Source organism: Roseimaritima multifibrata (assembly GCF_007741495.1).
In the GTDB taxonomy this organism is placed as follows: Bacteria; Planctomycetota; Planctomycetia; order Pirellulales; family Pirellulaceae; genus Roseimaritima; species Roseimaritima multifibrata.
Window position 1 is genome coordinate 3,114,257 of sequence record NZ_CP036262.1, and the last position, 57,671, is coordinate 3,171,927.

Annotated in this window: 43 protein-coding genes (1 of these 43 cut by a window edge); 21 read left to right on the plus strand and 22 right to left on the minus strand. The window is 54.1% G+C overall.

Annotation, left to right across the window (positions count from 1 at the left end; translation table 11 throughout):
• Positions 1 to 116: 116 nt before the first annotated feature.
• Entirely contained in the window at positions 117 to 1,058 is a 942-nt protein-coding gene (locus FF011L_RS11385) for a lysylphosphatidylglycerol synthase domain-containing protein (protein WP_218933146.1), read from the minus strand.
• A 177-nt stretch (positions 1,059 to 1,235) separates the two neighbouring features.
• On the opposite strand from FF011L_RS11385, the gene FF011L_RS11390 reads away from it, so the two are divergent.
• Both FF011L_RS11390 and msrA read left to right on the plus strand, forming a co-directional pair.
• Positions 1,236 to 2,957 carry an AI-2E family transporter gene (locus FF011L_RS11390; protein WP_218933147.1) on the plus strand — a complete coding sequence of 574 codons (1,722 nt, stop codon included), beginning with the start codon at positions 1,236 to 1,238 and terminating at the stop codon, positions 2,955 to 2,957.
• 193 nt (positions 2,958 to 3,150) lie between these two features.
• Positions 3,151 to 3,813 (plus strand): peptide-methionine (S)-S-oxide reductase MsrA, encoded by a 663-nt coding sequence (msrA, locus tag FF011L_RS11395; protein WP_246109872.1) that lies wholly within the window; start codon positions 3,151 to 3,153, stop codon positions 3,811 to 3,813.
• A gap of 197 nt (positions 3,814 to 4,010) precedes the next feature.
• Here msrA and FF011L_RS11400 read toward each other — a convergent pair whose 3' ends face one another.
• The 3 genes from FF011L_RS11400 to ribH all read right to left on the minus strand — a co-directional run bounded on the left by FF011L_RS11400 (position 4,011) and on the right by ribH (position 6,200).
• Entirely contained in the window at positions 4,011 to 4,970 is a 960-nt protein-coding gene (locus FF011L_RS11400; protein WP_145351789.1) for an HTTM domain-containing protein, read from the minus strand.
• The gene (locus FF011L_RS11405; RefSeq protein ID WP_145351790.1) at positions 4,963 to 5,550 is read right to left on the minus strand and encodes a hypothetical protein; all 588 of its coding nucleotides are present in this window, start codon (positions 5,548 to 5,550) and stop codon (positions 4,963 to 4,965) included. The genes FF011L_RS11400 and FF011L_RS11405 overlap by 8 nt, the downstream gene beginning before the upstream one ends.
• Before the next feature lie 176 nt (positions 5,551 to 5,726).
• On the minus strand, positions 5,727 to 6,200 hold the full coding sequence (gene ribH, locus FF011L_RS11410; RefSeq protein WP_145351791.1) for a 6,7-dimethyl-8-ribityllumazine synthase: 474 nt from the start codon (positions 6,198 to 6,200) through the stop codon (positions 5,727 to 5,729).
• 526 nt (positions 6,201 to 6,726) lie between these two features.
• On the opposite strand from ribH, the gene FF011L_RS11415 reads away from it, so the two are divergent.
• From FF011L_RS11415 to FF011L_RS11430, 4 genes are all read left to right on the plus strand, one after another.
• Complete coding sequence (locus FF011L_RS11415; RefSeq protein WP_145351792.1) at positions 6,727 to 7,383, plus strand: helix-turn-helix transcriptional regulator; 657 nt, start codon at positions 6,727 to 6,729, stop codon at positions 7,381 to 7,383.
• Between the two features lie 138 nt (positions 7,384 to 7,521).
• The gene (locus FF011L_RS11420; protein ID WP_145351793.1) at positions 7,522 to 8,937 is read left to right on the plus strand and encodes a class I SAM-dependent methyltransferase; all 1,416 of its coding nucleotides are present in this window, start codon (positions 7,522 to 7,524) and stop codon (positions 8,935 to 8,937) included.
• Complete coding sequence (locus FF011L_RS11425; RefSeq protein ID WP_145351794.1) at positions 8,937 to 11,609, plus strand: ATP-binding protein; 2,673 nt, start codon at positions 8,937 to 8,939, stop codon at positions 11,607 to 11,609. The genes FF011L_RS11420 and FF011L_RS11425 overlap by 1 nt, the downstream gene beginning before the upstream one ends.
• 7 nt (positions 11,610 to 11,616) lie before the next feature.
• Positions 11,617 to 12,849, plus strand: coding sequence for a response regulator (locus tag FF011L_RS11430; protein WP_145351795.1), 1,233 nt, complete (start codon positions 11,617 to 11,619; stop codon positions 12,847 to 12,849).
• Positions 12,850 to 12,866: 17 nt separating this feature from the next.
• Here FF011L_RS11430 and FF011L_RS11435 read toward each other — a convergent pair whose 3' ends face one another.
• Together FF011L_RS11435 and FF011L_RS11440 are read right to left on the minus strand one after the other, a co-directional pair.
• Positions 12,867 to 13,202, minus strand: a complete 336-nt coding sequence (locus tag FF011L_RS11435; RefSeq protein ID WP_145351796.1) for a hypothetical protein — start codon at positions 13,200 to 13,202, stop codon at positions 12,867 to 12,869.
• A complete protein-coding gene (locus FF011L_RS11440; protein ID WP_145351797.1) occupies positions 13,195 to 14,721 on the minus strand; it encodes a sulfatase family protein in 1,527 nt (508 codons plus the stop codon). Before FF011L_RS11440 ends, FF011L_RS11435 begins: the two co-directional genes overlap by 8 nt.
• Before the next feature lie 196 nt (positions 14,722 to 14,917).
• Here FF011L_RS11440 and FF011L_RS11445 point away from each other — a divergent pair, with 196 nt between their 5' ends.
• Positions 14,918 to 18,064, plus strand: a complete 3,147-nt coding sequence (locus FF011L_RS11445) for an error-prone DNA polymerase (RefSeq protein ID WP_145351798.1) — start codon at positions 14,918 to 14,920, stop codon at positions 18,062 to 18,064.
• A 20-nt stretch (positions 18,065 to 18,084) separates the two neighbouring features.
• On the opposite strand, the gene FF011L_RS11450 is transcribed toward FF011L_RS11445, so the two are convergent.
• From FF011L_RS11450 to FF011L_RS11475, 6 genes are all read right to left on the minus strand, one after another.
• Complete coding sequence (locus FF011L_RS11450) at positions 18,085 to 19,089, minus strand: DUF1559 domain-containing protein (protein WP_218933148.1); 1,005 nt, start codon at positions 19,087 to 19,089, stop codon at positions 18,085 to 18,087.
• Positions 19,090 to 19,286: 197 nt separating this feature from the next.
• The gene (locus FF011L_RS11455) at positions 19,287 to 20,438 is read right to left on the minus strand and encodes a hypothetical protein (protein WP_145351800.1); all 1,152 of its coding nucleotides are present in this window, start codon (positions 20,436 to 20,438) and stop codon (positions 19,287 to 19,289) included.
• 145 nt (positions 20,439 to 20,583) lie between these two features.
• Positions 20,584 to 20,976: an ATP-binding protein gene (locus FF011L_RS11460; RefSeq protein ID WP_218933149.1), complete on the minus strand. Its 393-nt coding sequence runs from the start codon at positions 20,974 to 20,976 to the stop codon at positions 20,584 to 20,586.
• 116 nt (positions 20,977 to 21,092) lie between these two features.
• On the minus strand, positions 21,093 to 22,859 hold the full coding sequence (locus FF011L_RS11465) for an ATP-binding protein (RefSeq protein WP_145351802.1): 1,767 nt from the start codon (positions 22,857 to 22,859) through the stop codon (positions 21,093 to 21,095).
• Positions 22,859 to 23,419 (minus strand): YfiR family protein, encoded by a 561-nt coding sequence (locus FF011L_RS11470; protein WP_218933150.1) that lies wholly within the window; start codon positions 23,417 to 23,419, stop codon positions 22,859 to 22,861. Before FF011L_RS11470 ends, FF011L_RS11465 begins: the two co-directional genes overlap by 1 nt.
• Before the next feature lie 124 nt (positions 23,420 to 23,543).
• On the minus strand, positions 23,544 to 25,598 hold the full coding sequence (locus tag FF011L_RS11475; protein WP_145351804.1) for a TonB-dependent receptor plug domain-containing protein: 2,055 nt from the start codon (positions 25,596 to 25,598) through the stop codon (positions 23,544 to 23,546).
• Between the two features lie 573 nt (positions 25,599 to 26,171).
• On the opposite strand from FF011L_RS11475, the gene FF011L_RS11480 reads away from it, so the two are divergent.
• A complete protein-coding gene (locus FF011L_RS11480; protein ID WP_145351805.1) occupies positions 26,172 to 26,552 on the plus strand; it encodes a response regulator in 381 nt (126 codons plus the stop codon).
• Positions 26,553 to 26,569: 17 nt separating this feature from the next.
• Here FF011L_RS11480 and FF011L_RS11485 read toward each other — a convergent pair whose 3' ends face one another.
• Together FF011L_RS11485 and guaB are read right to left on the minus strand one after the other, a co-directional pair.
• Positions 26,570 to 28,096 (minus strand): hypothetical protein, encoded by a 1,527-nt coding sequence (locus tag FF011L_RS11485; protein WP_145351806.1) that lies wholly within the window; start codon positions 28,094 to 28,096, stop codon positions 26,570 to 26,572.
• Positions 28,097 to 28,103: 7 nt separating this feature from the next.
• Positions 28,104 to 29,594 (minus strand): IMP dehydrogenase, encoded by a 1,491-nt coding sequence (gene guaB / locus FF011L_RS11490; RefSeq protein ID WP_145351807.1) that lies wholly within the window; start codon positions 29,592 to 29,594, stop codon positions 28,104 to 28,106.
• A gap of 316 nt (positions 29,595 to 29,910) precedes the next feature.
• Between guaB and FF011L_RS11495 the strand changes: the two genes are divergently transcribed.
• A complete protein-coding gene (locus FF011L_RS11495; protein WP_145351808.1) occupies positions 29,911 to 30,741 on the plus strand; it encodes a sugar phosphate isomerase/epimerase family protein in 831 nt (276 codons plus the stop codon).
• 1,461 nt (positions 30,742 to 32,202) lie between these two features.
• Here the strand turns inward: FF011L_RS11495 and thiC are convergent.
• Positions 32,203 to 33,537, minus strand: a complete 1,335-nt coding sequence (thiC, locus tag FF011L_RS11500; protein ID WP_145351809.1) for a phosphomethylpyrimidine synthase ThiC — start codon at positions 33,535 to 33,537, stop codon at positions 32,203 to 32,205.
• Positions 33,538 to 33,720: 183 nt separating this feature from the next.
• Positions 33,721 to 35,601 carry an SLC13 family permease gene (locus tag FF011L_RS11505; RefSeq protein WP_145351810.1) on the minus strand — a complete coding sequence of 627 codons (1,881 nt, stop codon included), beginning with the start codon at positions 35,599 to 35,601 and terminating at the stop codon, positions 33,721 to 33,723.
• Positions 35,602 to 35,756: 155 nt separating this feature from the next.
• Between FF011L_RS11505 and FF011L_RS11510 the strand changes: the two genes are divergently transcribed.
• The 7 genes from FF011L_RS11510 (at position 35,757) to FF011L_RS11540 (ending at position 45,595) form a co-directional block, all read left to right on the plus strand.
• A complete protein-coding gene (locus FF011L_RS11510) occupies positions 35,757 to 36,020 on the plus strand; it encodes a DUF3311 domain-containing protein (protein ID WP_145351811.1) in 264 nt (87 codons plus the stop codon).
• Entirely contained in the window at positions 36,013 to 37,620 is a 1,608-nt protein-coding gene (locus tag FF011L_RS11515) for a sodium:solute symporter family protein (RefSeq protein ID WP_145351812.1), read from the plus strand. The genes FF011L_RS11510 and FF011L_RS11515 overlap by 8 nt, the downstream gene beginning before the upstream one ends.
• Positions 37,613 to 38,527: an EamA family transporter gene (locus tag FF011L_RS11520; protein WP_246109873.1), complete on the plus strand. Its 915-nt coding sequence runs from the start codon at positions 37,613 to 37,615 to the stop codon at positions 38,525 to 38,527. The genes FF011L_RS11515 and FF011L_RS11520 overlap by 8 nt, the downstream gene beginning before the upstream one ends.
• A gap of 550 nt (positions 38,528 to 39,077) precedes the next feature.
• Positions 39,078 to 40,550, plus strand: coding sequence for a pectate lyase (locus FF011L_RS11525; RefSeq protein ID WP_218933151.1), 1,473 nt, complete (start codon positions 39,078 to 39,080; stop codon positions 40,548 to 40,550).
• 93 nt (positions 40,551 to 40,643) lie between these two features.
• Positions 40,644 to 43,661: a DUF1553 domain-containing protein gene (locus tag FF011L_RS11530; protein WP_218933152.1), complete on the plus strand. Its 3,018-nt coding sequence runs from the start codon at positions 40,644 to 40,646 to the stop codon at positions 43,659 to 43,661.
• The gene (locus FF011L_RS11535; RefSeq protein ID WP_145351815.1) at positions 43,639 to 45,081 is read left to right on the plus strand and encodes a DUF1501 domain-containing protein; all 1,443 of its coding nucleotides are present in this window, start codon (positions 43,639 to 43,641) and stop codon (positions 45,079 to 45,081) included. The genes FF011L_RS11530 and FF011L_RS11535 overlap by 23 nt, the downstream gene beginning before the upstream one ends.
• Before the next feature lie 271 nt (positions 45,082 to 45,352).
• The gene (locus tag FF011L_RS11540) at positions 45,353 to 45,595 is read left to right on the plus strand and encodes a hypothetical protein (protein WP_145351816.1); all 243 of its coding nucleotides are present in this window, start codon (positions 45,353 to 45,355) and stop codon (positions 45,593 to 45,595) included.
• Here FF011L_RS11540 and FF011L_RS11545 read toward each other — a convergent pair.
• Both FF011L_RS11545 and FF011L_RS11550 read right to left on the minus strand, forming a co-directional pair.
• Positions 45,592 to 46,452 carry an IS3 family transposase gene (locus FF011L_RS11545; RefSeq protein WP_246109911.1) on the minus strand — a complete coding sequence of 287 codons (861 nt, stop codon included), beginning with the start codon at positions 46,450 to 46,452 and terminating at the stop codon, positions 45,592 to 45,594. The two genes, FF011L_RS11540 and FF011L_RS11545, sit on opposite strands and share 4 nt — an antisense overlap.
• A gap of 29 nt (positions 46,453 to 46,481) precedes the next feature.
• Positions 46,482 to 46,763: a transposase gene (locus FF011L_RS11550; RefSeq protein WP_391560930.1), complete on the minus strand. Its 282-nt coding sequence runs from the start codon at positions 46,761 to 46,763 to the stop codon at positions 46,482 to 46,484.
• A 439-nt stretch (positions 46,764 to 47,202) separates the two neighbouring features.
• Here FF011L_RS11550 and FF011L_RS11555 point away from each other — a divergent pair, with 439 nt between their 5' ends.
• Positions 47,203 to 48,138, plus strand: coding sequence for a DUF1559 domain-containing protein (locus tag FF011L_RS11555; RefSeq protein ID WP_145355245.1), 936 nt, complete (start codon positions 47,203 to 47,205; stop codon positions 48,136 to 48,138).
• Between the two features lie 28 nt (positions 48,139 to 48,166).
• Entirely contained in the window at positions 48,167 to 48,442 is a 276-nt protein-coding gene (locus tag FF011L_RS11560; RefSeq protein ID WP_145351817.1) for a hypothetical protein, read from the plus strand.
• Between the two features lie 829 nt (positions 48,443 to 49,271).
• On the opposite strand, the gene FF011L_RS27020 is transcribed toward FF011L_RS11560, so the two are convergent.
• Positions 49,272 to 49,559, minus strand: a complete 288-nt coding sequence (locus FF011L_RS27020) for a transposase (RefSeq protein ID WP_261342563.1) — start codon at positions 49,557 to 49,559, stop codon at positions 49,272 to 49,274.
• Here FF011L_RS27020 and FF011L_RS11575 point away from each other — a divergent pair.
• Positions 49,558 to 50,256 carry a hypothetical protein gene (locus tag FF011L_RS11575; RefSeq protein ID WP_145351819.1) on the plus strand — a complete coding sequence of 233 codons (699 nt, stop codon included), beginning with the start codon at positions 49,558 to 49,560 and terminating at the stop codon, positions 50,254 to 50,256. The genes FF011L_RS27020 and FF011L_RS11575 overlap by 2 nt on opposite strands.
• Positions 50,257 to 50,708: 452 nt before the next feature.
• On the opposite strand, the gene FF011L_RS11580 is transcribed toward FF011L_RS11575, so the two are convergent.
• The 3 genes from FF011L_RS11580 to FF011L_RS11590 all read right to left on the minus strand — a co-directional run bounded on the left by FF011L_RS11580 (position 50,709) and on the right by FF011L_RS11590 (position 55,844).
• Positions 50,709 to 52,265, minus strand: a complete 1,557-nt coding sequence (locus tag FF011L_RS11580; protein ID WP_145351820.1) for a sulfatase family protein — start codon at positions 52,263 to 52,265, stop codon at positions 50,709 to 50,711.
• Positions 52,266 to 53,417: an alpha/beta hydrolase family protein gene (locus FF011L_RS11585; protein WP_145351821.1), complete on the minus strand. Its 1,152-nt coding sequence runs from the start codon at positions 53,415 to 53,417 to the stop codon at positions 52,266 to 52,268.
• A gap of 1,377 nt (positions 53,418 to 54,794) precedes the next feature.
• Entirely contained in the window at positions 54,795 to 55,844 is a 1,050-nt protein-coding gene (locus tag FF011L_RS11590; protein WP_145351822.1) for a DUF481 domain-containing protein, read from the minus strand.
• A gap of 168 nt (positions 55,845 to 56,012) precedes the next feature.
• Between FF011L_RS11590 and FF011L_RS11595 the strand changes: the two genes are divergently transcribed.
• Both FF011L_RS11595 and FF011L_RS11600 read left to right on the plus strand, forming a co-directional pair.
• Positions 56,013 to 56,984 (plus strand): AAA family ATPase, encoded by a 972-nt coding sequence (locus FF011L_RS11595; RefSeq protein ID WP_145351823.1) that lies wholly within the window; start codon positions 56,013 to 56,015, stop codon positions 56,982 to 56,984.
• Positions 56,985 to 57,671, plus strand: partial view of a DUF58 domain-containing protein gene (locus FF011L_RS11600; protein WP_246109875.1) — the start only. Its footprint extends 765 nt past the window's final position; 687 of the gene's 1,452 nt are visible here — the first part of the coding sequence; it begins with the start codon at positions 56,985 to 56,987; its stop codon lies off the right edge, out of view.

Sequence of the window (57,671 nt, forward strand, 5' to 3'; positions counted from 1 at the left end):
CCTATAAATTTGACGTCCCCGCGAAAGAACGTCCTCGTAAAGCTACTTTCACGAAGCGAAAGGCAACAAACTTTCTTCGCGTTCGATTGAAAGTTCAGTCTTCTATACCATTGGCTTTACTCTTCGGCCGGTTGGACCCCATCGGTCGACCTGCGTAGGGCTGCGGTGCAAACGCCGGCGGCAACGACTTCGACTGCGAGAAAAATCACGCGAGCCAAGAGGGCTGCCGTCAACGCTTCGGCCGTGCCGATACGCGGTGCGAGAATCGCTGTCAGGATCAGTTCGCGGACTCCAGCGCCTCCCGGAAGTAGAGAAACAAAACCAGCCACCACGGCCAACCCCATGGCGGCCGCTGCGACCAGCAGATCGGCTTCGCTGGCGAGGGGAACGATTGCATGGACGGTCGCAGCAAACGAGGCTCCAATCGCGATCCAGGTGAGGCTCATCCAGCCCCATCCCAGGAAGAACGTCGACCAATCGTATGCCCGTAAGGAAACGGCCGCAGTCCTGTTTTTTTGTAAGCGGCCAAGCACCAAGCGAAACAGAGATGGGATGGTTGGCAGCGAAGCGGCAAGCACCAATCCGATCGCAAGCCACGTCACCCAGCGAGGGGCTCCTGTGTTGGCGACGACGATCCCCGCAATCGTTCCTCCGGTCGCCATCATCGTCAGTGTTTCAATAAAGACCGCCAGCGTTGCGGTCATGGGCGCCACCCCAGGTCCGGCAATCGCTCCGACTCGAAGGACGACGACCATCGCTTTGCCGGGAACGTATTTTCCCAGATGCCCTTGAATGTGAGCCGCGATGGCGCGTCCGGCACTAACGGGAACGTCAAATCGACGCAGGATTCGGTACCAGTAGTAGGCGGCAGGGAAGAGGCCTAAGGCGTAACAGAACGCGGCGAATCCAACCCATCGCCACTGCAAACGACCTAGCAATTCCTGTTTGCCAGCGTCCGTATGGATCTGTCGATAGGCATCCGAGACGGTAAACCACAATCCGATCAGGACCACTAGGATCACAACGCAGCGGAGTCCCGTTTTCAGTTTGTTCGACAAGCCAAATCCTTTTGCGGATAGATCGTTTTTAGGCAGAGGGTAGAGCAGCGAGACGTTTGAGTGAAATCGACCGCTGGGCCGTTCCCCCTGCGGTAAGTTATAAACTCTACTTGCGAAGCCGTCTGTGTTAGAGGACGGCTGAATCTGCCGAACCTCGCCTGCTTGGACATGCTCCCGATGAGCAACCGAAAACGAAAACCGAATGCCTCGTCTTCGGGTGAAAAGAAATCAGTGTCCGATCCAGCATCACCATCCAACGTTTCGGCCGATTCAACCGAGTCGGCTGCCTCAAGCGATCCGGCTTCATTGCTGGGGACGCCCATCGCACGATTGCTCTCGGTGACCGTCTTGATTGTGGTGATCGTGGCGATTGGCATCTTGTTCTATCGAGTGATGGTGGGATTTTTTGTGCCGCTATTCCTGGCCGCTTTGTTGGTCGTTATTTTTCGGCCGCTGCACGGTTGGTTTATGGATCGGTTGGGGCATCGGAGACGGTTGGCCGCCTTTCTGACCACCTCGGTGATCATGTTAATCGTGTTGCTCCCATCGGTCTTGATTCTTTCGGTCGGGGCCGCTCAAGGGACAAGGCTGCTCAGTGGCGTGAATTCTCAAAGCCTCACGCTGGCTCTCGGGCGTGCCCGCGACACCTTTGGCGTGTCGATGCAGGATCCGGAACTATATCGCGATCTAAATGCGACCATCGATGAACTGACCGATCCCAGTAACCTGGCGGCGACCAACAGCCGGATCGAAAAGGTCAATGCACTCAGCACTCGATTATGGGCGTTGCACGGCGAAAGTTCCGAGTGGGATGCTGGCCTTTATGAAGAACTGCAAACGAGTATCGCGGATTTGCAAGAGCAAGCGAGTTCGCTCGAAAAAGTTTTTCGAGATCCGAGTGAATCCGCACAACCCGATTTGATCGACTCGGCGGCGCCATCCTCCCCCCTGCCATCGGCGGAAGCGGAAGCTGTGGAGGGTGCAGCGGATCGGAATGGAACCAATCAGGAATCTACGGACCAGGAATCTACGGATCAGGAACCGGGTGAACCCGTGTTAGCCATCCAAGCGGCGCATCCGGTGACCAGTGAATGGGAGAAGTGGCAGGCGTACCAGCAAACGCTTGTTCAAGTAAGCGACGCCAGCAATCGTCTGCAGCAGCATGTTCTGGGAGGTCCGGTTTGGGCGGAACTGAAGCGGATGGCCAACCCTTCCGACGACGACATTCATGCCGGGTTGTCGCGAACGCGAGCCTACCTGCAAAGCCAATTGCCAAACCTGGCCTCGGCGACCACTGAATTCGTGTTTCACATCGCGTTCGGACTTGTTGTGCTGGTCATTTCGATATTCTTTTTCATGTTGGACGGTCCGACGATGACGCGGACCATGATGCGTTTAAGTCCGCTGGATGATAAATACGAGGAGCAGTTGCTGATCGAATTTGATCGGACCAGTCGAGCCGTCGTGCTGGCGACGATCCTGAGTGCGCTGACGCAGGGCGTTCTGGCGGCGCTCGGTTACTATGTTGCCGGGATGGATTCGGTCGTTTTGTTGTTTCTGATCACCACGTTCATGGCTCTCATTCCGTTTCTGGGTGCAACTTCTGTGTGGTTGCCGTGTGTGTTGTGGATCGGGTTTGTCGATCAGAACTGGTCGATCGCGATCGCCCTGGGATTGTGGGGAGCGTTGGTCGTTTCCACAATCGATAATGTGATCAAGGTCTTTATTCTGCACGGGCGAAGCCAATTGCATCCGCTGTTGGCGCTGTTAAGCGTTCTGGGGGGGATCCAGGTTTTTGGACCGATCGGCTTGCTTGTTGGCCCCATGATTGTGGTTTTTCTTCAGACGTTGCTGGAAATGCTGCATCATGAATTGATGAAAGATGTGGATCCCGTCTAAAAATGGACTCTCGTTTTGTTCTTTAGATTTGCAGGCAGTCCCGCTATAAAACGGAGCTGAAAACGAGCCGCCGAGGATGAAATCTTAGCGGGGTACCACGGTTTCTAGAGTGTTTAGGGTAAAATAGGATTTGCCCATGCGTCCGGTTCTCGGATGTGCTTTGCATTACCAATATTCTTGTTGAGGGATAACGATGAGTGTCAAATACGTTTCCGCGGTCGCTCTCGCAGTTCTTGGAGGGGGAATCGTTCTAGCTATCGGAAATGGTGACCCTCCTGCCAAGCCTGCGAATCGCGAAACCAAGACAGCCGTCGTTGCGGAAACCACTGAAAAGGGAGAGAAGCCGATGAACGAGCGAGCCGTATTAGCGGGTGGTTGTTTCTGGGGAATGCAGGATTTGATTCGCAAACTGCCGGGTGTCGTTTCCACGCGAGTCGGTTACACCGGTGGGGATGTGCCCAACGCGACCTATCGCAATCACGGGAACCATGCAGAAGCGATCGAGGTGGTCTTCGACCCCGCCAAAACCAATTATCGAAAATTGCTGGAATTCTTCTTCCAGGTCCATGATCCAACGACCGTTAATCGTCAGGGCAACGACCGTGGGGCTTCCTATCGGTCCGCGATCTACTACACAACGGATGAACAAAAAGCGATCGCCCTCGATACGATCAAAGACGTGGACGCCTCCGGTTTGTGGCCAGGAAAGGTCGTGACGGAAGTGGAAGCTGCCAGCGATTTTTGGGAAGCCGAACCGGAGCATCAGGATTACCTGCAGCGAATCCCCAACGGATACACCTGCCATTTCGTCCGCCCAAATTGGGTTTTGCCCAAGCGAACGCAAACCGAAGACTAAACGACTTTGTTCAGTGTTCAGGTTGCCAAGGGCCTGTGTTTGTCGCCTTTCGCGTGGAACGGGAAATTTGTAAGGGACGGTTTCCGAGTGGGACCCACCGTCTGGCGACGATAGCTAACGCTCGCGCATAGCGTGGGCAGACCGGCAATACGTCAAAAACAACTTTGGCGGAGCGGACGGCTACATTCTTTTTCGTTTCAGCTGGTTGCTGCGGCTTTGATTGGCTTCTCAACGGTCGGCGCTTTGACCGGTAGAAAAGAGAGCAACCCAAGGATCATGATCCACTGAAACAGGAACAGGTGCATGGAGTATTCCATGCTCAGGTGCAGCGTGATTCCCAGGAGTACCGCAATTTTTCGCGTCGGCCTGAACCAGAGTGCAAACGGTAATCCTGCTTCGCCGATTAACACCGCCCAGGTCATCAGTTGAATCAAAAGAGGCGACTCGGTGACGAACGAAGGGATGGGGCCGCGTCCAAAAAGGTCTTCCATCTGGTAGACGTAAAACAATGCGGATCCGTCTCGCCATGCGCTCCCCAGCAATTTACACCAGACCGCGGAGAGATAGATAAGCGTCATCTGGCACTGAAACAGTCTTAATCCCCAGGCCGCTTGCTGCCCCGTCTGGAATCGTTCGGCGTCACTGATAACGCTGTCCGTTACGGGCTTTCTTCGGAACCAACGGGTGACGGGATACCGTTTTCCCAGCGACCACGCGTAATCGAGTGGTAAGAAAATCAGGAAAAACGCAAACAGCCGGAACAGCGTATCCTCGCCATCGTTCAGCATTGGATTTCGGACCTGAAACGAAACGATCCAAAAGAAGATGGCGATCGCTTGCCACCGCGAGTAGAACCCGACAAGCAGGGCTACGCTATGGATCAACAAGGCAATCAGCCCGAACCGAACCATGAACGGGCTGTCGGGACCCCAGTGAAAAAAGGACCAGACCGGGAAGGCGTTCAGTTTTTCTGCGGTCGCTGCGGTAAGAACTCCTTCTCCACTGAACCACATCACGCCGTCGCGCAGCAAGACCGTGGTGTAAATCATCAGTAGCAGGGCAAAACCGATCCGGATCAGAACACAGGTTCGCGGATCACAGGAGTGAAACAAAAAGCGGTCAAGCGCTGCGGTCCCACGCCGCATCAGATTATTCACGGGAAGGCGTCCTTGCGATGGTTTCGGAATACAACATCCAGGTCACTTCATCCGGATCGGGAATCCCCCCTTCGATTGGAATGATCAACCGAACGCCACTTGAGATCAATTCCGCTTCGCTATCGCTGCCGGAAGATGGATTTTCGTTCCTGGCAAGATAATTGGCAAAATCTTCCGCACCCGGGCGGTTCTGTAGGTTTCGTAGCCGGCTATAAAAGTTCAGTTCGCGAAAGCGGTAGAATTTTTCCCAGCGGCCTACGTGTCGCCATTCCGGCGATGTCCAGTGGTTTACCTGCCCATCTGGAGCGGTGATGGTGGCGTCCAGCCAAGCGTTGTCGACTTTGGGGTTGGGGGCGAACATCGACCACGAACCTTGGCTGACACCGACCGCAGCAAGGGCGGCGTGCAGTCGAGGCTTCAGATCGTTTTCGGGCAGGGCTTGATGCGGGACAACCGCCGCGATCATGCAAACGAGGATGCCGCAGAAAAAGATTCGCACCGCCATGCGTCGGGTTCGATCAAAACCACGTGCCGGTACCGCTTCGACGCTCTGCTCCTTAACTGTTTGCTTGTGCGGCATTCCATCGATTCCATTCGAGGCCGGGGGCAACTTAACGCCAATTGCTTCATTGCATGGAGGCAGAGTCTATGGAGATCCCCCGGTGGGGTCAATTGAATCCGCCAGCCTGCCAGCCATGTAGGAGGACCGGCATTAAGGTTTGGACTTCGGTCCCCGTGGTCCCCGCCGGTTCGCGCTTAAGCAGGCAACTTCGGCTGCAAGCGGAGCACTTCCAGAATGGCGTCTGCTGATTCGACGCCTTTGTTTCCCACATTTCCGCCACTACGGTGAATCGCTTGTTCAACGGTGTTACACGTCAGCAGCCCGAAAGCGACTGGTTTACCTGTTTCCAGACCCAAGTTCATCAGTGCAAGCGAGACCGCTCGGTTGATGTGTTCGTCATGCGTGGTTTCGCCTCGGATAACCGCTCCCAAGGCAATCACGGCTCCAAATTTTGGCTGACGCAGAAAATGGGCCGTAATCAACGGCAATTCCCAGGCTCCAGGAACATGGGCCACGGTGATGGATTCCGGCGTAAACCCTGCATCTAATAACGTCTGTTCCGCAGCGACGCTCAATTTACCTGTAATCGATTCGTTGTAACGCGATACGACAATTGCAATTTGAGTTTCCGGGAGTTCCCCATTCTGGCCGCAAATCGAAAGAGACATGGTCTATCTGAATCCAATACAGGAGCAAAAAGGACGAGTATTTCGTCCCCGGAAAATATCGGGCACGACGGAACTCAGCGGCTTAATCGCAAGTGGTTTGCTGAAAAATCAAAGCGGCTGAGGCTAACTCTGGAGGAAGCACTATAGCTATTTCAACGCTCGACTTGGAACGCACGCTGAGGAAGCTTTATAAGGCGAAGGGCATCCTACTGGGAAACGACTTCTCGCGGCAGGCCCGAATAGTGCTCCGGAAAATAAAAAAAAGGAACATTTTTTTTAAAAAAGGGGGTGGGGGTGACATCAGCTGTCACACCGATTGACGATCCTGAGTATTGGTGTTTCGCTGGGCAACAAATGCAAATCGTAGTCGAACGTTTTGCTGATGCGTCCGCAGCCAATCGACCGCGGTGAGCAGCGCAGGGGCAGGCGCTGCCTCATCGCGGTTTTTTTGGGGTAAAGTAGGCGGCGACTGCCCACTATCCCTTTCTTTTTTTAGAACCCTCCCACCCTTTCGGGTTCCCATACGATGCCGAGTCGACTGGAACGAATCCTTCGCATTTTGCTGATGTTGCAGACGCGAGTTCCTTACGACACCATCCAGTTGTCTCAAGAAATGAAGGTGCATCGGCGGACGATCTTCCGCGATATCGCCGCGCTTCGCGATTTAGGCGTCCAAATCGACTTTGACATCGAAACGGCCTGTTACACGTTGTCTCGCGAAAGCGAGTTCAATCTGAATAGCATCGGCCCGCAGGAACTGACCGAACTGCTGTACGCAGCCTGTCAGGGGATTCCCAAAGACGGATCGACAGGAGAAGCGATCAAACGTGCGGTCTTAAAGTTGGCGGCTCGCTTGCCGGAACCGGTCCGGAATCACATTAGTTCGCTGACGATCGCTGAAAAAACGGAAAGAGTTCAGGATGTCGGTACCTTTCGTGGCTTGGTTCCGCTGACTGCGGCGATCCGCAGTAAGCGAGAAATTTTGATTGGCGAAGTGGGGACGGCGGGCGAGTGTGTCAGCCGCGAACTGGTTCCTGAATCATTGACTTTTGGCGATGAGGGCTGGATTCTAAAGGGGCACGACTTGGAAGGGACGCCGGTTTCCTACTTCGTGGATCGTTATCCACTTGCCGTAGCGACCAAGCCAATGTCACCGGCGCCCCCTCTGCCGGATGGTGTTTGATCCACTTAGAGTGGTCTCTCTATTCTTTCGGCGGCGTTGGATTGGAGTACGATGATCTCGATCGGATGACACTGACGGTCGCTTTCTGGTACTTAACATTCGGACGCAAACACATTGGCCAAGAATACTTCTCTTACGATGACTTCTCATGTCAGTTTCCGAAACTCGCAGGGAATCGAGTCCCGGGGTAGCTTGGTTAGGCTGAACCGGCAGCAGGTCGTTTTCGAGGTCTACAATCCCTACTCGATTGTGCAGCTGTCCGAAGTCCTGCAGCAACTGAGCATCCATCAAGGGCGACGGGAAACCTACAGCGGCCGAGCCGTGGTAACGGGGCTGCTGAACACGGGGTTGATGTTGATCGTTTCGGCGTCGCTGGTCGACCCTTGGTCTGACCTGAAAGGGTTGCAACCAGGGGACGTGCTGCGGTCGATCGTTCAAGATTTTGTCAGCGACTGGGAGGCAGCGACGCAGCGGCTTGAAAAACCGTTCCAGGTCAGCGTGGGGAACCTTCGCAACTACCTGCAGGAACTTAGCCGCTGGTTGGAGCACTGGGAAACGGATGCTGGCGTTCATGATCCGGCTTCGAATTCGGATCGGATGCTGGAGTTCGTTACCGATGTCGACAAAGAGGTATCGCCGCGACTGATGCAGTTGTATGCGGATTTTGAAGGCGCTTCCGGATCGCTCCCCTCGAAACATCTATCCTATCACCGTGCCTTCGCGCAGCGCGAACTTCATCCACTGATGATGAGCTCGCCCTTTATGAATCGCGCCTACAACAAACCGTTAGGGTATGCCGGCGATTTTGAAATGGTGCGGATGATGCTGAACGAGCCTTGGGAAGGCCCTAACACGTTCGCGAAAGTGCTGAATGCGTCGGCCCTCCGCCATGATGCACCGGCGGCACATCGAAACCGCATCGAAATGTTGCAGGCAGCGCTGCTTCGCGAAGTCGAAGGCGGACTACGTGGGGATGGACCTGTGATCGACAACGGGCGTGTTCGAATTATGAATCTGGGGTGTGGTCCTGCGGTAGAGATCGCCCGCTTGGCACAAGCGGAGGAAATCGCCAATCAAATGGACGTTGAATTGGTCGACTTCAATACCGAAACGTTATCCCATGTTCGTGAAAACCTGATTCCGACGGCGATGGCAATCCGCCCTCAGATGCAGATTGATTTGAAGCAGCGGTCGGTTCATGAACTGATTCAAACTTCGGTCGAAGGACAGTCGGATGCGCTTTCCCCGCGATTCGACGTCGTCTACTGCGCAGGGTTGTTTGACTATTTCCGTGATACAACCTGTGGTTTTCTGCTGGAACTGTTTTATTCTTGGGTAAAACCAGGAGGGATGGTCCTGGTTACAAACGTTTCTCCGACGCACTCTTCTGTTGGAGTCATGGGGCTGGTGCTTGACTGGAATCTAGAACTTCGCAGTGAGCAGGATATGCTTGAACTTGTGCCGGATTTAGGAGAGCAGCGTGTGTACAGTGATAAAACAGGCGTGAATGTCTTCTTAGAAATCCGTAAACATCGCGATAGTCACCCAAATTGATGTTCCAACGTCCCTCTCTGCAACCCGAGCAATCGGCAGCGCAATTTCAAGCCGTTGAGAAAACGCAGCGACTGTCGCGGACGCGAATTGCTTTGGTCCTGGGGATGATTCTGATGCCCATGGGGGTCGGACTGGATCAGGTTTTGTACCCACAGGCATTGTATCCGCTGTTGGCAATTCGCATCGGAGCAACCGTTCTGTTAGGAATGGGGTGGCTGTTGCTGCTGCGAGGCGAAAGCCTACCCGTTGAACGCCTGAGCCTATTGTTGCTATTGATCCCGGCCGCTGCGATCGCGCTGATGGTCTGGTGGGTTGACGGAGGAAAATCGCTCTATTTTTTCGGGCTGATCCTCCTGATGATTTTTGTTCAGCTGATGGGATTCAATTCCAAAGAAGCATTGGTCTACTGCAGTGTGACGACGGTCTTCTACTTATGCGCCGTCTGGTTTCATACCGCAGATGATCGGATGTCTGCTGGTTTTCTTCCGCTGGCGATGTTCTTTTTGCTGACGACCAGTTTGGTTTGCACGGTGATTTGCCATTTGAGTTACCGCAACCGCTGGACCGATTTTCTACTGCGGCGCAGTCTGGACGAAAAGAACAGTCAGCTGGAACAAATCGATAACCAACGAATGGATTTCCTCGCGAACATCAGCCACGAACTGCGGACTCCGCTGGCAATGATCCTGGCACCGTTGGACGCATTGCTTTCCTCACGTGGTGGAATTTCGGAGGCCGCGGGTACGTCGCTTGCGTTGATCCGTCGAAATGCCGACCGGCTTCGTCTGTTGGTCGATGATTTGCTGGATATCGTGCGTCTGGATCACGCCACCTTTCGCTTGCAGGTTGAAAATGTCGATGCGCGTGAATTCCTTCTAGATATTGCCGCGACGATCCGGCCCATTGTCCGCCAACAAGGGCTTGAACTGGATTTGCAATCGACCTCGGTCCCGTTGCAGTTGCGGGTCGATGTTCCCCGGATGGAACGGGTGTTGTTAAACCTGTTAAGCAATGCGATCAAATTTTCGCCTCCTGGAGGACGAATTTGCATCGAATTAGAAGCCAAAGACGACAACGCGCTGATCCGGGTTACCGATGAAGGACCTGGGATCCCCGCTGACCAACGTGAACAAATTTTTGAGCGGCTGTTCCAGAACATCGCCAGTGCACAGGCTGCTAAGGGGTTGGGGCTGGGATTGCCGATTTCACGCGAAATTGTGCAGTGGCACGGTGGGCAGATTCACGTTGAAGATGGAAGCGAAAAGGGAAGCCGATTCGCCGTCCAGTTGCCACTGGCCGAGTCGGTTGAGCAAGCGGTCGATTCGCCGATGACAGCGAACCCGTTGGCACCCGAACGGGAAGGACCGACGTCGCGTTTACAAGCCAATCTGGTCGCGCAGACCGCTTCGGATTCGGTTGCGGATAAAGTGGATGCGGATGGCGTTCAGGAGAAAACCGAAGTACTCATCATCGACGATGAATTTGATCTGCGGACCTTCTTATGTGAGGCGTTGCAGGCTCACTTCCGAACGGTCGCCGTCGCTTCGGCAAATGAAGGTGTCGAAACGGCGGTGCGATGCCAGCCTCACTGCATCCTGCTTGATTTTATGTTGCCGGACGAAGATGGGCTGAATGTGCTGCGGAGGCTGAAGAAGTGTGAGGAATTGCGCGATACAAAAATCATTATGTTGACCGCCCACTTTGATGAAAACATTAAGCTGGAAGCGCTCCGTTTGGGAGTGGATGATTTTCTCTCGAAACCTTTTGGCTTGACCGAAGTTCGAGCTCGGGTCGCAGGGTTGATTCGCAGTTCGCGATTGCAGGTAGAATTGCGTGCGGAACGCGAAGAACTGCAACGTTCGATCGTCCAATTAGCAGAGACGAAAACTCAACTGTTTCAGAGTGAAAAAATGCGTGCGGTCGCAAGCCTAGCGGCGGGGCTTCTTCACGAAATCAATAACCCTGTGAACTTTACGGCAATGGCGATCAGGGCTTTGCAAAAGGACCTTGAAAAGGGGCGTGACCCCCAAGAAACCATTGTCGATATTCAAGACGGTATCCAGCGGATTGCGGACATCATTTCGGACCTGCGCACGTTTGCGTACCCCGATGAAGCCAAACTACTAAATGTGCTTACGATCGACGAAGTGGCGCGGACGGCATTCCGGTTCGCAGCCGCCGATGCAGATAATATTGAAATGAAAGCGGACTGGGATGCGTTGGGGCAGTGGCAGGTACGTGGTTCCAAAAGTCAGTTGACGCAGGTGCTGCTGAATCTGATTCTAAACGCCGCTCGTGCCATTCAAAAACACGCGGAAACGGATTCCCCTTCGACCGCGTCGGCGCCGACGCCAGAAATTTGCGTGTCGGTATCGCTGACACAACCTTTTGAACAAAGCAAACGACTGACAAGCGATCATTCAACCAGCGGTACAGAAACCGCAACGAATCGGTTATGGGTGACCGTCAGTGACAATGGACCCGGGATTCCCGCTGAAATTCAAGCACGTATTTTCGATCCTTTTTTTACCACTTCGGAACCGGGCCAAGGACTAGGTTTAGGGCTGAGTATTTGCGATACGATCGTGCGCGGGCACGGCGGGCAGCTTACGATTCATAGTGAACGCAGTGGTGCTCATATTTCTTTTGATCTTCCTCTTGCAACTGAATAGATAATCGATGAACGATCCTTCCACCGAAAAGAAAATTCTGTACGTCGATGACGAACCGCAGGCTCTTAAATATTTTCAACGTCTGTTCGAAGACCAGTTCCCAATTGTGACGGCGGAATCGGTTGATGCTGCGTTGGAATATTTGAAAGAGAATGCGGCGGACGTCAGTGTGGTCGTCACCGATCAGCGGATGCCGAAAAAATCGGGAGTGCAGCTAATGGAGCAGCTCCGTTTTCGCTATCCGAATATTGTTCGCATCCTGCTGACGGCTTACAGCGAATTGGAATTGGCGATTCAGTCGGTCAACGAAGGGGGAGCCTTCCGATACCTCAAGAAGCCTCTTGATGAGGACGAGATGATCGGAACGCTGCTCCGCGCGCAGGAATTTCATGCGGTTGTTGATGAACGGGATCGTCTGCTGCATGAAAAATTAAGTGTGCTGCATCGGTTGGTCGTGATGGATCGGATTCGAGGTTTAGCGACCGCAGCGACGGCCCTTGAGGGACGCGTCTGCAATGCGTGGCAAGCTTTGGTTGCTTACATGGAACAATCCCCTGTTCAGCAACGGCTGAAGATTCAGATGGAGGAAATTTCGCGGCTAAACATGACCGCGGTCGCTCGTCGCGAAGCCGAATTGATGGTCCGCACTGTGGAAATGCTGCGGGCAGACTGCATCGATCCCGCAACGAACAATGCCGTAGCCGTTTCCGTAAGAGAATCGCTCGGCGATATTCTGAAGCAGCAAGCGGCACAAGCAACCGAAGACGCTATCGATTTGGTCCTTTCGGAAGATTCTACGGAATGCGAAATCCAGACCGATACAGGATTGTTCCGCCACATGGTGGGATTGATTGTGCGACGGATCGCTGACCTTCAGGAACATCCAGCGAAAATTGAATGGAACGTTCAGTCCGGTGAAGAGCAAGTCACGATTACCGCGAAGGCTAGTTTTGATAGTCTAGAAAGTTCTCAGCTGGCTTCCTTGTTCGCCGCTTCGATCCCGCTGCAAAAATGGCCTATTGGCCTGGATATGGATTTGCTCTCGCTGTTCATGATCGCCCATCACCTGGGCGGAAGCATGCGTGTTCTGGCAACGGGACCGGAGGGGCCAGGCGTTTCGGTTGAATTGCCGCTGGTTATGCCAACGACGCCCGTTCAGCCTGTCGACGCCGAATCTTTCAACAAAGTCTATGAATCGCTTGCTGTTTGGGGACAAGAGATTCTTGAATTTGATGGCTGATTCGTTCCTCGTCGGTTTTAAAAAGTCAAAGGTTCGCCGGTTCGTAATTTGTCACGAGCCTGGCGGAGGATCGCTTTCAGATCGAACAACCGACTAGCTTTGCTGGCTGCAGGATTCAGGGCGGCGACAACGACCCCCTGACGAACACATTCCGCAATGGCGCGGACCGCCTGTACCGGTTCGGGAGATGCGATCTTCCACGGCTGCTGGGCTGCAAATTCTGCAGCGTACTGCTCGGCCACGGCCTTGTCGGTAAAGACCGCCAAGGCTAGCGTCCCCTCATCTAATCGCCAGAGCGCCGGGGCACCTTCGACAAGGAGCAACAGCGGTTGCAACGTCACCGGTTCATTCATAATCCCACTTCGTGATCCAAGGGTCGTTCATCGTTTTCTGCCCCTGCTTTAGTTTTTGTTTGTATTCTGCGAGGACCTTGCTGTAGGCCGGGTCGGCCGCCAAATTGTTTGCCTCGTGAGGGTCGGTCTGGATATCGTACAGTTCAAAAGCGGGGCGATGAATGTACTGGTCGACCGTTTTTAGTCCATAAAGTGTCTCGGGCCCCTGCTTCTGCTGAGCCTGCCAGCTGCTGGCCGCCCACAGGTCGGAAGCGAATGGGTAGGGCAAGCCATGGGCGATATTCCAAATCAGCTTGTACCTTTTGTCACGCACGACCCGCATCGGGTAGTACATCGTTATTTCATGGAACGTGTGAGAGGCAAAGATCGTATCCCAGTGCTCTTCACCGGGATTTTCCAGCACGGGAAGCCAAGATTTACCATGGTAGCTGGTGAATTTCTTTCCGCCATCGCGGTTGTCTTTGACGGCTTCATCCCGTTCCGCCCAGAACTTGTTCGCATTTAACGGCTTGCGTGGTCCGTTGGTTTTCGGATCCAGTCCCCCCGCAAAATCTAAGAGGGAGGGAGTGATGTCGATATGGCTGATCATCGCGTCGGTTTCGACGCCTCGCTCGGCAACATAAGGGTTGCGAACGACAAACGGGACTTGTAATCCGGCTTCGTAAACCGTTGTTTTACCGCCAGCAAAAGCCATCCCATGATCGGACGTGAAAACGATCAACGTTTTGTCATAAAGGTTTGCTTCTTTTAAAATTTGAACCAAACGAGCCAACCCTTGATCGACTCGCGAGCAGGACTGGTAGTACTGTGCCAGTTCTTCGCGGGTTTCTTGGGTGTCGGGAAGAAAGGCAGGAATCGGGAGGTCTGCGGGGTTATAGAAAACCTCGTCGACGCCTGGGTACGCTCCCCTGTCACTCCGATTGCCGAATAGATTCGGTTTCAGTTCGGAAGGGGAGTTCTCGTCGACTCCGCCTCCACGATGCGGGTCGGACGTTCCGAAGTAGAGAAAGAAAGGACGGTCGTCACTTTCCGCAATAAATTCTCGGCATCCCTCTGCCATGGCTACCGCGTTGCGACCATTCCCTTTGAGGTAGGTTTCGAAATGATAAACCGCTTCGGGAGCGACATGGTATTTACCAATTTGTCCCGTCCGGTAACCGCTCCTAGCAAGGACGCGCGGCAAGGACAAACTGACGACGTTATGGAAAGAAGAGAACTTGTGAAAGTGGTGCTGGTGCCCATATTGTCCGTTCAGGTGATTGTGCAAACCCGACATGATCACCGAGCGACTGGCGCTGCAGGAGGCGGTCGTGGCGAAGGCGTTGCGAAACAGGACGCCGTCCGCAGCGAGCGAGTCGATCGCAGGGGTGACCGCTGCGGAGTCTCCGTAACAGCCGAGCGTCGGGCTCTCGTCATCGGTCACGAAAAAAACAATATTCTTTTCTGCAGCATCACTGCTGTTTCCGAAGTGGATCCCTGCCAGCAGGGCGAGGCATAGGGTTAGCGACAATCGAAACATGGTCCATCCAGACGAAAGGAAAGAGGTTCTTGTGGAAGAGATCTGATTGTAACGGAAGCCGACGTCCGTTCTGCAATCGCTGACCGCTCTGAGCGTCGATCTTTCGCAAAATGGGCCGCCTGGAAGGGCTCTTGCTTCACCCGGCAAATTTTGACAGGCTATCGCTAAGTGAACAAACGTCCATTCGGTGGCTGTCATGCAATATGTTGAACTGCACTGCAAAACGAATTTTTCGTTTCTTGAGGGAGCTTCCCATGCGGATGAACTGGTGCAGCGGGCAAATGAACTGGGATATGGAGGGCTGGCGATCACCGACCGTGAGTCCCTGGCCGGAGTCGTTCGCGCTTTTGGGGCGGCCCGGGACGTCGATTTTCCGCTGATCATCGGAGCCGAAATTTGGCCTGCCGATAGCCTGCCGATGGTCCTCTGGGTGACCGATCGTGCCGCCTATGGAAGGCTTTGCCGGTTGTTGTCGCGGGGCCGTATGCGAGGAGAGAAGGGAAGCTGCGAATTGTCCTGGGCCGATGTCCTGGAATTTCAGGAAGGGCTGCTGGCCGGCGTTTTATACCGTCCGGGGATCGACGCACAAAGCTCCAAGACCGCCGGCCAGTGGATCGATCAACTTGGCCAGGTTCGCGATCTGTTTGGCGACCGCGCTTACCTGTTGGCGGAACTGCACCGCGGTGTCGATGATGTTGGTCTAGCAGCGGAGCTGAAAAATCTTTCGCTGGCAAGCGAAATTCCGTTGGTCGCGGCCGGCGACGTGCACTACCACACGGCCGAACGAATGCTGATGCACGACTGTGTGACCGCGATCCGCAACGGGACCACCATTGATCGAGTGCATGGGAAACGGTTCTCCAACAGTCAGCGACACCTGCGTTCGCTTGCTGAAGTGAATGAGGTTTATCGAAACCTACCCGATGCGGTCGCACGCACCGTAGAAATTGCGGAACGCTGTCATTTTCAGTTGAGTGAACTGCGTTACGAATATCCTGAAGAACTGGCCCCCGATGGGCAACCGCCGCTGGAATATCTGAAACGTTTGACTTGGAAAGGTGCGAAGCAGCGTTGGCCGGCGGGAGTTCCAACAAAGATTATTGACGCCTTGCGTCATGAGATGCAGCTGATCGAAGAGTTGGGCTACGAAGCCTATTTTCTGACGGTCTGGGATTTGGTCCGATTCGCTAGAGAGCAGAACATTCTCTGCCAAGGACGCGGGTCGGCAGCCAATTCGGTGGTTTGCTACTGCCTGGGAATTACCAGCGTCGATCCCAGTCAGACCGAATTGTTGTTCGAACGATTTATCAGTCGCGAACGGAATGAAGCTCCGGACATCGATGTCGATTTTGAACACCAACGTCGCGAGGAGGTGTTGCAATATCTGTATTCCAAATACGGCCGGGAGCGAGCTGGATTGACCGCGACGGTGGTTACCTACCGGCTTCGAAGTGCGGTCCGCGAGGTCGGTAAGGTTTTGGGCGTTTCGCCGGATACGATCGATATTCTGGCCAAATACGCAAGCAGTCGCGGAACGCAGGAGAGCCTTGCCAGTCGCTATGACGACGCGGGGCTGGATACGACGACGGAACTGGGCAAACGCTTCCTTTATCTAACCGATACGTTACTTGGTTTTCCACGCCATCTGTCCCAGCATGTCGGAGGGATGGTGATGACCAACGGAGCACTATGCGAGCTCTGCCCGATCGAAAATGCGGCGATGGAGGGGCGAACCGTGATCCAGTGGGATAAAGATGATCTGGACGAACTGGGGATTTTGAAAGTCGATGTCCTGGCGCTTGGGATGCTCTCCGCGATCCAACGCTGCTTTGCTTTGATCACCGAACATCATGGCAAAACCTATTCGTTGGCAACTATCCCCGATGCTGACAAAGCGACCTACGACATGATCTGTGCGGCAGACACCGTCGGCGTTTTTCAAATTGAAAGCCGCGCTCAGATGAGCATGCTGCCACGGCTTCGTCCACGCTGCTTTTATGATTTGGTGATCGAAGTTGCCATCGTCCGTCCAGGGCCAATTCAAGGGAATATGGTGCATCCCTTTCTGAAGGCACGGCAAAATCCCGGCAGCGTGCAATATCCCAATGACGCGATCCGAGGTGTCTTGGAAAGGACGATGGGGGTCCCGATTTTTCAAGAGCAGGCAATGCGGTTGGCCGTGGTCGCCGCAGGATTCACGCCCGGTGAAGCCGATCAATTGCGCCGCGCCATGGCCGCTTGGCGTCGCCCCGGCGTGATTGAACGGTTTCGAGTCAAACTGATGGAAGGGATGCAACGCAATGGACTGGATGAAACTTTTGCTGAACAGGTCTTTCATCAGATCAAGGGGTTTGGTGAATACGGTTTCCCAGAATCGCATGCGGCCAGTTTTGCGTTGTTGGTTTACGCCTCCTGCTACCTGAAACGGCACTATCCCGCTGCCTTTTGTGTCGGCCTGCTGAATAGTCAACCGATGGGTTTTTATGCGCCCGCTCAGTTGATCGCCGACGCGCAAAAACATGGCGTGTCGATCTTGCCTGCCGACGTGAATGCGAGCGATTGGGAGGCGACTTTGGTCCGTTTGCCGTCAACAGCCGCTTCCCCCGCTGATGATCCACCAAGTGTTCGCTTGGGGTTGGCGATGGTCCGTGGTTTGCCAGCGGCTATCACCGAACAGATCATTGCAGAACGTCAGCGGAACGGTCTCTTCCAGGATTTGACCGACCTAAACCAACGCCTGCAATTGGGCCAAGCGGTTCTACAAACGTTGGCCGATGCCGATGCCCTTGGTAGTTTGGCGAAAGGACGCCGAGCCGCTTTATGGGAAGCGTACGCGCATGAATCAAAGTGCCGCGAATTGCCTTTGCTGGATGGGTTGGATGACGATAGTGATGAAGCAACCCCCGAGGCACTTTTGCCGATGTCACCGATGGAGGATGTGCATGCTGACTATCGGACAACGGGAATCAGTCTGAAAGGGCACCCGATTCAGTTCTGTCGGCAGAAGTTGGAAGATCTCTCCTGCGTCACAGCAGCAAGCCTGCCAGGAACACGCGAGGGCCGGCAGGTGCGAATCGCCGGGATGGTCCTGTTGCGACAGCGACCGGGAAGTGCAAAAGGAGTCACTTTTGCGACGCTAGAAGACGAAACCGGGACGATGAACCTGGTTTTGTTTCCTGCGGTTTGGGAGAAGTTCTATAAAATCGCTCAGACCAGTAACGCTTGGCTGGTTCAGGGAACGCTTGAAAATCAGCAAAGCATTGTCCACGTCATCGTCAGCCATGTGGAAGATCTGACATCGTCCATTGAAGGCCTGCAAAGCCGATCGCGAGACTTCCGCTAATCGCTTCGTGGGGGACTGCCCTAGTCCAACTGAACGACTTCGCCACCGTTTCGACTCGAAGAGGCTTGCCAAACCGTTGGGTCGATGTTTTCTGAACGAAAGGTTACGGATCCGTCCATCATGGCGGTCTGTACTCCGCCTGGATGAAAGCTTCGCGAAGTGACTGCTGCGTACGTCGGAACGGTGGTGGATCCTCCCTCCCGTTGATTGGTCCAATCGACATCGTAGTCGATGCCACCTTGGTTACAGATCACGGCCGTGTTTGGAGCGAATGTCGAGGTAAATCCGGTCTGGTGGGAGCGTCCGTCAACCCATTCCGTATGCCCTGTATCGGCTTTGAAATTTCCGCCTAAACCACAGATGACACTCGAATCCGTCGGCATTGTCAGTCCACTTGCGATCGCCGCATCACGCAGGTACGGCGTGTAGGCCTTCACTTCTGCAAACGCCATCGTGTTGCTTAAACCATCGATGCAGTCGCGAAAACCGAGGTAACGATTCACCCCTAGTGCCCCGTTACCGCCACTACCATTCACCGGATCAAAGACGAAGAAGGTTCCTGCGTTGTAGCCGTAATTTAAAGGGAAGTGGTAAGGGGCGCCAGCGCTGTCAGTGCGTACGCGGCTGTTGATCTCCGAAGCGCACTGATAGGTGGGAACACGAAACGACGCCAAGCGGGTTGAGGTTCCACCGCTGGAAATGGTCGCCGTTCCATATCCATTGGCGTAATCGACCGCGTCGGATAGCGCCGCCTGTTCGAGGAACGGAAGCAACCGAGCCTGGACCGACCAGCCGTCGCCGCTGCCAACTGTCGGGGACCATGCGGCGGGCAATGATTGAAGGGAGGATTCGTAAGTGTGGAGCGCCAAGCCAATTTGTTTCAAGTTGTTGCCGCAGCTGATGCGGCGCGCCGCCTCGCGAGCGGCCTGGACCGCCGGCAACAGCAACCCCACCAGCACGCCGATAATCGCGATCACAACAAGCAGTTCAATGAGTGTGAAACCCGATTTTTTTGGTAGCGACATCAAAGCAATCTGCACCGTTAGAAGCGAAACACATGTTCAAGTTGAGAGCCGTTCTCATTAGTGTCTGACTGTCACTATACCCGAACGGAGCGGTAGAGCAACACGAAGCGTGCTGGGGACGCTTGCGGAACAAGGGATGTAAGATCCTGAATCGCTTGTCTGTCCGGTCAGATGGAGTCGCCGAAGGAGTGACTTTGTCAGTGCCAGCTGCGGCGAATGATGCGGCGTTGGGTTACCGCCGGACGAGGCGATCCAACCAAAGGGAACTGAACCTGAAACCCTGCTGCCAGGTCGGCCGCTGGCGGCGTGACCCCCGTGGCGGGAAAAGAGGTGACTGGCAGCCAAGTCAATCCGCCGCCATTGCCATGGGCAATCGTTTCGGCCGCACCGCGGGCCGAAGCGGCAAACAGATCTTCGGGGGAGGCCTCTAGGACCTGTGTCGGCACGTGAAGAGGGGCAGCAAAGCGGCAGGTAATCCAAACTTGGTTCAGATCCGCACTAAGTTCCCACTCGGTGATTTTGGAGGCGTCGGATGTGTTGACGGTTTGGCAGAGCAAGTGGAGTAACCGCAGCAATAAATCGACCTGCTGCTGGTCGGCAACGATCAACCATTTGGTTTCGTCGGTCTCGTTGGAACGGGCCAGTGTTTGGCTGGTCGATTCCCACTCGCGGCAGAAATTTTCAAACAGCACTCGCATGTCGAATTCGCTAAGTTTCGACTCCCACGCTGGAAGCTGCTGTTTCAACCCTGCAACGCACTGACAAGCTTTTTCAGCAGCCGCTTGCATCGTTTCGGTCAGGTTTCTGACGACCACCGGATCAAGCTGGTTATCATCCAGGTAGGATTCAAGAATGTCGGCGATGTTCACAAACACATGAGCCGGTTGAGCAATTTCATGCAAAAATGTTGCATTCCAGTGGGCGGCCGCCACCGAAAACAGCTGCTTGTTGACCTCGACGGTCGGGGCGGTTTCGGTTCGAGCGAGTGGTTCAACCTCTAACACTTTGACAAGCCATAGCGGACCTTCCGAGGTATGGCTGGCAGGCCGAACTTGCAGTGTCGCGCCGCTTCGAGTCACAATTGTCTGCGGAGCGAAGTTAGAATTGGACGCATGATGATGCTTGTCCATGCCGAGGGCCAAATCGGTTAAAAGTTCCGTCGCACCGCTGGAATCGTTCCCTTCTTTTCCAGTCTTTTCCAGCCAAGTGGTGCCCAAAGTATTCGCCGCAACGATCCATGCAGATGGTTGCGGTTGGACTAAAAAGACGGGGCTATCCAAATCCTCGGCAAATGAAGCAAAGAGGACTTCAATGTCTGAGAGGGAATAGCGGGGATTAGGGATGACCATCCCCCCACTTTAGCATGTTCGCAAACAGGCTGGAAGAACTGGGGGCCCTCTGTTCAGTGAATACGCCGACGGTTTTGGCGACCGGAATGGGGCAGACAACAAGCGGGATCGGAATCGTTTTTAAATCCCTTCAAGCCATCGCCATTTATGAACCGGTTGCAGGCACGCGATTACGGAAATCCATCTGAAGCATCCCTGTTGGAATCGGTTGGGCGATGCCCCAGGATCGAACGATCGGCCGCTTGGCCAGCGGTAAATAGAGACGGATGTTCGTGCCGGTTCCTACGGTCGATTCAATTTTCATGCAGCCCCCGTGCCTTTGAATAAGCGTGTTGGTAATCGATAAACCGACTCCGGTTCCTTCGTCCCGACGTTTCGTCGTGTAAAACGGATCAAGAACTTTTTTCAGTTCCCCGGCAGGTATCCCGCAGCCGATGTCCGATATCGTAATCGAGAACCATTCCTTTGGTTCAACCAAGATGTTGGGCGCGAGGGGCGGGCGTGGGATTTGTGAATCGGTAGGAAGAAAACAACTCACTTTCCAACATCCCCAGCTCAGCACGCGCTTCACGCTTAGCCAAAATCCGGCGGAAATCACGATGGTTCGACTCGTCGTCGACAACCAGGATTCGATGTCGATTTTCAAGAGCATGCTTAGGCATTATTGTCTTGTTTTGAGGGGTGGTATGGGAGGTCAAGAACAAATTGGGCGCCCCGTCCAACGCCGTCGCTTTTTACTTGTAACGATCCGCCCAGTTCGTAGGCAGCCAGTGCGCTTGCGTGCAAGCCAAACCCATGTCCGTCGACTTTGGTGGTGAAGCCGTAAGAAAAGATTTTGTCTAGGTCGGAGGGGCGGATTCCGATTCCGTTGTCCTTCACCGTTGCTTGCAGTCGGTTTTCGGCGGTGTGCTGGATCCCAAGCCGTATGGTTCGTGGGATTCGTTCGCTTGACATGACTGCTTGCTTGGCGTTGGAGACCAAGTTGACCAAGATTTGTAGGATTCGGTGTTCATCGGATTGGAGCGTTGGATGTTCGATGAAGTCGCAGTCGACTTCAATTCCATGCGTCGATAGGCTGGAATCATGCAGCTGAATGGCTTCGAAGAAGAGCGTCGCGACGTTGACTTCGGTGATCAACCCCGATGACTTGGACATCGACTGCTGTGAACTGACGATCCGTTTGATGTGATCAATGTTTGACAGCAGACGGTCCACCTCGCCATACATTTCTTGGCTGTCGTTTTCGCATTTGTCCGCAACGGCTCCCAAGTATTCGGATAACTTTTCCAGACGTGACAGGGCGGATACCTCACATGGTATCGACTCGTCAGCTTCCGGTTCCAGTAACTCGGTGCGATGATCCTGGTCGGGAACCGCGATGTTTTGCATGGTCGATAGTAAGTCGGCCGAACGCCGCAGACTGGTCGCGGGACTGAAACGAAGTCGTTCCTGCAGTAACCCTGCAGAGACGTTCACACTGTTTAGAATGTTGCCGACATTGTGCAGGACACCGGTCGCGACGTCGGCCATCCCTGCTCGACGTGCCGTATCGATAAGTTGATGTTGCAGTTCCTGCAGTTTTATCTGCGCCCGAGCACGCTCGGCAATTTCATTTGTTAGTTGATGATTGGTATCGGTTAATTGTTGAGTCCGCTCGTGGACACGGTCTTCTAGATGATCCCTAGCCGCTTTCAGTTCATCGCGACTCGATTCAATTTGTGCGAGCATCTTGTTAAAGGATGTGTAGAGCACTCCGATTTCATCATCGCTGAATTTGGAAACTCGCACGGAGTAATCATTGCAGTCGGAGATGTGATTGGCGACTTCCGCTAGTTCCACAATGGGACTTGAAATCACCCTTTCCAGTCTGGCAGAGGCAATCATCGAAAGGAGGAGCGTGACGGTCCAGGTGATGGCGATCAGCAGGAGGTTCTTTTCGGTTCTCGCTTGCAACGATTCGGTGCTGGCTTGAATGTACAGCCTTCCCAGCCGATCGGTTTCGTCTTCGATCCAGGCTACCTGTTCAAGCGAAGAATTTAGGTAATGGGTCCCCTCTGCAAGTTGACTTGGTTGGGGGAGTCTTGCGGGATCGACGTTGTGGTGGTTTTCGACAGCGTCAAACGCGGTGAACAGTTCGTTGTCCGTGGTGTAGATGCACACCAACTGGATCGCCGGTTCCTGAGTTAGGGATTCTAGAAGTTCGTTGGCGGTTTCGCGGTCATCAAAGGCTACCGCGGCGATTAAATTTTTAGCCGTCACTTTGGAGAGGACCTGCATCTGGTTGGTCAGTGCAGCTCGGGAAACGACTCGGTCGTTGATGATGTAGACCATTGAAACGGCCAGCAAAGCCGCCGCTGTGGTGGCCGTCAGCAGCATCAATAGTTTGACGCGAATCGGCAGGTGGGACAGGCGATGAATCATTATGGATTCCCCGATTTCACAACGGTTGTACCGCGCACCAATCGGCCCAGCTGAAGCACTTTAGAACTGACCTGTACTTTGGCGTCGGAGACCCGGTCTAGATCGATCTGAAAGCGGACTCGGTTGTCCTTGATGTAGAAGGTGACCGTGTCCGCTGGGGTAGGTCGGAAGGATTCACCAATAAGAATCGTCGCCTTTCCCCGCAGGCGGTCGACGATCTGTGCGTATTCCTCGGCGGCTACGTGTTGTGAAACGAACAGAATATGAGGCGTCTGGATTTCTGCGGGGGTTTGGTAGTGTTGGATGACAATCCGTACGTTCTGGATCGTTTTCTTGCTTGCGATTTTTTGCAGGTAGTTCTCGACCGGCGTAGTGCCGTAAACGCCGCAGACAAATGGTTTGTCTGATTCGGCAAAACCATTGGATTCAGGCCAGCGAGTGTATTTCGCAAAGTTGTAGATGTAGGCCGCTTTCAGCGGGGCATCGCGTACGACCAGTTCCTGAGCTTCCGTCGATTGCAACGCAAGGATTCCGACCGGAGGTCCAAGGATCGTGACCAACGCAAATATCGCTAGCTGCCTAGTGGCAGATGCGAATTGCGATCGGGTTACGAGCGAGAACACGGGAGGGCCTGGGATTTGGTAAGGAGGGAAAGCTAAAACGCGTTCGCATGGGTGAAAGAACTTAGTGACGCCAAGTTAATTGACCGTAAATCCCACGCTCGACTTCTAGGCGTTGGACATATAGCGGTTGACGCCCGGATTCGCGATGGTTGGGAGAGAGCAGGTTTTGACCCACCAAGCTGAAGTCGCAATCTCTTGTTAGCTGCAGTCCCAGCCGGATGTCCATTTCAATGTAGGCAGAAGCCTTTTCAGTGACGTTATTGTCGACGTAACGAAGAGTCGAATCGAGTTGAACGTTCTCTGAATAATTCCAGAACGACTGCACGAACATTAGGTTACGTGAATAGCTGAAAGTGGCGTCTCCCACCCCGACGTTCTGCGAGTCGAAGTCGAGGAAGGTGTACCCGGTCGCTAGATTCCAGTTCTCCGTCGTTTGCCATTTTCCGTAGATTTCAAACCCTAGGCTTCGTCCGTTGCCACTGTTGTAAAAGTAGGCTGGTAACGTTGGAGCGGACGTTGGGGGAGACTGGAAGATCGTGCCCGAAACGTCGGCAGCGATTAGGTCGGAGTACAGGTTGTAATACCCGGTGATGTCCCAAGAAAACGTTTCGGTCGGCTGGGCTCGGTAACCAACTTCCCAGGACAATAGGTCTTCGGATTCTAGTTCTGGATTTCCGTCAACAAGCAATTGCAGCGGATAGAAGTCGGTTGGGATTCGAATTTGAAAATCGGATTCGGCACGTGCCGGAGTTCTCACGGCCCTCGATACGGCGCCCCACAGGACCTGTGTTTCCGACAGCTCGGTTAGAAGGCGTATGGTTGGTTGGTATTCGAACCCGGAGTAATCGTTGTGCTGCAGTTTGCAGCCAATGAGAAGGGTCCAATCTTCGGCAAAGTCGATTTCGTCCTGGACGAAACCGCTAAACAGATTGGTGGTCCGCTTTCCAGGCGTAATGTTACCTAAAAATGGATCATGCACGCTTAGGTTATCGGAGTTCATTTGATAACCGAGTCCCCAAGTCCATTGTTGGTTATGGGGGGCGGCAAAGCTGTGCGTTAGATCCAGTTCGACAATGTCTTGAGGGGAATAGTAGAAGTTGGTGCTCGATTCGCGACGCTCGTAGGAACCGCGTACGTCAAGCGTCGATTCGTCACTAAGGATGGTGCTGTAACGCAGCATTGCGAACCCACCATCGAAATCGGTTGTATCGTTTCGGGATTGGTAATAGGGGAATACCGGTATTGGGTAACGATCGGTGGTATCACCCGTTTTGCCCGTTTTCAATTCAAACTGGGCGCTCAGGTGTTCCTGGTATTGATCGTGCGAGTCCCAGTCGATGCGGGTTCCGACCAGGCCCATTTCCCAGTCGTCCGATGCGATCCCGCCAGGTTGATACGATTCGTCGCGTTCGGAATATTTTCCGTAAGCGCGATAGGTCGTGTTGGCGCCATGCGTGCCGCCGTAACGGAAGGCGTGGATGTTCTGATCCTCGCTGCCGATGCCGTTGCTGGCCAGAAAACCCTGCGTCTCTGCAGAGTCTTTGGTGATGATATTGATGACGCCGTTGACCGCATTGGCGCCCCAAACACTTGCTCCCGGACCGCGGATCACTTCGATGCGGTCAATATCTTGCAGGATCGTGTCGTGGCGAGCCCACTCGACACCGGAGTAAATCGACGAATACAAGCTCCGTCCATCGATCATGACCAGAAGTTTATTAGAAAACTGGCCGTTAAAACCTCTTGAAGAAACAGCCCATTTGTTTGCGTCTAAACGGACAACTTGCATTCCTGGGACAAGGCGGAGTACCTCCGGCAGACTATTTGCCCCGCTTCGCCGGATCATCTCGTTGGTGACGACGAAAATAGCTGCCGGAGATCTTCCTACGGTACTCTCGGTCTTGGTGACCGAAGTAACTTCCACGTTGAATGACTCGACCACGACATCGACCTGCCCCAGAGCATCGATATCGAGGTCGAGTATGTCTTCACTGTCCATGTCAGCGCCCCGGCCGTCCGTGTCGAGAGGCGTCGGTGGACGCTCCTCGCCGCTGCCGCTTTCTGAGATGCCGAAGCTCAACAGAAGTGCCAGCAAGGCTGCACGGACGATTAGCATGGGGTGGGGCCCTTTTGAGTCCGGTCGTCGGCCTGTTAAAACCCGTGATTTGTTTCCTTTGGAGAGTATCGGGCCGAATGGGGGGCCCGCGGCGTAATTAGGTTGGCTATTGCGGGTATCCGCTTGAGAGGGGGGAGGAATTCCGGCAGATTCCAGTGAGCTACCCACTGGCGGGGTCCGCCCGGTAGAATGGGTGGCAGCACTGCTAGCAGTCTGGGGCGGTCCGAAGAAGACGCAGGCTATCGCTCGCGTCGGAATCGGAAGCTAATAATCGTTGTCAGCTGGGAGAAAGGAGCTTTAGGGACGCTTCTTTTGACGGGGGATTCGCGATGCTGACTGTCCGACCACCTGTAGATCATGCCAGTCGTTCCCGTCTGTTCTAATATTTTTGTCGTCGTCCCTACGCTTGTCCTTGTTTCGCTTGTCCTTCGTTTCTGCCTTTGATCCGCTTTCTGGAATCGTTTGTTTCCGATTTGGAAACGATGCAATGAAAGTTTGCCGGCTGATTGAAGCGATTATTTTTTTGCGTGCGTCCGCCTAGTCCTCTCATCCTAATTCTTGCACGGCTGCCACATGGAAAAGTTTCTGACCCTCGCGATCGATGACGACCCGCTAGTGCTCCGTTCGATCGTCGCTGCACTGAAAGTACTTGGCGGCGAATGTGTGGCTTGCCGTTCCTGGAACGACGCAGAAGCTGCCTTGCGAAGCAGCAATTCGATTGAAATCATCATCACCGATTTGAACATGCCCAAGCACGACGGGTTCGCCGTGCTACGAGAGGTGAGGAAGATGTTTCCTGAAGAAGGGCCACGGGTGGTGGTTGTCACCGGCGACGCGGATCGGGATCGAATCACCGCGATCAAAAGGGCGGGGTTTGATGGCCATTTGCTCAAACCCTACACCCTGAAACAGTTGAAAGAAATGCTGGAAGGATTGCTCGATTCCAGCGTCTAACGACTAAGTGCCAAGCACTAGGGGATCAGTGCCACTAGTCCGCCGACGACGGCTCCCTGGGCAAGGGCTCCACGAAGGCTGATTGGAACCGGTGGAACGATCCACGGAGCACAATCGCCTGGGCGGTAGTACCCGAGGGAATACTGGCATTCGTTTGGTGGATGGATTCCCATTTTGTAGGGGAGTACCGCGACGTTTAGGAAAAAGTGAGCGGACGATAGGAGAGGCTGGGCAATGGGCCCGGCGGTATGACCATATCGTTCCAGGTTGACTTCCTCGAAGTAAAGCGGAGTGTGACAGAGGCCGGAAGCCTTCCAGTCAACTTGACTAGGCGTCCAGTCTCGAGGTCGGTATTTTTCTTGACGGATGCGGCATTCGGTGGGCAGTCCCCACTGGGTGGAGATATACGCGAGGTCGGCTTCGCTGATCCGGTTGACCGAAATCTCTTCCATCACACCATCTTCTGTTTCCAGGATCACTTCTTCATAGCGAAGGTCACGCAAACGACCGCGAGCCATGAGGTGTCCATCCATCGATCGCCAGTCGCGGATCTTCTGTTTCTCGTTGAAGATGCGTCGCTCTTTTTCCCATTCGTCTTCCTGGGTGATTTCAGGACGGAACGGAGGGGAGATATCAAGCGAGACATGTTCGATTTTCCGTGAAGCCAAACGGTCGCGGAAATCATCGCAGGAAAATTCAGGCAGGTTTCCAGGGGTGGTTCGGTTGCCAAAGGTTTGACGTCGCTCGCTTTGATCGATCGAACCCGATTCGGCAGCCCCTGTTTCGTCTCGATTAAATGGATTGGTGTACGGAGCGTCGGAAGCCGCATCTTCCGCTGGTCCCGGAGGCGTCAATTCTTCGGCGGGTTCGCCTCGGTCGTAGGGAGATGCTTGGTCACGCATCGGGTTTCCCTGAGGTGCTGGCAGCAAGTCGGTTTGCGGAGCCGCCTTTGGGGCTTCGTTAGGAAGCGTTTCGGTTCCAGGGATGGGGAGTGCGTTGGCTGGACCGTCATCAAACGGATTGAGGTTCATGTTTGGGGCATCGCCAGGAACCACTTCGGCACCGGAATTGGGCAGTGCCTTGGCAGGATCATCACCAAATGGATTGTTGAAGATGTCCGCGTTGGCGTCGCCCGAATCTTGATTCTGAAGCGCCGGCGGCAACTGGAGCGATGGGCCGTCCTGAAAAGCAACCTGTTGGATTTCGCGAACCTGACGGACGGGCAATTTGCCACGTGTGGCCTGGATGGCGGGGGCCAACTTTGCGGGCGTTTGAGGAACCGCTGCCGTCTGCACAGCCGCGGCCGTAGCCGCGACGTCGACGGTTTGGCTGCTCTTCCGCCAATTCAGGTGGTGGGAGGGGCGGTGACCATTCGCTGCCACGTTCTTTTGTGTGGCTTCGCCAAACTTGGGAACGGGCTTGAAGGTGCCAGGAGCTTGCCCAGTCGCCAACGTTGCAGCCCCGAAAAAGCATGCCGACCCGGTTACCAGGGTCAGCATCGTCGATTTCCAGCGGTTCGCAGTGCGTCGTCGAAACGCTGGCATGTCACTGCTAGAGGGTTTCCCCGCTAGAGACGTCGGGACTGTAGTTAGGCGCTTCTTGAGTGATCGCGATGTCATGCGGGTGATTCTCCCGAACCGTAGCCGCCGAAACTTGGATGAAATGCGCGTCCTTACGCAATTCTTCAATTGTCTTAGTTCCAACGTATCCCATGCCAGCTCGCAGCCCGCCTACCAGTTGGTAAACGTAGTCCCCGAGAGGACCTTTGAACGGTACTCGACCCTCGACACCTTCGGGAACCAATTTCCCCGCTTTCGTGTCAGCCTGTCGGTATCGATCGCTGCTTCCTTGCACCATCGCACCAATCGATCCCATCCCTCGGTAAGACTTGAAGGTCCGTCCTTGGTAAAGGATCATCTTGCCAGGGCTTTCGGTTAGGCCGGCAAATAAACTGCCGATCATGACCGTGCTGGCACCTGCTGCAATGGCTTTGGTAACGTCTCCGCTAAAGCGAATTCCACCGTCGGCGATGACCGGGATATTTCGCTTATCTGCAACGCTGACCGCCGAGGCGATAGCGCTAATCTGGGGGACTCCCACGCCACTGATGACGCGAGTGGTACAAATCGATCCGGGCCCGATGCCAACTTTGATAGCGTCGGCTCCCGCATCAATCAGGTCCTTGGCACCTTCGGCCGTCGCGATATTCCCCGCAACAACGTCGATGTCCCAGTTGTTCCTTTTCTTGATCTCTCGGACGGTTTCGATCACGTTCTTCGAATGACCGTGAGCGGAATCGACTACCAGCAGGTCAACACCTTGTTGAATCAGGCTTTCGGCTCGCTCAAAATCAAAGACTCCGATTGCCGCTCCAACACGCAGACGACCAAGGCCGTCTTTGCAAGCATTCGGATATCGCTTCATCATGTCGATGTCGCGAATCGTAATCAGTCCCGTCAGTTTTCTTTCTTCGTCAATCAGTAAAAGCTTCTCCACCTTTTTATCCGTTAAAATCCGCTCAGCTTCCTCAAGCGTTACATTTCCTACTGCGGTGACCAAATTTTCTTTGGTCATAATTTCGGAAATGAGCAGACCGGGCGATTCCAGGAACCGCAAATCGCGTCGCGTGAGGATCCCGGCAAGCGTCCGGTCGCGGTTGACGATCGGGATTCCCGACACGTTCTGCTGCTCCATCAGCTCGGCGGCTCGGCTGACCTGTTCCTCAGGGTGCAGGACGACGGGATTGACGATGATCCCGTTTGCACTTCGCTTTACCTTGAGGACCTCTTTGGTCTGCTCGTCGATGGAGAGATTTTTGTGGATGATCCCAAATCCACCTTCTTTGGCGAGGGCGATTGCCATCTGAGCTTCGGTGACCGTGTCCATCGGGGAACTGACGAATGGGATCTTCAGCCGAATACGGTTCGTCAGGCGTGTACTTACGTCCACTTCGGACGGCATCACTTCGCTATATTGCGGTTGCAAGAGGACGTCATCAAAAGTGATTCCTTGCATAGAAATCAAGCCGTTTTCGATAGCCATCGGGGCTCCGTTCCAGGGGGTATGCAGACAATAACTAATTATGGCGGAATCCCAAAAAATCATCTAGTGGCAGGGAAAGTAACTTTCGGGGTAGATAGGCCCCCCTTCGGTCCGCTGTCTCAGGAACGATTTCGGGTGTCTTTTTCCGGGTGTCTTTGGGGAGGACAGGGCAGGCGGAAAGGCTTGGGGGGCTGGGTTCCTGAGTGTCCCCGATCTGAGGAATAGGTTAGGATCCTTCCCTCTCCGGTCAAACTCTTTTCGTCCCCCTTAGGGACTTTCGTCAAATACGTTCTGTTCACTTCTCAAGGAAGTTTCCATGAAGTCCTGTGTCACAATTAGCTTGGTTGAAGAAGCACGCGGCGGTCCGTTTGTCCTCTGGGACGGATTACGAGCCGGCTGTGAACTCGCTGCACGAATGGGGTTCGATGCTGTCGAGATCTTCGCGCCGGGGCCTGACGCCGTCGATCGCGACGAATTACGCACGCTGCTGGATGACAATGGTTTGGATCTTGCCGCGGTTGGTACGGGCGCCGGATGGGTGAAGCATCGCCTTCAGCTGGCCGACGCAGCGGCCGAAAAAAGACGTCAAGCAATCGATTTCGTACGCACCATGATCGATTTCGGAGGCCCGTTCGGCGCTTTTGCGATCATCGGTTCGATGCAGGGACGGTACGACGCCGAAGTCGACCAGCCGACGGCCAGGGGCTATTTGGCCGAAGCGTTGGAAGAGCTGGGAGAGCACGCGACCCAGTACAAAGTCCCTCTGGTTTACGAACCGTTGAACCGCTACGAAACCAATCAGGTCAACACGATCGCCCAAGGCGTCGACCTGCTCGAGCAATTGTCGACGGACAATGTGGAACTGTTGGCGGACCTCTTTCACATGCATATCGAAGAGCGTGATGTCGCTCAGGCCCTAAAAGATGGCGACCCACATATCGGTCACATCCATTTTGTCGATAGCAACCGGCGGCCCGTCGGCGAAGGGCACATGAATTTCATCCCGATCATCGAAGCCTTGCGGGAAATCCAGTTTGAGGGATATCTCTCCGCAGAAGCGTTCCCCTATCCAACGCCAGAAGCCGCTGCAGAGCAGACGATGCGAGCCTACGACTACTGGACCGGCAGTACGCTGTCGTCGCGGTAGGGATACCAATACGGCAGAAGTACAGCATCTTCCGGAATCGACGGATTTCGACGTGCAACGGACTAAAAGTAGGCCGGACCAAAGAGCGATAGCGATGCCGTTCCGGCGGACGCTTGGCAATCCTTTTCGCGATCCCTACTCGGCAGCTTTCGCTGCCCGCAAGTATCTGCCGCCCTCCGGGCTATGGAAACCTAGCGTGCGCATTAACAAGCAAAAGTAGGCCGGACCAAAGAGCGATAGCGATGCCGTTCCGGCGGACGCTTGGCAATCCTTTTCGCAATCCCCACGCGGCGTCTTTCGCCGCCGGCAAGTATCTTCCGCCCTCCGGGCTATGGAAACCTAGCGTGCGTATTAACAAGCAAAAGTAGGCCGGACCAAAGAGCGATAGCGATGCCGTTCCGGCGGACGCTTGGCAATCCTTCTCGCGATCCCCACTCGGCGGCTTTCGCCGCCGGCAAGTATCTGCCGCCCTCCGGGCTATGGAAACCTAGCGTGCACATTAAAAAGCAAAAGTAGGCCGGACCAAAGAGCGATAGCGATGCCGTTCCGGCGGACGCCTGGCAATCCTTTTCGCGATCCCTACTCGGCAGCTTTCGCCGCCCGCAAGTATCTGCCGCCCTCCGGGCTATGGAAACCTAGCGTGCGCATTAACAAGCAAAAGTAGGCCGGACCAAAGAGCGATAGCGATGCCGTTCCGGCGGACGCTTGGCAATCCTTTTCGCGATCCCCACTCCGGCGTCTTTCGCCGCCAGCAAGTATCTGCCACCCTCCGGGCTATGGAAACCTAGCGTGCGCATTAACAAGCAAAAGTAGGCCGGACCAAAGAGCGATAGCGATGCCGTTCCGGCGGACGCTTGGCAATCCTTGTTTGCAGGATCATCGTCCCTTTCGCTTTTCGATCGGGCCTGCACCGTTCGCAAGAAGTGAAGAACAATTGTCCCAATTGTTTCTTTTGCAAACTGGCCTGGGACGTGCGATTTATCAGTTGGCGGTTTCTTTGCGGAATGCAGCGGAAGCAAGAAACGTCGGCCTCCCACGTCCCCTCGTCGGCTAGTCCGACAGGGACGCAAGATTTGAAATTAGAGGGACGCCCCCCAGGTTATCGCATCGATTTCGGATTGTCGCTTTCAGCGGCAATCCGGAATCGATGTGTTTTTTTAGCCATGCAAACTAAATTCAAATCTTGGCGCCATGCCAGACAAGCTGGCATGGGGCCTATTCTCGTTGCCAAATCGCCACCTTTATAAATCGCACGTCCCGCGCGAAAGGCGACAAAGACTCAATCGACAGCCAGCAAGCCCGGTGGAAGCAACATAGCCGTCACGCAGCGGGTTGAATGCTTTGAATGCTTTACCGCATACCAGCTACCCGCTTAGAAAATCATCACCCCAAGGCTTCACTCTCTGAAGGAAGAGCGAGGGGCGATCGCTTAGCTGTGAATATCGCAGGTCCCAAGTGTTACTACGGGGTTTCTGGCAATTCCACCAGTTGCTTTTCAGCAGCCATCTTGCGGATGTCTTCGGTGATTTTCATCGAGCAGTACTTCGGTCCGCACATGCTGCAGAAGTGAGCACTTTTGAAGGTGTCCTGGGGCAGCGTTTCGTCGTGGTACGCTTTGGCGGTTTCCGGATCGAGGGAAAGCCGAAACTGTTCGTTCCAATCGAATGCGAAGCGAGCTCGTGAAAGGGCGTCGTCACGATCTTGTGCGCCTTTACGGCCTCGAGCGACGTCGGCGGCGTGTGCCGAAATCTTGTAGGCGATCACCCCTTGCTTGACGTCTTCGCGGTTGGGCAGTCCGAGGTGCTCTTTGGGCGTGACGTAGCAGAGCATGGCGGCTCCGTACCAACCCGCCATCGCGGCGCCGATGCTGCTGGTCATGTGGTCATAACCAGGTGCAATGTCGGTGACCAATGGTCCAAGGACGTAGAACGGAGCACCGTTGCAGACTTCGATCTGCTTTTCGATGTTCATCTGAATCTGGTCCATTGGGATGTGCCCGGGACCTTCGACCATCACCTGCGTTCCGCGGTCTTGGCCTCGTTTCGTTAGTTCGCCCAAGACGTCCAGTTCGGCGAACTGAGCCGCATCCGACGCATCGGCGATCGACCCGGGACGCATTCCGTCACCAAGCGACCAAGTGACGTCGTACTGCTTCATGATGTCGCACAAATCGTCAAACGAATCGTAAAGCGGGTTCTGTTTGTTGTGGGACATCATCCATTTGGCGATCAACGATCCGCCGCGGCTGACGATACCGGTTACTCGGTTCACGCTTAGGTGCAGGTGTTCCAGTTTGACACCGCAGTGAACGGTCATGTAGTCGACACCTTGCTTCGCTTGGTGTTCGATCATGTCCATGAAGTGTTGCGGACGCATGTCTTCAATGTTGCCGCCCAGTTCTTCCAGCATTTGGTAGATCGGAACGGTTCCGATCGGCACGGGGCTGGCGTCAATGATTTTGCGGCGAATGCTGTCGATGTCTTTGCCGGTCGACAGGTCCATGACCGTGTCGGCGCCGAAGTGGACAGCGGTGTGCAGTTTTTCTAATTCTTCGCCTTCGTTACTGGTAACGGCACTGTTACCGATGTTCGCGTTGATTTTGCATTTCGCCGCGATCCCGATCGCCATGGGCTCAAGGACACCCTGCAGGTGAACTTTGTTGGCAGGAATGACCATCCGGCCTGCTGCCACTTCTTCAAGAATCGTTTCGACAGGCAGGTCTTCACGCCCGGCAACGAATTCCATTTCGGGGGTGACTTCACCTTGGCGAGCGGCCAGGATTTGGGTTTGGGCCATCAGCTTTATTCTCCAGCGAAAACCGCTTCCGGCTATTTATTAGATGCCGGAGGGATGGACGAGTGTTTCAATCAACGCCCGTATTTTGTAACCCATGCATCTGCTGGAGAGTAGTGCGGGCAGATTCAAAGTTTTCCCGTGCCGGGATCTGCCCGTTTTATTTCGCTGCAAATCGCTGGACCATTACGGATTCAGCAATCCAACGTCGCCATCCATGTTCGCAGGCTGAACGTCCCCGGCTACCACTGCGGGGGGGACGTTGGGTGGCAGGGGAGCCTTAATGTCCCAGCAAATGGGGATCACGATCATCGTGGTGGCGAACACAACCAAGTTCAGAGGCATACCAAACCGGATGTAATCGCTCACCCGATACCCACCCGCCCCATAAACCATCAGGTTGGTCTGATACCCAAAGGGCGTGACGAAACTGGCGGAGGCGGCGATCATGATTGCCACGATATAAGGGGTCGGGTCGTAACCCAGGCCTACCGAAGCGTTCCAGGCGATCGGGAACATCAGCAGAGCGGCTGCGTTGTTGGTAATCGATTCAGTGCAGATCATCGTTGCCAGATAAAGGATCGCCAGGGTCGCGAAAGGGTTCCGGTTCGCCAATGCCAACATACTCTTCGCGATCTCAGCAGCCGCGCCGCTTGTGTCCATGGCCAGCCCGATCCCGATGGCCGCTCCGATGACAACCAAAATCGAACCATCGATGCTTCGGCGGGCCTCGCCCATCGTGCAGCATCGTGTGACGACCATGGTGATCGCGGCGACCAGTGCTGCGGTCAGGATGTCAACGACTTGAGTCGCGGCACATAGGACCATTCCCAGCAGGATGAACAGCGACAACCACGCCCGCTCGGGACGCAGGATTTCGCCACCGATGACTTGGCTGACTAAAAAGAAATCGTTGGAATTGCGGTGCTCACGCAAGAACGATTGAGGCGCTTCCAGCAGCAACACATCCCCCGCATCGAGAACGACGTCACCCAGTTTGCCGGGGACCCGCTGGTCGCCTCGAGCAACCGCGATCACGGCGGCTCGATAACGCGTACGGAATTTGCCTTCGCGAATCGATTTGCCAACCAGCGGGCAGCGTGGGCTGACAACGGTTTCGACCAGTTGGCGTTGCCAGGCGGGCGCATCCAGTTTCCGCATCTGGTCCGTCGCTGGCACCAAACCACGAATCTTGCGAAGGTCGACGACCGAATCGAGGGCCCCGACCAAGATCAATAAATCGTTCGCATGCAGTTTTTCTGTCGGGGCCACTGCGGGAAGGATCTCGCCGCGACGTTGAATCTCGACCAGGTAAAGCCCCGGCAGGTGTCGCAGCCCGGCATCTTCGATTGATTTTGAAACCAAAGGCCCGTCGGCGGTCACCGTCATTTCCACGGTGTACTGCCGTGGGTCGTCCTGGGTACTGACGGCCGAACGTCGTTGGGGGAGCAAACGTTTGGTGAAAACCAGGATGTATAGGACCCCTAAAATCGTCGCCGGGACTCCGACCCAACCGGGCGAAAAGAAGTGCAGGTCGGTCCCACCCTTGGCTTGGTACAGTTTAAAAACCAGCAGGTTGGTGCTGGTTCCAAACAGCGTGCACATCCCACCCAAAATCGCTGCGTATGAGAGGGGTAGTAAGAACCGGCTGGTGCTGACTCCTGTTCGTTTGCTTAGGTCACTAACAACCGGCATCAGTGCAGCGACAAGCGGGGTGTTGTTAAGGAAACCACTTAAAAACGCGACGGGGACTAATAAACGGATCTGGCCATCCAGTAACCCTTTGGCTCGGCGTAATAACCATCCGGTGGCAAGCTGTGTCCCCCCGGTGAATTCCAGTCCCGCTACAACCGCGAATAACAGCCCAACCGTTAGCAGGGCGGGATTGCCGAATCCGGCCATCGCCTCGGTCGACGTCGGCAGTTTATTGGATCCGCTTAGGTTGGAAACGACAACCAATATCGCCAGACAAGTGACGGCCACCAGATCGGTGGACGCAATGCGGAACGATAGTCCTGCAAGTAACAAGACGGCAATCGCGATCGAAAACCAAGCTTCCCAGTCCAAAAGAACAATTCCACCAAAGGGATGACAGTCTGTTTAGGCACAACTGCCGCTACCAAAACGGACAGTATAGCTCGACTAGTGTACTTCGCAGCTATCTATCCACTACACTATCCCCGGCGTTTCTTTAGTCCCACCCTCCCATCCAACCCACCCCTATGTCTTCCAATCGTACTGGCCCGCTGGTCATTGCTGTTTTGGTTCTGGTATTACTGATTGTGCATCAGGATAACTGGAACTGGAACGACGGCACCCTGGTTTTTGGGTTTATCCCAATCGGACTTTTTTACCATGCCTGCCTATCTCTCGCGGCAACCGCAACTTGGCTGTTAGCAACCAAAATTGCTTGGCCAGTGGAGTTGATCGAAGAGACGCGTGCGGCTTTGGAAGAACAAGCACAGGAGGAGAGCAAAGATGCCTGAGTTTCAGCCGGGGTTGCCCCAGTTAGTTATCATCCTGATCTATTTGGGATTGTTGTTGGGGTTGGGATTGTTTTCCAGTCGTCTCTTCACAGGGACTCGCGAGGATTATCAGACAGCCAGCCATTCGATCGGACCGTTCCTGCTTTTGATGAGCATTTTCGGCACGACGATGACCGCTTTCGCTTTGGTGGGAAGTAGCGGTCAAGCCTACCGAGAAGGGATCGGGGTTTACGGAAAAATGGCAAGTAGCAGCGGTGTGATTCACTCGCTCTGCTTCTTTATAATCGGCGTGAAGGTCTGGAGCCTGGCACGTCGTTTCAATTACACAACTCAGATTGAATACTTCCGTGATCGTTTGAATAACGATTTTGTCGGATTGCTCCTGTTCCCGATTCTTGTCGGTTTGGTCATTCCTTACCTACTGGTCGGCGTGATCAGTAGCGGTGTGGTGATGCAGGCTTTAACCGCCGGGTTGGCTCCTGACTTGTCCTGGTTTGCGGCTCTGAAACCAGACGGTTCTCCGAACCCAGCACTGCACGGCGGCATACCGCCGTGGATGGGATCGTTGATGATTTGTTCCGTCGTTTTGATTTACGTTTTCTTCGGCGGGATGCGAGGAACGACCTGGGCCAACACTTTCCAGACGCTTGTCTTCATGACTTTGGGGATGGTCACGTTTTACTTCATTGCGACCCGCCTGGGTAAGCAAGATAGTTTTATGGAAAACCTCCGCGTACTGGGTGAATCGGTCCCGACGGAGTACAGCACGAGGGAAGGAATGAGCAAAACATTGTTCTTCTCTTACCTGTTGATCCCGCTTTCCGTTGGCATGTTCCCTCACTTGTTCCAGCACTGGATGACGGCGAAGAGCGCTAAAGCGTTTAAGGTGCCTGTCGTCTTTCACCCGCTGTTCATCATGATCGTGTGGGTGCCATGCGTTTTGGTCGGAGTCTGGGCTCAAGGAAGCTTGATGCCGAGTGTGCCTCCTAAACCATCGATTGAAGCGGCTAATTCGATTTTGCCCTTCTTGGTGAAAACGCAAACGGGACAAGTTCTGGGCGGATTCTTGGCAGCTGGGATTTTGGCCGCGATTATGTCCAGTCTGGATAGTCAGTTCCTCTGCTTGGGAACGATCTTCAATAATGACATTGTCCTACATTACGGTGGCAAAAACCGATACAGCGAAAAGCAGCAGGTTGCGATCACTCGCTGGTTCATTATCGGAATCGTTGCGGTCACCTATATCCTCAGTATCATTCTTGGCCCCAAGAGCAATGTGTTTGCTTTGGGGGTCTGGTGTTTCAGTGGATTTAGTGCGTTGTTCCCATTGATCTTCGCGGCGCTTTATTGGCGACGTTTAACGGCCGGCGGGGCGATCTGCGGCATCTTGGCAGCGATCATCAGTTGGTTGGTTCTGTTTGCCATCGCGTATCGTTCGGAAGACCTGGATGGATTTGCGGTTGTGCTGCCGATCGGTGGAACCGGTTATGACGTGATGCCCGTTGCCGTGATGGTGCTGGCTTCAACCGTCGCAACGATCGCCGGATCCTATCTGACGCCAAAGATTAGCGACGAGAAGTTGGCTAAGTTCTTTGGGTAGTGATTTTCCGATTCACCTGCTGTTACCACTCTCCGCCAGCATCCTGTTTGTGTTCGGCTTGATTGCGATCAAGCGAACCAGCCAAGGGGGCGGAGGGCCATGGACGGTAACACTGTTGGCGAATGTATGGGCGGCAATTCTCTTTTCGCCGCTTTGGTTTCTGGGCGGCACCATGCAGCCGTTAAGTCTGTTTTGGCAGCCTGCGGTTATTGCCGTTCTGTTCATCATGGGGCAGGTTCTCACCTTTTATGCGATATCCAAAGGGGATGTCTCGGTGGCCGCCCCCGTGCTGGGCATAAAGGTTTTGCTGGTTGCTGTACTGGCGACCCTGCTGACATCGGATCAGCTATCTGGAATCGTCTGGGCGGCTGCCGCCATCGCGACCATCGGAATTGGAATGGTGCAGTGGTCGGCGCGGCGCCCGCGTGGCAGTGTCGTTTCCAAGTCGGCGCACGGTGCCGGATGGACCATCGGCTTTGCAGCCCTGTCGGCCTGTTCCTTTGCGCTCTTTGATGTGTTGGTACAGAATTGGTCTCCGGCCTGGGGATCAGGGCGGTTCTTGCCTTTGGTCTTCTGGATGGTTGCGATTCTTTCCTTGGGGTTTTTGCCGTTCATTAAACCGGTCGCGCTCAAAGATCCCAAATTGCGTCCGTGGTTGTTGCTGGGAACATTGTTGATCGCCCTACAAGCGATCTGTATCGTCTTTGCACTTTCTCGGTTCGGGGACGCGACGCGAGTGAATGTCGTTTATGCGCTGCGAGGATTGTGGGGCGTCGGGCTGGCGTGGTGGATCGCGGTACGCTGGGGCGGAAGCGAGGCAGACCATTCGCCCCGCGTCATGGTGATGCGGTTGGCCGGTGCGTCTCTGTTGACGGCGGCAGTGGTGATGGTTGTGCTAGGTGGCTAGCCCATCGAGGCCGCAGATACTTGCGGCTTTGATAGTGTCGCCTTCCGCTCGGGACGTGCGATTTATAAGTTCACGATTTCCGCTCAGGCTGCTCTTGTTTGTTTCCGTCGGGCTCGTCCCGGTCGGTACAACAACTGGCAGCTACCTGAATGCCTACCCCCACTCGATCCTTCTCCGCCAGCCCCGAATCGCCTAGGCGATTCGGGGCTGGCGGAGAACCGCATTTCGATCGTACAAGAGAGTAGCTGCCAGTTGTGAGCCCGCCGGGGCAAGCCCGGAAGCGGAACTCTGTCAATCAAATTTCAAATCTTGGCTTCCTGCCAGGTAAGCTGGCATGGGGCCTTTTCTCCCTGCCATACTCGCAACTTATAAATCGCACGGCTCTCGTGAAAGTATCGTTGACTGGCGATCTGCACCTTGCGTTTATACGATTTGCGCAGACTCCATCGAGATCTCACATGTCAGCCTAGCTCGATCAAAAACTGGGACAGAGCGGAAACAGGCCTCTCCGATCGCCATGTACAATGCAGAAGCTAACCTGGTTTCTGCCATGAACCTTCAGATTGGATCCAAAATGCTCCGCTGGAACTTGACGCTATTCGTTGCCTGCTGCGTTGTGGTAGTGGTAAGTCCGCTGGCAAGCGGACAAGAATCCCGCAAATCCACCCCGCCGGCGCCGGCGGACGTGAAAGCCGCCGTTGATCGTGCCGTCCAGTTCTACACCAAAAACGTTGCTTTAAACGGCGGATACGTTTACTACTACAGTCCTGACTTGAAGAGACGTTTGGGGGAAGGGCCAGCCGCTCCGACGGAGGTTTGGGTCCAGCCGCCTGGGACACCTACCGTTGGTATTTCGTTGGCGAAACTGTATGAAGCGACGGGCGACCGGACATTCTTGGATGCTGCGACCGATGCCGCCTTGGTACTCGTTTATGGGCAACTTCGTTCGGGAGGATGGACGAATAAGATCGATCTGGCGCCAGCCTTGAAAGGGCTCCCCTTTTCTGGTGGGAAACGACGGTTAGACGGTCATTCCTCGTTGGATGACGGTCAAACGCCTGCAGCTCTCCAGTTGCTGATGCAAGTCGATCGACTGCATGCGTTTCGCCATCAAGCAATCCATCAAGCCGCGGAACGAGGGCTGCAATCGCTTTTGCAGGCTCAGTATCCCAACGGTGGATTCCCACAGGTCTGGACCAAACCTGTGCCGTCACGTCCGGTCGTGCCTGCTAACTACCCCACGCTGGATTGGCGCACCGAGGGACGTCTCAAGGCGTACTGGAATGAATACACACTGAACGACAACGTTTGTGGAAATGTTGCAGACACGCTTGTGTTGGCGCATCAAACCTATGGAGGCGATCGGTACCTCGCCGCTCTCCAGCGTCTGGGCGAGTTTCTGCTGTTGGCTCAAATGCCGATGCCTCAGCCAGCATGGTGCCAGCAGTACAACCAGCAGATGCAACCGATCTGGGCGCGCGCGTTTGAACCACCCGCGATCGCCGCCGATGAATCTCAGGAAGTCATCGACACGCTGCTCAAGATCGCCAGCACGACAGGCGACGCTCGTTTTCTGAAACCGATCCCCGCTGCACTTGTTTATTTGGACAGCTGCCTGCTGCCCGACGGTCGGTTGGCTCGCTACTACGAACTGGAAACAAATCGCCCCCTCTATATGGAACGCCGCGGTAGAGCGTATCAGTTGACCTATGACGACACGAATCTGCCCGACCACTATGGCTGGAAGTGGCCCAGCCGAGGCGATGAACTACGCGAAAAATTGGTGCGTCTGCAAGCCGATATCAGTGCGCCCGTCGAAAGGGCAAAGTCCGAGGATCAGGCCAAATCGAAGGAATTGATTGCAATAGTGTTAGCCGATTTGGATTCGCAGGGCCGGTGGATCAGTCAATACGATGGTCGCCGCTTGGTTGGGCAACCCAAGTTTGAAATCGGGGAATCGTATCTATCCAGCGAAGTCTTCTGCCGAAACCTAGACATCTGCAGTGATTACCTGTCACTTTGACATGCCGCAATTTTTGTTGTGATTCGTGGGGTGAACGGATAGACTTGTTGGATGAAAATAACGCCAATTCTCTTGTCTTTGCACCGGAATGGAATGAACCGTTTTTCGGCGACGTGTGCGTTTCTTCTCTGCACCCTTTTCGTGTTCCAACAGGCTGGATCGGCGGACGATTCGTCGGCGATTGATTTTAATCGCGACGTTCGGTCCATCCTCTCGGATTATTGTGTGCAGTGCCATGGTCCTGATGAGGAAAGTCGCGAAGCCGACCTGCGGCTAGATACATCGACGGGGGCGACCGCGGATCGGGGCGGCTACGCGGCGTTGATCCCCGGGGATCCCGATGCGAGCGAATTGATTCGTCGCATTGAAAGTTTGGACGATCCGATGCCGCCTGTGGACAGTAAACGGAAACTGACGGCGAAACAGAAACAGACGTTGCGGGCTTGGGTGGAAGCGGGCGGCCAATTTGATCAGCATTGGTCCTTTGTGCCGCCACGCCTTCCCGCGGTCCCGTTGATTGACGATGAAACAAAGAACCCGATCGATGCATTCATCGGCCGCCGCTTGAAGGCGGAAGGACTCTCCTTTTCGCAGGAGGCTTCGCCTGAAACATTGATTCGCCGCGTTACCCTTGATCTTACGGGGGTCCCTCCAACGCTGGAAGAAGTCGACGCGTTTGTGGCTGCGTATGCCGTGAATCCTGAACCGACGTGGAGCCTACTGATCGATCGTCTGATCAGTTCGCCAAGGTATGGGGAAACGATGGCACTGCCGTGGTTGGATGCGGCTCGGTTTGCCGATACCGATGGTTACCAGTATGACGGCCCGCGTTATCAATGGCGTTATCGCGACTGGGTGATCGACGCCTACAACGCAAATATGCCGTTCGATCAATTCACGATTGAACAGCTTGCCGGAGACCTATTACCCGATGCTTCGAATGCGCAGCGAGTCGCGACGGCGTTCAATCGTAACCATCGATACAACTCGGAAGCCGGGTTGGTTGTCGAAGAGTTCTTGCTTGAAAACGCCGTTGATCGAGTCGATACGACGGCCACGTTGTGGATGGGATTGGCCGTGGGGTGTGCTCGCTGCCACGACCATAAATTTGATCCGATATCCACCAAAGAGTATTACCAGTTGATCGGTTTCTTTAACAGCATCCCTGAAGCTGGGCGGGCAATCAAAAATGGTAATTCGGAACCGCTGGTGATCTCGCCTGACGACGCTCAGGCACGTCAGTTGGCCGAATGGAAACAAGCGGTAGAACGTCAAAGGGCGGCGCTGCGTCCCGGCGACGTTGCACAGAATGGCGGGCCATTGATTGATCGCAAATTGGTCCACCAGTTTGCGCTGAAGAGTCCACCCGCTTCCGGTTTTAAGGCGGTGGGGGCGCCACGATTTGAGGACCAGGTTATGTACCTGGATGGCCAGTCGGCCGCCTCGATCGGCGGGATCGATAAATCGGTTACCTTTCGGGCGGATGCAACATTCAGCATTTCGTTTTGGGTATCGCCTGCTGCGATTCAGGAAGGAGTGATACTCTCACGCCAAAATCCAGGGTCGACTCGACCGGGGATTGAAATCGCAATGCTGCAGGATGGTCGGGTTCAGTTCGATTTGATCAGCCGCTGGATGGCAGGCGTCGGCCGAGCCGTCTCGGAAACTTCGCTGCCTGAAGGGGAGTGGACGCACGTCACGCTGGTAAACGATGGATCCCAAAGTGCCAATGGACAGTGGATCTACTTCAATGGCCAGCGGGTGCCGACCGATGTTCAGCACAATACCAATAGCAATGTAGGGGGCGTAAAGCAAAATCAGCCCCTACTGCTTGGAAAAGGAATTCGCCCAGACGCCTCGATGTTCAAAGGGGCCTTGAGGGACGTGCGACTGTACGCGGCCGATCTTTTTGATGAAGAGATCGAAATTCTGGCCGCACCGTACGGAGGGGAGAAACGAAAACGCTTCTCTCGCATCAAGATGACTCCGGCATATGGCGAATATGTCGTCGTCCGGGATCGCCTGCGCAACTACATGCGTTCGCTTCCGACGGTGATGGTGATGGAAGAGACGCCCGTTGCTAAGCCGACGTTTGTACGTGTTCGCGGAGTCTACAACAGCTACGGAGATCAGGTGGAACGGGATGTTCCTGCTTCGCTTCCATCCTTTCCTGATTCGTATCCCAGGAACCGTTTGGGGCTAGCCAAGTGGTTGGTCGATCCCGAGCATCCGCTGACCGCCCGTGTGGCGGTGAATCGTTACTGGCAAAAGTACTTCGGAACCGGATTGGTAAAGACTCCGGAGGACTTTGGGACTCAGGGGGATCTGCCCAGTCACCCTGAATTGCTCGATTGGTTGGCGGTCACGTTTACCCAAAGTGGCTGGGATGTTGCTTCCATGCAGAAACGGATTCTGACCAGTCGTACCTATCGTCAAAGTTCTCGTGTCACACCTGAATTGTTGGAAGCGGACCCCGATAATCGCATGCTCGCCCGCGGCGCTCGTTTGCGGTTAAGCGGGCACACGATCCGGGATCAAGCATTGTTTGTTTCGGGGCTGTTAGATCACCGAATTGGTGGGCCCTCGGTCAGCCCTTATCAGCCCGCCGGTTTATGGCGAGAAATGAGCATGGGGATGACCTACAAACCGTCGACAGGCGCGGATCTGTTTCGTCGCAGCCTTTACACGATTTGGAAACGGACCGTTGCCCCACCGACGTTGGCCGTCTTTGACGCGGCCGATCGAGAATCGTGCCGAGTCGGACGGGAACAGACCAATACGCCGTTGCAGGCACTCACGTTATTAAATGAAACAGGATTTGTTGAAAATGCTCGCTATTTGGCGGTGCGAATGTTGCATCAAAAAGACCCGCTTTCTTACGGCTTCCGCCTGCTCACGTCAAAAACGCCGACGCCTACGCAGCTACAAATTTTGACCGCTGCCCAGGAAGAGTATCAAGTGCACTTTGAAACGAACCCTGCCGATGCGAAGGCCCTTGCCAAAATCGATCAGATCGATGGAGCCGGCGACTTCACCGAAGTTCAAATCGCTTCAATGACGGCTGTTGCGAACGTGCTGCTTAACCTAGATGAGGCGATCACGCGTGAATAATCCTTCGATAGAACGCCACCGAAACCTTCGCCGTCAATTCTTAGCAAGTGGTGGGCTGGGGCTAGGATCGCTTGCCGCTTCATCGCTGCTGCGTGCGGGGGAAGGGCAGGGGAACGCCGTTGCGACACTTCACCGTCAGCCAAAGGTGAAACGGGTAATCTATCTGTTTCAAAGCGGAGGCCCACCGCAGCACGATCTATTCGATTACAAACCGCATCTGGAATCGGTGCATGGTCAAGAGGTTCCCGAATCGGTTTTCCGAGGGCAGCGTCTGACTGGGATGACGGCTGGGCAAAGTTCTTTTCCTGTGGCGAAATCGATTTTCTCGTTTGAGCGTTTTGGCCAGTCTGGCATCGAATTGAATCGTGATCTGTTGCCGCACTTGGGTAAAATCGCCGACGACATCGCGGTGGTGCGATCGATGCATACCGAAGCGATTAACCATGACCCTGCGATAACCTTTTTTCAAACAGGTTTTCAATTGTCAGGACGCCCCAGCGTCGGAGCTTGGGCTAGTTACGGGCTGGGAAGCGAAAACGAAAATTTGCCCGCCTATGTGGCGATGACTTCTAACAAGAGCGGTCAAGCGCTTTACGATCGGCTATGGGGGGCGGGCTTTTTGCCCAGTCAGCACCAAGGGGTGCGTTTTCGAAGTGGCAAAGACCCTGTGCTGTTTTTGAGTAATCCTGAAGGGATTTCGCAGTCGTTGCGGCGGCGTACGCTGGATCATCTGGACGAACTGAATCACTTGCATTTGGAACGTGAGGGGGACCCCGAAATCCAAACGCGGATCGCTCAGTATGAAATGGCATTCCGAATGCAGACGTCGGTACCGGAACTGGCCGACCTGAGCACCGAGCCGGAAAGTACGTTCCGGTTGTACGGCGAGGATGCGAGAAAGCCCGGGACGTTTGCCTACAACGCACTGATGGCTAGGCGTTTATCGGAGCAGGGCGTCCGATTTGTCCAACTGTTTCATCGCGGCTGGGACACACACGGGAATCTGCCCAACCAGTTGAAGGCTCGCTGTGGTGAAACCGACCAAGCCAGTGCGGCACTGGTGACCGACCTGAAGCAACGGGGCCTTCTGGAAGATACGCTGGTCGTTTGGGGCGGCGAATTCGGACGAACGGTCTACTGCCAGGGAAACCTAACTGCCAAAAGTTACGGGCGCGACCACCACCCACGCTGTTTCAGCATGTGGGTTGCCGGAGGCGGAATTCGCGGAGGCACAACGTACGGAAGCACGGATGACTACGGCTACAACATCGCCGAAAACCCCGTCAGCGTGCACGACCTGCATGCCACGATGCTGCACCTATTGGGAATCGATCACGAAAGATTGACGTACCGTTTTCAAGGACGTCGGTATCGTCTGACCGACGTCCACGGCCGCGTCGTCAACGAGATTCTTGCTTAGTTGGGAGTTGGGAGTTGGGCAATTCAGGGGCAGCGATTGTGATGGTAGGTGTGACACGTTTCCAACTGAAGTTAAAAGCGTTGCACTGTGAAAAAAAATCTTGAGACCGCATCCGGACCAACTTAAACGGAATGGAAATACAAGTGTCTCAGAATGACAAAAAGCAGTGATAGAGGAGGGGGGATGCGGAAACCGGAATTTCTCCTAGTGCGTCAAGAGAGTGAATGCGGCGAAGAATTTCTTAAAACAGCCACCCAGGAAAGAGAGTCTAATGTCGCATGCAAAAGATCGCTTGTGCGTTTACCTGACGTTTCTCGCTTTTAGCCTCGGAGCATCACACGTGGACGCCGTTGCAGAAAACCCTAAGCATGAAGCCAATGCTGGGAACATCTATGTCCTGCCCGGAGATGCGTATTTTCACACTTCCGTCAATCTGGGAGAAAGTTTCAAAATCAAGACAGGCGATTGGGATGCCCCCATTTTCTGTACCAAGCGTTATGAAAGATTGGGTTAGGAAACAGGGACAGGTGATTCGCAGTGCTGCTGAAGTGAGGCCGTAGGCCGAACGGAAGCAGCACTGCGAATCGCGAACTCCGATGGAGTCAGGTAGCCGAGCGAACTGTGCGGACGGAATGTGTTGAAGTCGTCCCGCCAAGCTCGCGATTTTATTCGCGCGTCGTCTTCATCGATCAAGTGCGTCTGGTGCAGATACTCGTCTCGCAGGCGACTGTTGAAACTCTCGCAGACGCCGTTCTGCCAGGGTGAGCCAGGTTCGATGTAAAGGATTTCGACGCCGATCGTTGCTAGCCATTGCTTGATTGCCCTCGAAATGAACTCTGGGACGTTGTCGCAACGAAGTCGTTTTGGAACGCCGTGCATTGCAAACAGTTCAGCCAGCGTGTCAATCGCATCTTCGCTCGTGATACTGCGTCCAACTTTGATGGTCAGGCACTGACGTGTGTACTCGTCGACAATGTTCAGGAAACGAATTGCCCGCCCATTGAGAGTCGACGATTGAACGAAGTCCCACGTCCAAACGTCGTGAATGAAAGACGCCGCTTGAACATCGCACGCATTGCCACGAACACCCGCAGCACGCTTTTTACGGCGTTTTCGTGGCACTTTCAAGCCAGCAGCTCTCCAAAGTCGGTACATCTTCTTCATGTTCAATGTCTCACCTTCACGGCGCAGAAGTTGGCAGATGCGTCGATAACCGAAACGCGGGCGTTGCCGAACGAATTCAAGAATTCGCTTCGTCAGTCGCTGGTCTTCATCCTTGGGTTTCCCCTCAAATCGCTGACTCGACCGCGGTTGGTCGAGCACCCGGCAGGCACGTCGCTCCGATACTGAGAATTTCTCTTGAAGCTCGATGACTGCATCGCGGCGAGATTGAGGGGTTGTTAGTTTCCCTTGGTGATTTCCTTGAGCATCGAGATGTCCAGCGCTTGGTCGGCAACGATCTTCTTGAGGCGATTGTTTTCTTCCTCAAGTGTCTTCAGACGCTTGGCTTCTTCGCTCTTCATCCCGCCGTACTGAGCTCGCCAGCGGCTCAGTGTTGCTTCACTGACCTCGAGGGATTGCAGCACTTCGCCAACGCTTTTGCCTGCCGCCAACATCGAGTCGGCGTCGCGTAGCTTCTTAATGATCTGTTCAGGTGAATGTCGTCGTCGTTTCTTGCTCATGAAAAATCCTTTGCCGAAATTGGTTCTAGACTTTCATAGCACCTGGATCAGGTTTTGGGGAGCATTCCAAATGCACTGTTCCGCAACCGATCATTCGCAATGTGTTGAAGTTGAAAGATGAATCTGCACAATGCGAAATGTTGGATGCCTACAAAGACGGAGGCACGCGAAAATGTAAGACGTTTATCCATGGTTTGATTCTCCTGTCAGACAAGTCTTACATGCGCCGGTCCACTGTCAACTTTTCGTGGGCAACTCCAGATGGCTACAAGCGGAATCCCAGCGACGTGGACGAAAATTGAAATCTGCTGATGGTTTGATTTTTCAAAAAAAAAGAATTTGACTCTAACGTTACGCGGACTTTAGAATCGTTCGTGTTCAAAGCCTGTACTTCTTAGTCAACACGAAAGTGAATCGCTGGTAAAGGATTTTGATTTGCATGAAGGGGCAGTTAAATTCATCAGTTCGCAGGGCATTCACCCTAATTGAGCTAATCGTGACGATAACGATTATCGCTCTTCTATTGGCTCTGTTACTGGTAGGTGTTCAAGCCGCCAGGGAGGCTGCTCGCAGTTATACCTGCTTCTCAAATCTCCGGCAGATCGGTTTAGCCATTGCTAACTATGAGTCGCAGTATTCGATGATGCCACCTGCAATGGGAGTAGCGGGCAGCGTCCATGTTGGTTTGCTGCCATATTTGGAACAGCCCGAACTGTATCGCAGGATCGTTGCCGAATCATCGAAGAGCATGGAAGAACGAGACGCGCTGAGTATTCGCATGTCGATATTCGAATGCCCAAGTGATGGTGTGGATTCGGCACTTAGTCATCAGGATATGTATGGTGCCAACTATGCTTCCTCGACTGGTACATGGTATTTGTCAGGAAACTTTGATGGTGCGTTCCGGATGCTTCACGAATTCAATTCTGGAGCATTGTTTGGGCCGGTACGAATAGGTGATTTTACCGATGGTACATCGCAGACCGCTTCATTTTCAGAAATTTTGAGAAGTGACGGTAGTCTTGATCGTTTGCGAGTGGTCTGGCTTGGGCCTTCTCATACGAATCTGGACGACTTTAGGGAAGCATGCGTGTCCTCTGCTGCAAGCGACTCTTTGTCGTGTGAAAGTTGCCGTGGGACCCCATGGGTGAATGGAACACCTGGATATACGACATACAACCACGCTATTACTCCTAACAATCCATCATGTAACAGGAATGGGTTCACTATCGAAGGAGCTTCAACTGCGTCCAGTTCGCACAATAGTGGGATCCATGTTCTTTACGTAGATGGGCACGTTCAGTTCGTGGCCGAAACAATTGATGTTGAACCCTGGCTCCAAATGGGAAGCCGGGATAGCGAGAGTCTTAGGTAAGTTGTTTCCTCGATTTAGGATTGATGTTATGAGTAGTGTTAATTTAGTTGCCAGATTTGGTTTGATCGCAGTGTTTCTGTTTGCGCCGATCATCTCGGCCGATCTTGCTGGCAGTGGTCCTGATATTGATACTCCAGCAGACAATACCGAATACAGTGAAACTACCTGGATCGGTTGCGATGGAAGTTGCAGTGATCCTGCGACTTTAAAATTGCAATTCAAACAGAGTTCCTTAATTGTGCAAGAACGCGTATTCATGAATGTGTTCGAAACGCCCAGTTGGTTGCAAAATGTTGAGCCGTAATCGGGGGGGTGGGGTATCGGGCAGTTGATTATTGAGTTATATGAGAAGGACGGCGGCACCTGGAATTCCATACAAAGCGATACTGCGACAGTTGAAATCAAGGCATAAAAACTCGCTGCAGAAAATATGTTGCAGTCAGGACCGGTGTGTCTTTCATGTGAATGAGTCTGTAGACATTCGCTTCTTCGTGGAGCGAAAATGGAATTGTTCTTAATCGTACAGACATGTACTTTATTAACGGGAATAACGCCGTGAACATAACGGTTCTTCAGGCTTCGGTGTTAACAATACTGATATTTATAGGGTGTACGCCACAAAAGCCCGTTGAAGCACTTTTGGATCTGCAGACTATTTCGCTAGAATCTACGAAACCCTATCGGACTGTCCGCTCCATCCCTCTGGTTTCTAATGAGGATAAATACGAAGCTGGGAGTGAAGTCTTAGTTGTAGGCGAAATCAATGCGTCGGATCTCGATAAGCCAGTTTCGATCGTTCGAGCAGAGATTCGTTATCTCCAACAGAATGGCAGATGGATAATCGCTAGCTCAAAAACTTCAGCTAACATGAAAGAAGGACGGTACGAACTCACTATTAAAGCGCCAGAGAAGCCACGAGCATATGAGCTTCATGTGAATGTGCTGGACCAACTCTACATCGGCCGCTGTGAGTTTCGTGTGGGGCCGAAGCGTGGTGGATAATGTCCCTTCGCCGTGACGAACTCAACCAACCTGGACAGCGGTTTAAAACGTGCAACCTTCCCCAGCGTGGGATTGAGAATGGCGCCCGTGGCGGAAGCGCCGAGATAAACGGGCGTTTGCTCGCGATCGGTTTACTGACACCACAAATAACGCGTGACCTCTCGGCTAGATAGGAACGTCCGATAATTGGCATTTTGTTGAACCACCAAAGCGGTCGCCGAAAGGTTGGCCGCTTCTTTCGTGGGATCGTTCGTCGTCATCCCGCCGTACTGAGCTCGCCAGCGGCTCAGTGTTGCTTCACTGACCTCGAGGGATTGCAGCACTTCGCCAACGCTTTTGCCTGCCGCCAACATCGAGTCGGCGTCGCGTAGCTTCTTAATGATCTGTTCAGGTGAATGTCGTCGTCGTTTCTTGCTCATGAAAAATCCTTTGCCGAAATTGGTTCTAGACTTTCATAGCACCTGGATCAGGTTTTGGGGAGCATTCCACGATGATCTCTTATCGCACGTTTCTTTTTCCTGGCTAGACCCTAGTTTTTCAATAGGTTTGATTGCGGGTAGTGCTGCTATAAGGCTAAAAGGATCCGAAGATGAACTGGAAAATTTTGAGCAGCAAATCAACAGGGCATTGAAGCTAATTGCAAAGCACAATGGTTTGGAACAAGATGTTCGGTACTTGAGGATCTTCATATATGATCGCAGTTTTGATACCGAGCGTTTTGCAATTGGTTTGCGTTTCAACGAACACTGGACTCAGCATAAGTTCACGTTGGTCGGGGAAGAGTATTCAACGCATTTCGGCACTAAATATCCTCATTTGTTGTTAACCAAATATTCTATTCTCGAAGACATTACAAATGCTCGGAATGTCGAGCCTTTGAAATTTGCGTACGAGGGAGAAGAATCGGATCTTTTTGATTTCAGAAAGCCGGAGATATCAGCGGTTCGACCAATTAGTGTTCAGTTGAAAGACTGTCGATTTCTAATTCTATTGAACAGCAACTACAAGCAATACTTTAGAAAGCGTCCTGGAAATTACTGGGTCGAATTTGTCGTGCCCGGTGAACCGAAATTGAAGTCATTCAGCTCGCGTGAACGCCGCCAAAGACGTCGGTAAGGCAAGGTTAGGAAGCCATCAAGACTTCGGCGGATCGAACATCCGCCCCACGTACGGTGGCATTCATGAAATATGCGATTGGGTGTTAGGCAGCAATCGTCGGATTTGAACGGAAAATATTCTGCTGCGTGACGTCGACGAAGTATTCGACCAAATTTTCACCGCAGGTCCGAAAATTCTGAGCTCTGCTTCAGGAAGCGTCCAAATAACTGGTGAAAGTTGAAAAATGTACTCCCGGAGAGCAGACTCTGTAGTCTGCCGTAGCTTTTCAATTTTTCGTTGGCGGCAACCGTCGGGTAGGCCATCATGGATGAGGGTGGTCTTTCAGGATGCATCAGGCATTCCTGAAAAACGACAGTTGCCAAAGCGACCGTCTTCTAGTGTTTAGCGGAGCGTCGCCCCTCGAGTGCAACTAGTCGATTGGTTTGGTGGGGTTCGCTGGTTGACGCGATTTACTTTTTCATTCCGGCTGGCAGAAATTTGACGTCTCGGTCGTTGGAGATTTTGTCGCCTGGCGTGCAGCGGCCCTGTACGACTTGGCTTGCTAATAGTGCCAACAGCTCTTCGACCTTTTCGGGTTCTTGCTCCACCAGGTTCTTCGTTTCTGCTGGATCGGTTTTTAGGTTGTACAGCTGCATGGCGGGCAGTCCCTGCTTTTTTGCCGCTGGTTCTCTGGGAGCACTCCAGCCGCCGCTGCCGGCGGACAGGCATAGTTTCCAGTCGCCTTGCCGTATGGCGAACGAACCGCCGATGCTATGACTGATCAGGTCGGTACGCTCGGATCCCGATTTGCCCACAAATGTTGACAGGAGACTGTGGCTGTCTTCCCCGCCGGTCGATTGGCGCTCGCTTCCGGTGATCTCCTCAAGCGTTGCATAGATGTCGGTTAGGCAGGCCAGTGTTTCCGTTGTGCGGCCTCCGCTCATCCTCGCCGGCCACCTGGCGATGAACGGGACTCGGTGCCCTCCTTCATAGATGTCCGCTTTGTGGCCGCGGTAGCCTGCACTTGGGTCATGCCCGAACTCTTTGAGGACCGGGAAATTGCCTTCGGGTGAACAACCGTTGTCGCTGGTGAAAATCACCAAGGTGTTGTCATCGATCCCCGATTCTTTAAGCGCTGAGAGCAACTGACCCATGTGGTGATCGACTTGCATTACAAAGTCGGCATACGGATTCATCCCGCTTGCATCTTTGAAGGGGGGGACGGGAACGATGGGGGTGTGGGGTGCTGGAAGTGCGAGGTAGAGGAAAAAAGGTTTGTCGGCTTTCGCTTGTGTTTGAATGTGCGAAATCGATTTATCAAACAGATGTGGAAGGACTTCGTCGATCTTGAAATCACTGCCGATCGGCCCTTTGCGATACCAGCCGTATCGGTCCTGCTGCTTGGTGACGCCTTCTTCACCAACAGGCTGCGCCGTGACATTGCCGGTATCGACCCAGACGTAGGGCGGCATGTCCAGGGAGCCGCAGTGGCCGTAGTACTGGTCGAAACCGTTGATGCTGGGGCCGTTCAGGACCGGTTTCGTAAAATTGATCTTGCCATCTTCCTTGTGCCAGTCCCAGCCGAGGTGCCATTTTCCGATCATTGCGGTTTGGTATCCGGCCGCTTTCATCAGGTGTCCCAGCGTCGGACGGTCGGCCGGGATCAGGTGTTCGCTGGTACCGCTTAACACGCCTTTCGCTAAGCGTGAACGCCAGTTGTATCGCCCTGTCAGCAGCCCGTATCGTGTCGGAGTGCAGACGCTGCTAGGGGTATGAGCATCCAGGAAGGTCAAGCCTTCGTCAGCCATTTGCTGCAAAACGGGTGTTTTGATTTTGCAGTTCGCGTTGGTGGGCGAAACGTCCCCAATGCCAAGGTCGTCGGCCAAAACCACAATCACATTCGGGAGCGGTTCGGCTGCGAATAGTGGAGACGCAAACGAGCTTGCGAAAAGGCACGCACAAATGGCAGTGGTGATCCGCAGAGAGCTTGTGCTTTCGGTGGTCACGCGATTTGAAGGGCAGTTCATCTATTTAGCGACTTTTTGAGGAGACAAGAAATGCTCGAAAAAGGAGTAGATCACCTCGTTCGATTCGGGGTTGGGCGAATGGTCGGGACGGTTGCTCATCGCGACGCGATCGGTTGCGTCCAGAAGTTCGTTCACTTGAATCGAATGGTTTAGCGGTACCCAACGCTTGGCCGGATCCTCAGCGCCTCCTGAAACAAGAAAGGGCCTGGGAGCCATCAAGGCATGCAGTTCGTGTAGGTCTCGGCCTTCTGCGACCAGTTCAAGGTAGGTTCCGTGAGCAGGGTTTTCGGGGGTGATCAATCCGCGTTTGCGCCACGGTTTGGGATGGTAGCCGAGGTACCAAGGTTCCCAGTAGTTGATGCTGTTGCGAGATTCATCGAAGACGATTCCGGGATCGGACCAAGCCGCACAAGCAAAGCGGTCGAACAAGCAGGATGCGAACATCGCCCATTTCCCGCCGTACGAATGTCCGACGATACCGATACGCTCGGAATCCACATCGTCGCGTGAAGCGAGCAGATACCAGGCATTGGCGGCTGCATAAGCGAGTGTGGAAAGGGGTTCGATTTCAGCCTTTTCGATGCTGGGATAATACAACGAATAGGTTTTATTATTTGTGGTCCGGGCGGTTCCCAGTGAAAGGGTCACAAACCCTCGTTTGACTAACTGGACGGCAAAGTCGCGATCTTCCTTGCCCAGTCCGATCGCGGTTTCCGGTTCGTAGTAAACCGTAACGACGGCCGGATGAGGCCCCGGTGTTTTAGGAACCAGCAAGTAGGCAGTCGTTGTGACGCCCGGCAACCATTCAAATTCAATTTTGTGTTGGTCGTGGGACGCGAAGGACTTTGATTCCAAAATTTCATAATGGGGAGCGTCAAGAAACGGAGGCCAGTCGCCCAGATGTTCGGTCCAGGTCTGCAGGATCTCGGTGCGGCGTCGTTGCCAGTCCTCGGCATTTTCGACTTTACTGCCGTCAGAAAAGATCAGTGGAGATCGATAGTCACCGAACTCTCCGGCATATTCAGCGGGAACCGAAAAGTAAGGTTTTATCGTTTCCCAGGGAGATTCTCCCGCGGCTGGAGTTGCCTTCAAGCCGAGGAGGCAGGTCACGATTGCAAGGGAGGTTGCTAGGTGGCAGTGGATGCGGCGCATGGTGAGGTGAGACAATGGAGGGGGGCGTACAGCGAAGCAAACTTAAGGCTGTATTGTAGTCCATCGTTGCCTCATTTTGTGAAGCACCTGCAAGGGGCGACAGTGACGCCTGACCGGATGATTTACCGGGCAAGAATGCTCGTCTCGGGGGACGTGCGATCTACATGAAGAAAGTCTGGCTCCCCTCGCCCCTAAGCGAGCTCTTTGTTGCGAAAGAAATCTCTGCTAGCTCATTGCGTGATCTCTGCCTCTTTGTTTGATTTCGTGAAGCTTGCTTGGGGGAGAGGGGGAGATTTTCAGGCGGCGATTTTGCAGCGAAGACGCGGTTAACGCCTTGGATTTCAGGCGGTTGTGCCACGCCTTGCCCAACGCTGTCGGCCCCTCTCCCCCAGCCCCTCTCCCCCAAAACAAGCCTTTGAATCGACCTTAATTGAATTAGCTGGCGAACCGTTGATCCAGTATCAAACCTGTTTTAAGCGAGCTTGTTTTGAGGGCGAGGGGAGCCAGACGTTCTTCATATGTAGATCTCATCGTATCGGAGAGACGATGCTACGGGGTTGGATCTCATCGCCTCTCGGGACGTGCGATTTATTTAGTAAAGAAAGTCTGGTTCCCCTCGCCCCTAAGCGAGCTCTTTGTTGCGGAAGAAATCTCTGCCAGCTCATTGCGTGTTCTCTGCCTCTTTGTTTGATTTCGTGAAGCTTGCTTGGGGGAGAGGGGCTGGGGGTGGACTGTCAGAAATCATAGCGGCGTGGCAATCTACGTAAACTGCAGCATGTCAGACAACCCGGACTTGGAACGCTGTGAAACCATATTTTTACCAGCACTTTGCGGTAAAAACGACCGTGAAACACATCGGTTTCGTCGGGTTGCGTCCAGGTCGACACCGACAAGTTTTTGACAGTCCAGGCTGGGGGAGAGGGGGAGATTTTCAGGCGGCGATTTTGCAGCGAAGACGCGGTTAACGCCTTGGATTTCAAGCGGTTGTGCCACGCCTTGCCCAACGCTGTCGGCCCCTCTCCCCCAGCCCCTCTCCCCCAAAACAAGCCTTTGAATCGACCTTAATTGAATTAGCTGGCGAACCGTTGATCCAGTATCAAACCTGTTTTAAGCGAGCTTGTTTTGAGGGCGAGGGGAGCCAGATTTTCTTCATGTATAAGTCGCACGTCCCGAGGGTTACGTGTTCACTCGGCCCCATGGAGACTCGTCAACGGCTGCATACTCTTCAGCTATTGATTTCTTATCCCACGCGGAAGGCGACAACTGCCAAATCGTTTAACGTTGAACCTATCGCCTTGGTCCGTTTGTGCAGGAATTCACGCGTTCGACCTGCACGGAAAACGGTGTGTGTCGCTGTTCTGCTAGAGGAGCGATCTTCTAAAATTTGTACAGCAGCAACGCTGAATAGGAGAGGTCACGTGGGAGCGCTCCTTGCGGGGTGCTGTCGTAGCGGTTGGTTGCCGCCAGCTTTAGGCTTAGATTTTCGCTGTCGTCCAGGAGGATTTCCCAGGCGATGTCACTGACAAGTCGGTAGTTGGAAAACTCGGACCAGTCGGGAAAGTAATCGAGTTTGGCTTTTAATTTTTGTTGAGCGGTCAGCTGATGTTCGGCTTCGACACCAAACAGGGCTTCCGGTACCCACGAATCATCCGGGGCTCCGATCTCACGTGAACCCCCGGCACCGAAACGGGTCACGATGGTTGATATGTCGTCGCGTACCCAGTAATACCCAAGACCACCGTTCAGGTTGACTCGCAAGTCAAACGGTCGGAATTCATTCCATTCCAAACCAAGTTTGCCAAAAGCCGACCAGCTGCTGTCGCCGAGGATTCGGTCGTAATCGAAATTGACGCGTCCGTTATCCTGCGTAACAACTCCGCCGGTCTTTGTGCGAAAGTAGTCAAAATCGATTGCAAACGTGTAGGTATCGGTTTCGCGTTTCAGATCGGCGCCGGTTTGGATGCTGAGCGTGTTGGTGTTGCCTTCGCTTCCATTCAATCCAAATTCAGCGGTGTTGGTCCAACCGTCGGAAACCCAGAGCCAAGGGTAGCTGTACCAGGAGGCGGTTGATTCTTGCAGGGGCAGTGGTTCTGGGGTAACGGTCACCTCCGAGGATGGCCCGTTCAGCGACACACCCGAACCGGCTGGCTGGTCGCCTCCGGGGAACATGCCTGCCGGTAAACCACCGGGAAAGGGAAGAGGCGTTGGCGATGGTGAAGCGGGAGCCGGAAGGGACTCCGCGTCGCCCGTCAGCCCCAATTGAGCAAAATCGACCTGCGTGACAGGTGGGGCCGCTGCATCTTCCGGACTGCCAAACCAGCTCATCTGAGCATTGGCAGAGGTTTGGAGAAGCAGGAAAATGCCCGAAAACAGAAAGAAAAGGGGGGGCGACATCAGGCGATGCCCCTGTCTAGAAAAGGATACCATTGAATAACTCGTCGAAATCAGGCGAATTTAGAATTGCAATTCGACTCTGTAACAAAACTGGATCACGCATGTCACGGCCGATTTGTCTAGTATGGAGGCCGACGGATTTCCGTTTGGTTGTTGCCTCCTTCGATTTATTCCCGCTGAAAATTTGCTGAACTTTTCTGTATGAATTCCAAGCCTGAAACCAAAACCATCGATGTTGCGGAATTGACACGACGTGTTGTAAGCAATGTCGAACATGCCATCGTCGGGAAACGGAAGCAGTTGGTCCTGTCGATGGTCGCATGGCTGGCCGATGGGCATTTGCTTCTCGAAGACGTTCCAGGCGTGGCAAAGACGATGCTGGCGCGTGCTTTGGCTAAAAGCCTTGGCTGCCGGTTCAAACGGGTGCAGTGCACGCCCGACTTGCTGCCAAGCGATATCACGGGAACTTCGATCTTCAACCAGAAGACCAGCGATTTTGAATTCCGAGCCGGGCCGATCTTCTCTCAGATTCTGCTGGCGGATGAAATCAATCGTGCGACTCCACGGACCCAGGCCGCGTTGCTGGAAGCGATGGCCGAAGGGCGGGTGACCGTCGACGGGACCACACACGTGCTGCGAAAGCCCTTTCTGGTGATCGCGACCCAAAACCCGGTCGATCACGAAGGGACGTTTCCCCTGCCGGAAGCCCAGCTTGACCGGTTCATGATGCGATTCAGTCTTGGCTATCCCTCCACCGATGAAGAACTCCGGATGCTGGAATTGCTGCAGTTTCAGCATCCCGTGGATGGATTGAAATCGGTGGCCAACGCCGAAGAGCTGATCGCTGCCCAGCGAGCCATCCGCAATGTGCATGTCGACCTTAAAATTCGTCAGTACGCGCTGCAAATCGTGCAGGATACTCGAGGCCATAAGGACCTTGCATTGGGGGCCAGTCCGCGAGCGACGATCGCGCTGTTTCGCTGTGCTCAAGCGATGGCAGCCATTCGAGGCCGGCAGTATGTCGAGCCGGATGACGTGAAACGGATCGTTGCCCCCGTTCTAAATCATCGCGTGATCGTCCGACCGGAAAGTCGCCTGAGGAAAATCACTGCAGAGCAGATCGTTGAAGATATTTTGGCGGAAATTGCGGTTCCTACCATTTCGGCAGAATAGATGGCTGATCGAAACGCGACGCCGATATCGAATCTGCCCGCTCCGCCGGGGAGGCCGAATGCTTCCGTGGCGTCGGCGGATGGGGTGAATGAAGTTAGCGAAGAGTCGCAAGGTGGCGTCGGCTGGCTGGGCTGGGCCGCAGGATTTGCTCTGTTAGTCTTGCTGGGGATGCTATTTGGAGCCGCACTTTGGTTGTATGCCGCCCTCGCTGCCCTCGGGATGTTGCTGTTGAACCGATACCTGGCTTATACCTGGAGCCAATCGGTGGTCGCGGTCCGAGCTACCGGTAAGCTTGAAGTCGAAACCGGAGCGACAGTCCCTGTGGAGATTGAAGTCCGCAATAGGGGGCGGTTGCCGATCGCTTGGCTGTTGGCCGAAGACCTTGTGCCGCGGAGTGCGATTGTGTCCCACGGCGGAGCACGGTCGCGGCATGGGGCTTTGGAAATTCAGGGCGAACGCCTGCGGGTGATGCTGCTGAAACCTGGTCAAACCCAGTTCATTCGCTACTCCCTCAAGTGTCATCGGCGCGGGTATTATCAGATCGGCCCACTGGTGTTGGAAACCGGGGACCTGATGGGCTTTCATCGGCGATACCGGATCGGCGCGGTTCCCCAATACCTGATGGTTATGCCTAAAGTGATCCCGCTGAGCGGTTTTGATGTGGCATCGCGAAGGCCAATCGGTGAG

Bases quoted from the DNA above. Each gene is read 5' to 3' on its own strand.
- FF011L_RS11390 (WP_218933147.1), top strand. From the start codon at position 1,236: ATGAGCAACCGAAAACGAAAACCGAATGCCTCGTCTTCGGGTGAAAAG.
- msrA (WP_246109872.1), top strand. From the start codon at position 3,151: ATGAGTGTCAAATACGTTTCCGCGGTCGCTCTCGCAGTTCTTGGAGGG.
- FF011L_RS11405 (WP_145351790.1), bottom strand. From the start codon at position 5,550: ATGCCGCACAAGCAAACAGTTAAGGAGCAGAGCGTCGAAGCGGTACCG.
- ribH (WP_145351791.1), bottom strand. From the start codon at position 6,200: ATGTCTCTTTCGATTTGCGGCCAGAATGGGGAACTCCCGGAAACTCAA.
- FF011L_RS11415 (WP_145351792.1), top strand. From the start codon at position 6,727: ATGCCGAGTCGACTGGAACGAATCCTTCGCATTTTGCTGATGTTGCAG.
- FF011L_RS11420 (WP_145351793.1), top strand. From the start codon at position 7,522: ATGACTTCTCATGTCAGTTTCCGAAACTCGCAGGGAATCGAGTCCCGG.
- FF011L_RS11425 (WP_145351794.1), top strand. From the start codon at position 8,937: ATGTTCCAACGTCCCTCTCTGCAACCCGAGCAATCGGCAGCGCAATTT.
- FF011L_RS11430 (WP_145351795.1), top strand. From the start codon at position 11,617: ATGAACGATCCTTCCACCGAAAAGAAAATTCTGTACGTCGATGACGAA.
- FF011L_RS11435 (WP_145351796.1), bottom strand. From the start codon at position 13,202: ATGAATGAACCGGTGACGTTGCAACCGCTGTTGCTCCTTGTCGAAGGT.
- FF011L_RS11440 (WP_145351797.1), bottom strand. From the start codon at position 14,721: ATGTTTCGATTGTCGCTAACCCTATGCCTCGCCCTGCTGGCAGGGATC.
- FF011L_RS11445 (WP_145351798.1), top strand. From the start codon at position 14,918: ATGCAATATGTTGAACTGCACTGCAAAACGAATTTTTCGTTTCTTGAG.
- FF011L_RS11450 (WP_218933148.1), bottom strand. From the start codon at position 19,089: ATGTCGCTACCAAAAAAATCGGGTTTCACACTCATTGAACTGCTTGTT.
- FF011L_RS11455 (WP_145351800.1), bottom strand. From the start codon at position 20,438: ATGGTCATCCCTAATCCCCGCTATTCCCTCTCAGACATTGAAGTCCTC.
- FF011L_RS11465 (WP_145351802.1), bottom strand. From the start codon at position 22,859: ATGATTCATCGCCTGTCCCACCTGCCGATTCGCGTCAAACTATTGATG.
- FF011L_RS11475 (WP_145351804.1), bottom strand. From the start codon at position 25,598: ATGCTAATCGTCCGTGCAGCCTTGCTGGCACTTCTGTTGAGCTTCGGC.
- FF011L_RS11480 (WP_145351805.1), top strand. From the start codon at position 26,172: ATGGAAAAGTTTCTGACCCTCGCGATCGATGACGACCCGCTAGTGCTC.
- FF011L_RS11485 (WP_145351806.1), bottom strand. From the start codon at position 28,096: ATGCCAGCGTTTCGACGACGCACTGCGAACCGCTGGAAATCGACGATG.
- guaB (WP_145351807.1), bottom strand. From the start codon at position 29,594: ATGGCTATCGAAAACGGCTTGATTTCTATGCAAGGAATCACTTTTGAT.
- FF011L_RS11495 (WP_145351808.1), top strand. From the start codon at position 29,911: ATGAAGTCCTGTGTCACAATTAGCTTGGTTGAAGAAGCACGCGGCGGT.
- thiC (WP_145351809.1), bottom strand. From the start codon at position 33,537: ATGGCCCAAACCCAAATCCTGGCCGCTCGCCAAGGTGAAGTCACCCCC.
- FF011L_RS11510 (WP_145351811.1), top strand. From the start codon at position 35,757: ATGTCTTCCAATCGTACTGGCCCGCTGGTCATTGCTGTTTTGGTTCTG.
- FF011L_RS11515 (WP_145351812.1), top strand. From the start codon at position 36,013: ATGCCTGAGTTTCAGCCGGGGTTGCCCCAGTTAGTTATCATCCTGATC.
- FF011L_RS11525 (WP_218933151.1), top strand. From the start codon at position 39,078: ATGAACCTTCAGATTGGATCCAAAATGCTCCGCTGGAACTTGACGCTA.
- FF011L_RS11530 (WP_218933152.1), top strand. From the start codon at position 40,644: ATGAACCGTTTTTCGGCGACGTGTGCGTTTCTTCTCTGCACCCTTTTC.
- FF011L_RS11535 (WP_145351815.1), top strand. From the start codon at position 43,639: ATGAGGCGATCACGCGTGAATAATCCTTCGATAGAACGCCACCGAAAC.
- FF011L_RS11540 (WP_145351816.1), top strand. From the start codon at position 45,353: ATGTCGCATGCAAAAGATCGCTTGTGCGTTTACCTGACGTTTCTCGCT.
- FF011L_RS11550 (WP_391560930.1), bottom strand. From the start codon at position 46,763: ATGAGCAAGAAACGACGACGACATTCACCTGAACAGATCATTAAGAAG.
- FF011L_RS11555 (WP_145355245.1), top strand. From the start codon at position 47,203: ATGAAGGGGCAGTTAAATTCATCAGTTCGCAGGGCATTCACCCTAATT.
- FF011L_RS11560 (WP_145351817.1), top strand. From the start codon at position 48,167: ATGAGTAGTGTTAATTTAGTTGCCAGATTTGGTTTGATCGCAGTGTTT.
- FF011L_RS11575 (WP_145351819.1), top strand. From the start codon at position 49,558: ATGAAAAATCCTTTGCCGAAATTGGTTCTAGACTTTCATAGCACCTGG.
- FF011L_RS27020 (WP_261342563.1), bottom strand. From the start codon at position 49,559: ATGAGCAAGAAACGACGACGACATTCACCTGAACAGATCATTAAGAAG.
- FF011L_RS11580 (WP_145351820.1), bottom strand. From the start codon at position 52,265: ATGAACTGCCCTTCAAATCGCGTGACCACCGAAAGCACAAGCTCTCTG.
- FF011L_RS11585 (WP_145351821.1), bottom strand. From the start codon at position 53,417: ATGCGCCGCATCCACTGCCACCTAGCAACCTCCCTTGCAATCGTGACC.
- FF011L_RS11590 (WP_145351822.1), bottom strand. From the start codon at position 55,844: ATGGTATCCTTTTCTAGACAGGGGCATCGCCTGATGTCGCCCCCCCTT.
- FF011L_RS11595 (WP_145351823.1), top strand. From the start codon at position 56,013: ATGAATTCCAAGCCTGAAACCAAAACCATCGATGTTGCGGAATTGACA.